The sequence below is a fragment of the Polaribacter cellanae genome (genome assembly GCF_017569185.1).
GTDB lineage: Bacteria > Bacteroidota > Bacteroidia > Flavobacteriales > Flavobacteriaceae > Polaribacter > Polaribacter cellanae.
This window is the reverse complement of sequence record NZ_CP071869.1, coordinates 3,479,188-3,536,858: the sequence shown is the minus strand read 5'-3', so window position 1 is coordinate 3,536,858 and position 57,671 is coordinate 3,479,188. Positions and strand designations below refer to the sequence as shown.

The following is a 57,671-nucleotide window of genomic DNA, read 5'->3' as shown; positions in this document are numbered from 1 at the left end:
TTTCTTATTTAGAAATAAAAAAAATAAAAACTACCTTATTTTACCTGTACTTTGTCTCGTTTTAGGAGCACTTTGTTTCTTAATTCCTAGTTATTGGTATTCTTCTCTTTCCATTCTTGGAATTGCACATATTACTTACGGAGTTGTAGTTCGCAATTAAATTTATTACATTTTTATTGCACACATCAATTTTTATTTTTTACTTTGTAATTCAAAGTTCTTTAAAAATGAGTTCAGAAAATTATTTAAAAGATATATCCGAAATTAAGCATTTAATGAATAAATCATCAAAATTTATCTCATTAAGTGGTTTGTCTGGTATTTTAGCTGGTATTTATGCCTTAATTGGTGCAAGTTTCGCCTATTGGTTGGTTGCACAAAGTGAAAGAGGTTATTTAATTTTAGACGGAAAAGTTTTTCGCCTTATACTTTTAGACCTTATTTTGGTTGGTATTTTTAGCATTGGAACCGCCATTTATTTAACGACTAAAAAAGCAAAAAAGAACAATCAGAAAATTTGGGACTCTTTAACTAGAAGGTTATTAACCAGTTTTATAGTGCCACTTTTGGCTGGTGCAATTTACATTATTATTATTCTGAATCAACAACGTTATGGACAAACAGGTGCTTTAATGTTACTTTTTTATGGATTGGCTTTGTTAAGTGCGTCTAAATATACATTGGGAGATGTTAAGTACTTAGGATATACACAAATAGTAATCGGACTAATTTGTGCCATTTTTCCGGGTTATGGATTTTGGTTTTGGGTGCTTGGTTTTGGAATAATGCATATTGTTTACGGAACTGTTATGTATTTTAAATATGATAAGAAATAGCTGTAATTTAGCAACGAAAAATTTTCTATTTGAAAAACATCATCTTACATATAAATAAGGCTTTCGACCATAGAATTAGACTGGGAATTATGTCTATTTTAATGGTAAACGAATATGCCGATTTTAATACGCTTAAAGAGTTATTAGGTGCTACAGATGGGAATTTGGCAAGCCATACAAAATCGCTCGAAAAAGTAGATTTTATTAAAGTTGAAAAGCAATTTATAGGCAGAAAACCAAATACAAAATATTATGCAACAGAGTTGGGAAAACAGGAATTTAAAAAGCATATAGAAGCACTTGAAAAATTAATTAAAAACAAATAAACTTTTTTTTATCCACTTACTTTGAAAAACAAAGTTCTTTTAAAATAATAAAATGAGAAAGAAATTAATTTACTGGTTGTTTGAGCATTCACAAAGAATGTATATCAGGTTTAAAAACAAAAAGCCTTGGGGAATTACCAGTAAAGAGTTACTAAAATACCCTAATGGAACTTTTGGGAATGAACTTGGCGCTTTTCTTAACAAAAACGGGTTCGAATTATTACCAAAAGTAGAAAGGCATGATGCATACCATTTAATTACGGGTTATGGAACCAAAGTAGAAGATGAAATTGCCTTACAATATTTATGTTTTGGTAATGGCAAAAGAAGTTTTTATCTATTTGGAGTTGTAATTGTTGGTTCTCTAATGCTACCAGAATTTGCAAGCTATTATTTAAAATCTTACAAATTGGGTAAGAAATGTAATCCATTTCATCATTTAGAGTATCAAAAACTTTTTGCTCACTCATTATCAGATTTAAGAGAAATCATATTTAACAAACAACAAATTTTACAAATACAATAACTATGGACACAAACAACAATCAACAAGGAAAATTTGGCAAATGGGCAAAAACCTCTATCACTGCAAGAATGATTATCGTAGGAATTTTAGTACTCGTTTTAATGATTCCATTATCATTTATCGAGAGTTTAATTACAGAACGAAAGTTTAGGCAACAGGAAGTTGTGGGAGAAATTAACCAAAAATGGGGAGAAGAAGTTTTACTTTACGGTCCTATTTTAAAAGTTCCTTATAAGGTTTACCACACAAAATATGTAATGAATACTGAGAGTAAAAAATCAGAAAAAATTACTTCTTCAAGTACAAAATACGCTTATTTTTTTCCAGAAAAACTAAAAATAAATTCAACAATAAACCCAGAAGAAAAAGAGAGAGGAATTTATAAAACTGCCGTTTATAAAAGTAAAATTGATATAAATGGTAGTTTTTCTACACCAAATTTTTCTGAAAAAGACATAAAAAATGAAGATATTTTATGGGATAAAATACATTTGGTGGTACAGACTTCGAACCTAAAAGGAGCAATTAGTTTGTTCGAAATAAAAATGAATAAAAACCAATATTCTTTAACTTCTAAAAACTTTAAAACCAAAAAGAAATACAGATCAAATGTTATAAACCTAAATGAATTAGAGAGTAACAATATTTTAGAAACGGATGTTCCAAAAGATAAAGAAGTTTTATTTTCTATGAGCGTAGAAATGAAAGGAAGTAAACAAATTCAGTTTATTCCTATTGGAAAAGATACTGATGTAAATATAAAATCCGATTGGAAAGATGCCAATTTTATTGGAGAATTTCTCCCTTATAATTCAGATAAAATTACAGAGGATGGTTTTAATGCAAAATGGAAAATATTAGATATCAACAGACCTTTTTCTCAACAATATTTTAGTGGAATTCCAGATTTAACTGAATTTGCTTCTGGAGTAAATTTCTTAATTCCTGTAGATGAATATCAAAAAAGTGAGCGTTCCGCCAAATACGGGTTTTTAGTAATTGGTTTAACTTTCTTAATTTTCTTTCTAATACAAACGATGAGCAAAATAAACATGCATCCATTTCAATATTTAATGGTTGGAATCGCATTAACAATGTTTTACACATTATTAATCTCAATTTCGGAACATAGTAGCTTTTTTAAAGCCTACATAATTGCAGGAACTGCTGTTGTTTTACTAATTACAGCCTATTCTAAATCAATTTTAAAAACATTAAAATTTCCACTCTTTATAGGAATTTCTTTAACGGCTTTGTACACCTTTATTTTTGTAATTATTCAATTAGAAAATTATGCATTATTAGTTGGTAGTATTGGCTTATTCTTAATATTAGCTGGAGTTATGTACACTTCAAGAAAAATCGATTGGGAGAATAATTAATAGTTAGTTGGTTGATTAGAGCAAAGCCTCTACTTCATATTTTTGAGGTTTTGCTCTTTTTTAAAAAAACATTTATGAAATTCAATAAAAAATACTTTCTAATTTTTAGCTCATTGCTCCTATCTGAAATCGCAATTGCAACATATGCCAATGGATTTATAAGACACACTTTTGGCGATTTTTTAGCAGTGATACTCCTCTATACTTTAGTAAAAAGCTTCATAAATATTTCTGCAAATAAAGCAGCCATAATTGTTTTAATTATTTCTTTTGGAATCGAGTTTTTACAACTCACAACTTTGCAAAATCATTATCCGTTTGAATATGAGAAACTCTGGAAACTCGTTTTAGGAACTTCTTTTAGCATTGGAGATTTGGTTGCTTATTTCTTTGGTTTTCTAACAATAATTGTGATTGAAAATAATATAAAAAACTGGCATGAGGCATCTTAAAAAAATATCTAACATTCACTTTTTAATCTTGTTTTGCTTGCTCTTATTTGTTGTTCGAGTAAAACTAACGAGTTCCTTATTCTTTGGCTTTTTACTTTGGAATCTCTTTTTAGCGATTGTTCCTTATGCAATTTCTTCAAAAGTTAAAAAACTAAATATTAAAGAAATATCGAAACCAAAATTGATTTCTCTATTATTTGTTTGGTTGATATTCTTACCAAACGCACCTTATATTATTACCGATTTTGTTCATTTACATCATATAAAATCGACTTTAATAGGATTAGATCTTTTTATCATATTCACGTATGCATCAACAGGTTTATTGTTTACAATAATCTCATTATTTGATGTTTACAAAATAATTAAACAAAAATGGAATTTAAAATACGCAAATTACTTTTCTTATGCTGTTACTTTTTTATGCGGATTTGGCATTTATTTAGGCAGATTTTTACGCTTGAATTCTTGGGATATTTTTACAAGTCCAATAACCGTTCTAAAAAAAAGTATGTATAGTTTTAATGATGCCAGAACTTGGTTGGTAACCTTTGGTTTTGGCATATTTATTTACCTACTATTTTCTATTTGGAAAACGCAGATAAAGTCGTAATCTTAAAATATACTTTAGAAAAATTTTATTTATTATAGACTTCGTAAGCAGCAGAAGCAACTTCAATTTTTCCTTCTGATGATTTAATTGAAGTAAGAATTTTATCAAACAAAATAGATTTTGTTCCTCTTCGAGATTTATAATCTACGACATATCTTAAAGTAAAAGTAATCCAATTTTCGTCGAAAACCATAGTTACCATCGGTTTTACTCTTGCATTTTCTAAGCTGTAAGTTCCAATCATTTTATTCCATGCTACTTGAGAAGTTTCTGAGAAATCGCCCACTTCTTCTTTTAAAATTTCATAGAATTTCTCTTTTGCATATTGGTAATCGCCATCTGTTTTAATAGGAATTGTAATTTCATCCCACAAAAAAGGAAAATCTCCAGAATAATTATAAACAGGTTCTTTAAAGATAAAACTATTGGCAACTCGCACCATTTTTCCGTTGTATAAATCGCCATTTACCCAATCGCCAATTTCCATTAATGTGGTTCTTAAAATACCTATATCTATTACATCTCCTTTAATTCCTCCTAATTTCACACGATCGCCAACCTTGTAGAAATTGCTTGTGAAAATAGCAATATAACCAGCAATACTTACAATTATTTCTTGCAAAGCGAATGCAATTCCTGCTCCTGCAACTCCTAATGCAGTTCCTAAACCCGAAAGTTTCGCATTAAAAATGAACATTATTCCAATTACAAAAACGATGTACCCTAAAAAATTGATAAACTTTCTAATTTTATATTTAGAAGTATTATCGTTCGCTAATTTTAAAGCGGCCTTTTGTGTAATTTTTATGATGATGTAAACGATAACAAAAAGTATAAATACAGATGCTACGTTTACAAAAAGAGGATTATCGAATAATTGAGTTAAGTCCATTTTGGTTGATAGAATTTAAGGAATTCTATAATTGGTTAAAGTAAAAATACTAATTATTTATTTTAAATTGAAAAACAAAATTATTGAATTTTCCGAATTAAATCTTCTAAGCCATTTAATTGCAACTCATAAACCAAATGCATTTGTTGCCCCAATTTTCCTTTTGGAAAACCTTTGCTATGATACCAAACAATATAATGTTCTGGTAAATCGATTAAAAATGTTCCTTTATATTTTCCAAAAGGCATTTTCATTTTTGCTAAATCTAACAGAAATTGTCGGTTTTGAAGATTGTTTTCTTCCATATATTAAAAAAAATGTTTTTGGTTTTAAGTTTCAAGTTCTGCGTCATTTGTTTTGTCTTATGTCAAACAGTCTTATGTCAATTTTAAAATCTATTCTTTCCCATCTACATAATCTTGTAAATACGAAAAGCGTTCCGTTAATTTTCCGTTTTCTGTCATTTTAGCACGTTCTAAAACGCCCTCTTTATCGTTATTGAAAAAAGCCGGAATTACATTTTCTAAAAACATTTCTCCAAAACCTTCACTGGCATCTTTTGGCAATTCGCAAGGTAAATTGTCTACAGCCATTACCACAATAGTATTTTCGTCTTTAAAATTTACTTCGGTTTCTGTTCTTGGATTGTAGCCATAAATTGGTTCTGCAATTGTAGAAGGTCTTATGGTTGAAGCCACTGGGCCATCGATATCACAAGAAATATCTGCCACAAATTTTATATTGAAATCTGCAGATTTTGCATCTTCTCTTGTAAATAAATAAGGTGCTCCATCTCCGTAAAAATGCCCAGCTATAAAAAAGTCGGTCTCTTTCGCAAAACGCATAAAATTAGATTCGTATTTTTCTGGATGGTTATAGAAATCTCTATTATTATTTAAAATTTTTCCGTCTTTTCTTTTGTTATAATCTAAGACATCTACCAAACAATACACTGGCTCTTGGTAAGTGTTGTTTAAATATTCTTCGGTTGTAACTTGTAGAATATCCATAGCATCTAACATTTCTTTGGCACCATAAGCCACTTTACCATTTCCTGTTAAAAGAATTTTAATATTAGAAAGTTCTATCTTTTGAAGTTGTTCTATAAGTTCTTGTTGGCTGTTTAAAGTTGCTGCCTTTGGTAATTGAAAAGCTCCGCTTTTTAAACCAATGGCTCTAAAACCATTGTATGCTCCAACGATTCCTGCATAACGTCCGAAACCAATTAAACGTGCTCCATTTTCATTTACGATGGTTTCATGGTCGAATAATTGGATGTTTTTATCTAAAATAGCCCTCAATAAATCTCTATTGTAAGGTTGTTTTTTGATGGTATGACTAAAGAAAAAGTATTTTTTATTCGGAATTAAATATTCAATTGGCACTTCTTTTACACCTAACAACACATCGCAATCATCCATATTTTTAGACACTTGTATTTTCTCGTGTTTATAAGATTCATCTGAAAACACACGAATCTCGGAACTTTCTACTTTTATTGTTGCTTTTGGGAATTTTTCTTGAAATTCTTTTAATTTCTGTGGAGAAAACACAACTCTTCTATCTGGTGGATTTTTGCGTTCTTTAATAATACCAAATTTCATATTTACTTGTTTTAATTGGTTCGAAGATATTTGTTTTTTTAGGCTCTTGCAACTATATTTTAGGAATCTGCTCTACTTACTTCACTTTCAACGTCCTCTTTTTGCTTCATGTATAAAGCTTTATTTCTTTCTTCTCCATTTCTAGTTACTTCTGTACCTTTAATTGTTTTGGTAATCTCTTTTGTATATGTTTTTTCTACTTTGCCTTCTGCTGTTCCTCTGCCCCATTTCCAGCTTACTTTTGTTCCTTTTTTAATCATACTTTTTTATTTTTTGAAGTCTAAAGTTAATTATTTAATCTGTTTTTTTGTCTTAATTATTCTTTAAAACTTCTGTTGTTAAACTTATAACTTTTTGTACTTTTGCAGACTGCGTTAAGGATAGAGCGACCTGTTTGAGTTCTTTTGTGAAATGATAATGGAACAAAAAACGAGTAGCGAAAGCCTGACTTTAGTTTTAAATGCTTTTAAAACAAAGGAACGCCCAAATTATTGGTATTATTTTTGTTATTAATAATAGTGTTCTTTGAAAAAATAAAATGGAAGTTTTAATGAGATGCTGAAATAATTTTAGCATTCATTAAATTACGTTTAACAAGTTTTGTTATTTGTGACCCTGAAACAAGTTCAGGATTAATTCAATTACGCAAAACAAGTTTTGCTATTTCATTAAGGGGACGACTGGTTTTGACAGCAAGGTCAGTGAATTTGTAAGCATATCGAGTTATGAAATAACACTCGTTAAACCTAATTTCAACTTTTTAAACGGCGAAGATAACTACGCTTTAGCTGCATAATCTGAATTAATAGTAAGATTAGCCTCGGCACACAAGGTGTGCAAGCTTTATGTCCACGAGAAGCCTTGGTTTATGGCGTTTCATTTTTGGGCATCGTAAAAATAAACATAGAAAATCTGTAGCTTTGGCAGGTTTTTGAAACTAAAGAAGCTAAGTTTAAGGTAGGTTGTTCTTAATCGGCCTTAGATCGAAAACTTAATAAGAACTAAATATGTAGAAAGCTTTTTGGCTGCTTGTTTGGACCCGAGTTCGATTCTCGGCGTCTCCACAATTAACTCTATAAATCATTGAATTACATTGATTTGTGTTTAAAGGTATTGTTTTGGGTGTTGTTCTTTATTTTAAAAATAAATAAATTTCTCAAAACGCTAATACCATTTCTGTTTTGAAATTACTGTAAAAGAAAATAATGTTTTTTTTATTTTGAGGTAAAGAGAAAAAAGCGTGTTTTATTATGGTAATTTTAATGCAGAAATGGTATAATTTTAATGATTCTTCAACTCTTCAAAAAAATAGAACTTGTTAAATGTTCAAATTGTCAGCTAAAGAGTAAGACCTCCTCTATTACAATAACACAATTAAATATTAAATAACTAATAACACTTTCGATATTTATTCAAAATACGAATGTCTGCTTTTGACGATTTTAAATTTCCACTTGGATGATTTAGGTTTTCCAACTATTTATAATTATGAGAATATTTTGTTTTTTTCAACGCAAAATATTGGTAAATATAATAATATTCCAATTATGGAAAAGATTAAGCCACCAATTGATCCTACTGCAAATGAAAACCAAAACGCTTCATTCTGTCCATTCCAAATAAATGGAATGAGTCCAACAATTGTGGAGATGATTGTAAGAAATATTGGAATAATTTTAGAATTAAAAGCCTTAAAATATAAGTCTTGAACATTCCTATTAGGATATTGTTTTTTTAAGTTATTGTAATCATTAATAATAAAAAGAGCAGAGTTTACACTTATACCACATAACAAAATAAAAGAAGCATAACCTCCTTGGTCAAAATTAAATTCAAACAAATAAAAAGTTAAAAACACTCCTATAAAAGAGAGTGGAATCATACTAATTATAGCAAGAGGTTGTCTTAGAGATTCTAATAAAATACTGCAAATAAAGAAGATGATAACAATGATTATAAAGATATAATAGTATTGTTTTGAATCTTTTTTATTCCAGCCATTATAAGACTGTTTTATAACACGATATCCTATTGGTAGTTTATCTTTAATTTCTTCTACATTCCTTTCTCTCACTTTTTGGGCTAAAGGATAAGTCCCTAAAAAATCATAGGCTACCGTTAAGCGGTATTGTTGGTAACTTTTGTGAATTGTATTTCCTGTTTTTCTTTTTTCAATGGATGCAAGCTGATTTAGCTTGTATTGTTTATTATTGATAGGAATGGGTGTGTTTTTTAAATCCCACACGTTAAATTTCTGATAGTTATTAGATACTAATTTTACCTGCTGTAATTCATGGTTATTTACAATAGAAGCAATATTTCCAGAGTGAACTTGGTTTTTTAAATATCCATATAATCGATTTTGTGATACATTCGCTAATGCTAACTGTTCTTGATTAAAGTTTAAAAAATATTCATTGAGACTATTGCTTCCTCTTCTTCCATTTGTAATTTCAACTTCTTTTACTCTTCCAGAGGAATTTTCTTCAAGTTGTTGTTTTAAAAGCTCTGCGTAACGATATAGATTATCATAATTATAGCCCTCCAATTCTATTCGGTTATTTTTAAACCCTGAACCTGAGGCATTTGAAAAACCACGACCTACACCAGTAACTGTCCAATCTAAACCCCCTAAACTATTCGATTTAGATTCCAACATACTTTTTAATGTGTATGGGAATGAACCAAACTCAAAATTATCTTTAAAATAAATACTTATTCTGGAATTTTTAGGACCATTAATTTGTGTCTCATATAAAGAAACTTCATCAAAGCTACCGATAAATCTTTCCATTTTTAAAATCACATGGTTCAATTGTTCAATTGTGCAACCATCTGGCATACTACCTGTTACTTGTAGCGAAGTACGCTCTGGCTCACTGTAGTAAGAGTTTTCAAAAACATCTTCAGTAAATAACCTTAAAGAACCTCCTAAAGTCTTTTCTAAAATAGGACGCATTTTTATATTATACCATTCGGTTCCTAAAGTATTATTATAAATTTTAACGCCTATGTTATCACCTTCCAATTCTTTAGGCAGAAGTTGTATTGGCAAACCAAATCCAAGTACAAAAAATAAAATAAATAACCATTTAAATTTAGGCTTACGCATCCATTCTATGGCAGTTTTGTATTTTTTTGTAAACCTACCAATATTTCGTTTTCGTTTTCTTGAAAAATGAATGTGTTTTTTCTTTAAATTCATTTTTTCTACCAATGCTGGAACGTAAAATAAAGACACCAAAAGTGAAACTCCAATGTTAATAGCAATAACCAAGGCAAAATCCCAAAGATTTAATCGTTGGTTTTCCTCTAATAAAAAAATTACCATTAATGCTCCAATGGTAGTTAAAGTTGCAGCTAAAATAGCTAAAAAAGCTTTTTTATTACCTTTATTTCTTAGGTGGTCAATCATAATAATACTATTATCTATTATAATTCCGAACGATATGGTAATACCTGCAAAGGAGTATAATTGTAATTGCACATTAAAAGCGTAATAAAAAATAACAGCTATAAGTAAATTTGTAATAATACTAAAAAATAATATTGATAAATATTTAAAATTCCGGTAAATTAAAATAATTAACACTAAAAGTATAAGAAAAGAAAATAAGGTACGCTTTTGTATTTTTTGTAATTCTGCGACAACAAACTCCGTGTTATCTTGAGTCATTTTAATAGAATATCCTTTTGGAATATTATTTTTCAAATTATTTACAGTTACTTTAACAGTTTCAGCTAAATTAATTGTATTTATTTCTTTTTCAGCGTAAACAACTAAGTTAACCGTGTTAAGACCGTTAACTCGGTAATATCCATTTACTTTACTTTCTTTGTATTTTACACTGGCAATATTTTTTAAATATATAATACGGTTGTTAATTTTTTTTATAGGAATGTTATTCCAATCCATAGTATCTTTAAATTTATGGATTAAAACCAAAGAAATTTCTTGCTCTGCTTCATTATTTTTAGATTGAATCAAAGCATTCCCTAATTCTCTTTTCTGTAAATAAATAGAAATTGCATTTTGAATATCATATACAGTAATATTTAGTTGTGCTAAAGTTTTAGTATCATATTCAATTACCCATTCAAATGGCGTCGCACCATAAACATCTACTTTATTAATACCTTTTAATTTTGTTAATTTAGGAATGATGTGGTTTTCTGTAAATTTTTTAATATAATATGGGCTTTCATTAGCATTTATACTATAAGATAGAATCGGAGAATTGTTTTCATTTGAGCTACTTTTTGATAAGAATGGATAACTTACACCTTCTGGTAGTTCAGAGTAACTTTGACGAATTAAATTGGCAATTTCAAAACGAATAGCATCCATTTCTACATTTTTTTTAAAATGCATACTTATATAACCGCTACCTTTTCGAGATGATGAACTAATACCTTTGATACCTTTAACAGTGTTAAAAACACCTTCTAATTTAGAGGTTACTTCTTGCTCTATAACTTTGGCTGAAGCATCTTTCCAACTATAACTTACAGCTAAAGAACTGTTTGTTCTGGTTGGAGTTAATTGAATACTTAACAAAGGGATTAAACTTGCGCCAATAATGGTTAGACAAGTGAAAACTGTTAGAATACTGAAAGAGGATATTTTTTTTTTAAAAATTTTAATTACCATGTAAAACTTGAAGTTAATGCGAAGGTTTTAAATTTTTTGAATTTAATTTTTAAAAGTATAAAGAATTAATAGTGGATTGCTATTATTAGACACATTTTTATCTATTTTTTTTATATAATCAGGAATTTTTTCCCAGGATTCTTTTTCACTCTTATAGATACTCGTTTGAAATTTAAAATTAGAAGAAGGTAATATTGATATTATTTTATTGTCTTCTCCATCATGTGCAAAATATTTTTCAAAAATAAAGCCTTCATTTTTTATTCCCCTAAAAATTTTTGTTGTATTATTTTTTTTAGAGTGAATCACTAAATTTGCATGATAAAAATTAAACGTAATATAATTTTTATTTTCTCTAAAATTAGAAATGCCAAATCCATAATTATTTTTAGTAATATATTTATAAAGCCCCGTATAATTTTCATCTAAATTGTCAACTATAGATTCTGGTGTTTTATTATCGAGAAAATCAATATAATATTTAGGTCTTACTTCCTTGCCGGTATAACTGAAGACTGTTTCAGAATATGGGAAGGTAATATTTATATCTTTACTTTTAATGATACTTGGTCTATTAAATCCTAAGTTTAAAAAAAAATTATCTTTTTTATTCATTGATATAAATTCTTCGTCTGTATTTTCTTTTAAATTTTTACTTAAAAATAATTTACCTCCATTTTTGTCTTTTAATAAACATAATAAATTAGAGTCTTTATACCCAATGTTAAAACAAAAATTATTTATATTTTCTTTTTTTAAGAAGGTACCATCCATCTCATAAGTTAAAATCCTAGAAGGGCTGCTTGAATATAAAATTATATTTTTTTTATCTTCATCTACACTAAAATCTCTAAGATTTGTGTATTCTCCCGGACCACTCCCAATATGTTGTATTTTATTTATAAACTTTCCATTTAAATCAAAAATCAAAACGGAATTTAGTTTTGTGTCTAAAATTAAAATTTTATTATTAGAAACAGTAATTCTATCAATATTTGAAATAAAAGATGAATTATTTGTTTCTAAGGCAATTATTTTCGAGGATGAAAAATAATCTCCAAAGTTACCTGCTGGGTATTTTTTTTGAACATTTAATTTAATGTGTTTTAATTCATAAACATTGTTTTTCCCATCTCTTTTACAAGAAAAAATAAATGGGACTACTATTATTAAGAAAATTATTTTTTTCATGGTTTTTTTTTAAAGCGTGATTTTGACTGATTTAAACTTATTAATTATTAAGTCTGTAAACAAAAAATCAAATCATAAATACTTGGTATATATATTTAAAGAAAAACTTAACATTTTACTTAATTTATAATAAAGTATTGATTATTGTTAAGTCAAAACCACGCCTAGTTATTATGTAGATTAAGAAATTATGGTATATCAGTACAATTAGGCTCTCCGTAGGTAAAAACTCTTGTTTTGGAGCTACAAGTTGGGGTAGGCCCACCTGCTATACAATCGGTACCTGATGAGATATTAACAGTCCTAGTACATTCCTGACCATTGACATAAGTTGTTTCAGTGCCAGAAGTTTCAGAGTAATTAATTTTAAAATACCCTCCACCAGTGGTAGACCCACTTGTAGATACTTGTGCGAAAGCACTATTACTTATCTCAGAAAAAGGATCGTCTAAAGTTAATTCTACATTTATTGCTAAAGCAATTAAAAAGAAACTTATAGCAGTTAATTTTGTAAATTTCTTTACTTTTGTATTCATAATTAAAATATTTAATTTATTAAATGTTTGGCACAGCTTAGTCTGTTTTACTAAGTTGTGCTTTTTTGTTTTATCGTAGAAACATTTTATGTTTTATACGCCTTATGCTCCCATATAAAAGTTTATGAAAACAAAAGATTTTTAGTTAAATCTAAATATATTAATGCATATCCTCCCCCTTTCTAATTTTTGTATAAATTAATAATTTCACAAAGAAAATGTTTTAGGGGGACAAATTCTGACCTTCTGAAATTTCTTCAAATAAATATTTATGAGAATTTTTACAATAGATAATTTTATATCCTTGAACTCGTAAATTAAATAGCATTCTTTTTACAGTTCTCTCACTACAACCATAATCTATTGCAACTTTATTTAAAGATTTTAGTCTATGATGTTGTATTAAATACAGCAGGTGTTTTTCTTTTTCTTTTCTTTCTAAATAAGTCATCTGTAATTTTTTTTAGATAGTAAATTATTTCCTTAATAGAACACTCCTTTTTCTTCTGATAAATATCCCCCTATTTATCTATAATTTCATCAAAATCTTGTTCTATCGACTTTTTATTTATAAAATCATAAAGTGTTAATTGTTGTACTTGGTAATACAATTTCCAATAGCTTAACAAGCTTTGTATATAACGCTCCGTTGCTAATTGCCATGCTTTTCTAGAACTTGTTAAATTCAGTAAACTTAAACTTCCAGATAAAAACCGTTTTTCGGTTATTTCGTAGGATTCTCTAGCAATTTCACTTGTTTTTAAACTTCCCGCAACCAATTCTTTTTGAATATTAAAATTAATAACTTTCTGTTTGATATTTTGTTTAAATTGGTCTTCATTCTGTTGGAGTTCGATATCTACTACTTCTTTATTCATTTTAGCAGTTTTTATTTTCCCTTTGCGTTCTCCCCAATCCAGAATAGGAATACTAAAATTTACTGACACTATTTGTTGATCTAATAAGTTACCATAGGCGTCTCTAAAGGTATTTGCTTGCTGATTTAAACCGTAACTTGCACTTAAAGACAAATCAAATCGGTTATCTTTAACAGCTTTATCTAAATCTCTTAAAGCTTCTATTTTTTTTAATTTAAGATTAATAACCTCAGGATTGTTTTTGTTTGCTAAATCAGAGGCTTCAATAACATTTATTTGTATGTTTGAAATAAGTTCAGGCAATTCAGGGATGGCATTATTTGGTAGAGCATCTCTTAAAAATAATTTTAAAGAAGCTTCTGCTTTTTCTAAAGCTTGCTTATTCTGTGTTAAATTTGTTTTTGAATTATAAACATCAAGCTCTAAATTAAGAACATCATTACGCTCTATAGCACCTAATTTGTAACGCCTCTTACCAATTTTAAATAACTTTTCTGCAGATTTTTTATTTTCTTTTGCTATCATTAATTTTTTACTTGCCAATGCCCAATTGAAAAATAAGTCTACCGTTTTTAAATTAATGGTCTGCAATTCATAAATAAATGCTTTTTTTGCCTTTTGGAATTCTAATGGCGCCGTTTTATGCTGCCATTTAAATCGATTAAAAGCCATTAAGGGTTGTATGATTCCAATTCTAACAGGGGTAGCATTATAACTTTCGGAATCTATATCTCCAGAATTCTTTAATCTATTAAAACTAGAATTCAAAAATATACTAGCTCCTGTAGCCCTAATATTTTGTCTTATTGATATATTGGCAAAAGAATTCAAATTCTGTTGTTGTCTAAAAACATCAATATTTTTTTCGGAGTCATAACGTTCTACCAAAGAACGATTGAAAGTAAAAGGGCGTGCTTCAAAATTTATTTTTGGTAATAAGCTCGATTTAAAAGACCTGTTTTGCCAGTAATAAACTCCAAATTTACGTTTTGCTTTAAAAACATCTAAAGAGTTTTTATTAGCTATTCTCAAAATTTCAGTAAGTGACAAGCTATTTTTCGGAGTTAATGTTGCTTCTTTTTTTTGCGACATTAATTTATTGATGTTAAAAAAACAACAGCCAATAAATAGTATGAGTATAAATTTAGTTTTTAACATGATACTTCAATTTTGAAAGATAATAATAACATAGCGGAATAAAATATAGGCTTACTAAAGTTCCTAAGAGCATTCCACCAATTAGAGCAATTGCCAGAGGCGCTTGCAATTCCGTTCCTAAACCACTTGAAAATAATAAAGGTACAAGTGCTAATATTGTAGTTAAACTTGTCATTAAAATAGGTTTTAAACGACGTTGACCAGCAATTAACAAAGCTTTTATTAAAGAATAACCTTGACGTTGCAGCTGTATAATTGTATCCACTTTTAAAATAGAATCGTTTATAATAATACCACTCATAACTACAATACCAATCATTGACATTAGGTTAATACTCATGCCAAATAACTTTAAAAATAAAAACGCTCCTACTAAATCTAAAGGAACTTCTAATAGAATAATTAATGGGGTGGTAAAGGATTCAAATTGGGAAGCTAAAATAAAATATAGCAGTAATAAAGAAATAAATAATACTATTTTTAGCTCGCTAATTAATTCTTGATTAGTAAAGTAACTTCCTGTAAAACTTACATCATACCACTGGTTTTTATGAACAATATTCCTAATAGATTTTATTGTGTTTTCTACTTGGTTATTGTTAAGTTTAAAATCTAATGGATAATATTCGCCTTCTGTCCCTCCACGAATAGTTTTTAAATCTTTTCCAGAAACAACTTTTATAAAATCTTTAATATGAAACACTGCATTATTACGAGCTGTTACTGTGGTTTCGTTTAAAACAGCATTGATTCTTTTGTTTTCTCCTCCTAAAATAACAGGAACAAAATTCTGATTATCTACAATTGATAAAATTTCTCGTTCGTTAAAGGCACTTTTTAAAGTATTATATATTGTATTAGTATTTACTCCATAAGTCATTAATTTTTCTTGATCCACTACTAAGGCCATATAATCTTGCCAAACAATAGGTTTTAATTCTAAATTAACTAAATCTCCTTGTATTTGATGCCATACTTTTTTAAGTTCATTGTTTTGACTACTTCCTAAATTCTCTACATTTCTTATTCTTGCTGTTAGAGTTGGTTCATCTTCAGAAAAGATAAGGTTGAAAATATTATCTACATCTTTATAATTATATAAAGCAATTGGATATTCTTTTTGAATATCTTTTTGTAATCTATTTTTAATTTCTTCTAATTTTTCAGGGTTTTTACATTGTAAATATAATACGGTTTCAGACGCTTTAGCTTCGGTACCTTTATCTAATATAAATTGTTGTTTACCTACTAAAGCTGTTTGATTTACTAATTTTTCTTTTATGGGTTTTAACAATTTTAGAATACGTTTTTTATTTTCCTCAACATGAATTTGTTCATTCCAATCGATTTTTAACAAAACTTCAGTTTTTGTAAAATGAGGCATTTGTGTTTTTGGTAGCATTGTAAATAAAACAAAACCAAAAATTAATAGTAAGAGACAAATACTCCATGAAATTTTTTGCTTTCGCATTACCCAGCGAAAGCCTTTTTCATATAAGTTTGCATAATCTAAGGTATTTGTTTTAATTAAAAATTGAGTTATTCGTCCTGGCTTATGACTGTCTTTAAAATGAAATAATCGATATAATACAGGTAATAAAGTTATTGAGACAAAAAAGGATGCAAATAAACCTATACTAATTGCCATAGCTTGGTCGTAAAATAATGCACCGCTAATACCACTTAAAAATACTAATGGTAAAAATACTGCACAAGTAGTTAGCGCAGAACTTAACAAAGGTTTTATCACTTCATTTGTTCCTTTAACACATGCATGATTTAACTTAAAACCCTTTTCTCTATACTGTGTAATATTATCAATAACAATAATTGAGTTATCAATCATAAGCCCAATACCTAAAACCAGGCCTGATAAAGAAATAATATTGATAGAAATTTCAAATAGTTGAAAAAACAACAAACAAATGATGATAGAAGTTGGAATTGTAACACCAATTAATAATGGAGATTTTACATTTTTTAAAAATAAAAACATAATTCCAAAAGCTAATAACATACCCCAAAGTAAACTTTGAAACAGATTTTTTATGGCGTAGTCTAATAATTTAGTTTGATCTCTTGTAATTTTAAAGTCAATATTTGGGTAATCTTTTTCAAAATAGCCTAAAAGATTATTCAATGCATCTTTTAAATCTCCCATTCGAGCATCACTTTGCTTTATAATTGCCATCGTAACAGCTTCTTTACCGTTAGACAATACCAAGCCAGTTCTTTTCTGTGGATGTTCAATAATTTTAGCAAGATCTTTTAATTGATATACGCGATTATTTTTATGAATATAAATATCTCTTATTTCTTGAATATTCTTTAAAGTATTTCCTAAACGAACATCGTATTGATACTGACTATCTTTAATAAGCAGACTACCTATGTTTATGTCGTATTTTTTTATATTCGACTCTAATTCATCTAAGCTAATACCTATAGAAGTTATTTTATTATAATCAGGAATTATTAGTATTTCTGGTGTTACCAAACCACTTATATCTACCATAGCGACTTCATTTACCTGTTCGATGCGTTTACGGATTACCTGATTCGAAAAACGATTAAAATCGACAAAATCTTGAGATACGGGATATAATTTTTTATTGGAATCTTTAATGTTTCTATCTTTTTTTAAAGTCATATTTAAATAAAAGACAGGAATATCAGTGGCGCTAGCTTTAATTACTTTTGGCCGTTTCATTGTTTTAGGGAAATTCCCCATGGCGCGGTCAATCTTTTCGTTTACTTCTATAAAAGAATAATTTATTTTAGTTCCGTGATTAAAACGCAGGCGTATTATACCGGTTTCGCTACTGGTCTCGCTAGTTAAATCTTTTAAATGACTAAGTTGCATTAGGTTTCTGCGAAGTGGTTTTACTACAGCATCTTCTAGTTGCCTTGCAGACATGTTTTCTGCGGATACTTGTACCGTAATTTCAGGAATATCTATATTAGGCATTAAAGAAACAGGAATAAAACCAAAAGCATATAATCCTAAAATAATTACAGCTAAAGCGGTCATTAAAACGGCTATTGGTTTTTTGATTAGGAATTTTACCATGAATCTTTTTATTTAATAAAAATATTAGTATTTACTAATCATTAGTTTTAAATGATTTGATACTAACTTCTGTATCATGTGCTAAATTTAAATTACCAGAAACTACAATAGTGTCTCCTGGTTTTAGTGATGCGCTGCTTTTATCTGGGTTCGGAATTACGGAATATTGTTTGCTATTCTCATTGGTAGTTTGTACATAGGTCCAATAGGTTTTTCCTGAATTTACAGTAAATAAAACTTCTTGATTCTGACGTAATACAACCGATGATTTAGGAACTACAAATTGATTAGGAATGTCTTTTTGAATAAACACCTTCACATTCATGCCTTCCAATAAACTACCGTCATTTTTTACTTTTGCCTTAATCAATATAGTGCCATCTTTTTCTACTTGTGGATTGATGGTTACTATTTGTCCTTGATAGGTTTTATTTAGTGCAAAAGGCTCAATTTGTATTTGACCGTTAACTGCAACTTCTGAAACTTCTGATTCTATAAGATAAAATTCTACTTCAAAAACAGCGTCGTTTATTATGGTCATTATTTCTGTGCCAGCATTAATTTGCTCATGCTGTTTACTTTTAATCGTCGCTATTTTACCATTAAAAGGTGCTATAAGTTTGGTGGCTTTTAACCTAAACTCCGCATTTTTTAATTCATGTAAAGCATCTTTATAGCCAGAACGTATGGCGAGCATTTCATATTCTTCATTTGGTATACTATCTTTATTAAAAGTTTCGTAACCACGACCTACCAGCTTATCTTGTAACTCTAGCTCTGTTTTTTTTATATTTATTTTTGCTTTTGTATAAGCTTGTTCGTAAGTGAAATTTTTTAATATCGCTAAGGTTTGTCCTTTTTTTACGTAATCTCCATTTTTAACAAATAGCTTTTTTAAATTTTCACTTACGTCAAACTTTAAAATGTTTTTTTGTAAAGCAACTAATTTCCCATTACTTACAATTTCTTTTTTAAAATTTCCATACTTTAAAATCATTACATCTACTTCATTTTTATCTGGGAAATATTGTTTTTTTTCTATGGAATCCTCTTTTATCTTTACCTGCTCTTTTTTACATGAAAATAAAATTACTAAAAGGCACGTAAACAATAGTGACTTTTTTAAAAAATAAGATAATTTTAATAGCTTCATTTTAATGGTGTTAAATTTTATTAGTATTATTTACAATAACTATTCTATTAATTTCGTAGATTCAAGTACCAAGTGCAAGTTTTAGATTTTGGTTAATAAATTGATAAAAAACCTCTTTAGGGGTTCTGTATCCTAACTTTGTTCTTGGTCTATTATTGAGTTTTTGTATCGTTTCAGAAATATCGTTTTGTTTGACATTATCCAAGTGTTTATTTTTTGGAAAATATTGTCTGATAAGTTTGTTCGTATAACTCGTTAAGTTCACGTTCCCAAGAACTATAGGGGTGAGCAAAATAGACATCACAATTTAATTTTTCTGCTATTCTCTTATGTCCTGCAAACTCTTTACCATTATCATTGTTAAAATTGTTCGAACCCATTCTTTATGTGGTGCTAAAGTGTTTATAGTCATTTTTGTAATCATATCTGCTTTTCTTCCTGTCACATTTTCAATCCATAAAAAACTAGAATAGCGATCTACAATGGTTAATAAAGCTCCTTTATGGTCTTTTCCAATAATTAAATCAGATTCTAAATTACCTACTCTTTCTTTGAGTTCTACAATTTTTGGACGTTTTTCTATGGACATTTTATCGGGTATTTGTCCTCTATTGGATTTACTTCCATACCTTTTTTATATTTTTTTGACCTGTTCCTAGTTCTTTATAAAGCAATCCTCCTTGTTTTTTATCTTGCCAAACATATTATTGGTAAATTCGCTCGTGAGAGGCCATCTGTATTATTTTAAGTTTACACCAACCAACTATCTGTTCTGGAGACCATTGAAATTTAATCATTTTTTCTTTGATTATTTTTTTTCATTTCCGTTGAAAAAATAGTCTTATAATGACCTTCTTTTTTACGCTCATCAGCTAATTTTTGTACGTGTTTAGCACTATAAGTCCTAGGTTTTGAGTTCCTTTTCAATTCTCTATAAAAATACTTTCATTAATACAAAGTGATTTAATAATCTCTTTTTTACTAATTTTTGCCTTAAGCAGTAATTCTATTGAGTACCTTTGTTCGAGAGTTAATTGTTTGTAGTTCATATCACAAATCTTTGACTTTTTTTGGACTTTTCCTAACGGGGTAAAACCCGTAGGAAAATCCTATCAAAAACTTGCACTAGCATTTGAATCTAGGGTGTATTACATTAAGTCGATTTTTTTATAATCGTTTATCGTATACTATATTTATTATATACTAAACACCTTATATTTCCATTAATTAGTTAAAGCAAATACAAGTTTTTTTATTAATACTTTATTTAACTAAAACACTACCGCCCTCCTTTCTTGCTTATTAGTGATTCTTTCTTTTGTTTTATTTTCTATTTTAATATTAGTTTGGCTTATTAAATAATGTGGGCGCTGTTTATTTTCTATATAGATTTTACCTATATATTCGCCCATAACCCCTAGTACCATTAATTGTATCCCCGATAGAAATAATATAGTTGCTATTATGGAAGTCCAACCAGAAACCGTTAAACCTAAAAACATAATTACAATAGCATATATTCCATAAGCAAATGCTAAAATTGCGAATACAATTCCAATAGAAAGTGCTATTCGTAAAGGCTTTATACTAGAACTTGTAATTCCATTACTTGCGAGAGATATCATTTTTTTATACGAATACTTAGTGCTACCGTGGATACGTTTTTCTTGATTGTAATCTACAGTGGTTTGTTTAAAACCTATCCATGAAAATAGACCTCGTAGATATAAATGTGTTTCCGGCATGTTCCGAATAAAAGTGGCTATTTTCTTATCAAATAACCTGAAATCTGCAGCATTAACGATAACTTCTTGATCTGATAAAGTTGATAAAAACCAATAAAAACTTTTTGAAAACCATTTTTTTAGAAACGATATTTTTGCATTTTTTTTTCTGGTTGCTGTAATTACTTCAAACCCTTTTTTCCATAAAGAAATCATTTTTAAAATTGTTTCTGGTGGATGCTGTAAGTCGGCATCCATAGTTACCAGACAATCTCCTTTTGCATAATCTATACCCGCCTTAATAGCTGCTTGATGTCCAAAATTTCTTGAAAAATAGATGTACTTTATATTTTTGTTTTTTTGAGAAACTAATGCAATAATTTGTGCCGTATTATCAGTACTACCATCATTTACCAAAACAATTTCATATTTGTATTCGGCTAATGTTTTTTCTATTTTACTAATTAGCAGAAAAATATTTTCTGCCTCGTTATAACAGGGAACAATTATAGATATTAAAAAATTATTCATCATTTTTTTTTATTAAAAGTGAATCTGTTTTTCTTAATGCCTTTCTCTTTTCAATTAATTCATTTACATTTTTTTTCATAGTTACGGTGTCTTTCCATACTTTGGTTCTATTAAATGTATGCACTCCTAAAAACAATATATAGAGTAGTAATGCCATAGCTATTTGTTTTTTATAAGCTTTATATTTAATAAGAAGATTATCTAAGAACCAGACCATAATTAAGGCCATACCAATGATACTTAAATACATAAACCTATCTGCAGTAATATAAGATCGGGGAAAAGGAAGAATATGTAGTACCAATAACAAATTAATAAGAAAGAATAAAAAACCAAAAATTACCAACGTATTTTTTCTTTTGTATTGACTCCACACAAAAGAACCCGTAATAAATACCAATATTAAATATCCCCAATAAAATAAAGGTAATGTTTCCCCTTTCACTATAGGGAAAGAGTGGAAAAAGTATAATTTCACAGGTGCTATACTTCTAAAAATATACTCCATAAAGCTATAGGCTCCCATAGCTATGCGTTGATGTAAAGGAAATGAATTATCTACAATAATATTTCCTAAATTATATAATGAAGAAAAATACCAAAAGCCAAGTGTCATTACAAGAAAAGGTAGTTTCTCTAATAATACTCTTTCTTTTAGTATGCTAATATTTAGTTTCAAATATTTAAAACGCCCATATACATAATCGAATAACAATAGATTGAGTGGTAAAATAATAGCTTGTTCTTTTGATCCAAAACTTAAAGCATATAATAGAGCTATAATCGCTAACCAAATAAATTTTTTGTTACGGATATAGCGAATATAACTATACAATGTAAGAAGCAAGTAGAAACTATACATTATAACTTTTGAAGCACTTACCCATGCTACAGATTCAACTTGCATAGGGTGTATCGCAAAAATTAAAGCAATAAATAGAGCATATAAGTGAATGCGCTTTTTACTAAATTTTGTTTTTACTTTTTTAATAATATCTTTTAAAATATAAAATACTAATAACACATTAAAAATATGAAACAAAAGAAATGTAGTATGGAATGCTATCGCATTAAAACCGAACAGTTCATAAACTGCAATATATACTAAGGTATTTATAGGAGAGTACTGCCCGTGATAAAAATCTGTAAAATGATATTGGATGTTTTCAAAAGAGGCATCTATTACAAAAGGGTTTTCTAAGACCTGCCAAGTATCATCCCATCCTGTTTGGAATTTATTAAAAAAGGTTGGTAGAAATACAATTAATATCAATAAAACTAATATATATGGTGCGAACCAAATAACATAGTTTGTTGTTTTTTTTATATTACTCTTCATTTGCTGGGTTAGTTCTAATGATTTTTTCCTATTATATTTAAATAGGAAAAAGAGTGAGTTTATGTCTAAAAATGTTAGATTTATAAAAATAAAATATAAAAACCTATACTTTATTATATCTTAAAGACATATTTTTTTACAAATATTTAATATCTTATTATTTATAAGGGGGGGATTTTAGTCAAATAAGGGTAATTTATAGTCAATAATTATTATATTAACCCGTTGTGCATTTTAAATTATGCTAATTTTAGGTAGTATCCCAATAAGTGTGTAAGTAAAGTTATGGACTCCCTAATAAATTTGGTACTATTTTTTATGCTACTTTTTGATTGTTTTTAATTTTTAGATTTAATTCAAATTCTGCTGGTGATTTATACCCTAAAGCAGAGTGTATTCTCTCAATATTATACCAATTAATATATTCTTCAATTGTCTGATAGGCATGTAAATAGGATTTAAATTTATACCTGTTAGTACATTCATATTTTAAAGTTTTAAAGAAGCTTTTTGCTACTGCATTATCCCAACAATTACCCTTTCTACTCATGCTTTGTGTAATTTTAGTATTTTTCCTTAATGCGTTTATCATTTTATTTGAAGCATACTGTACACCTATATCAGAATGAAAAATATGATTATTGGTAATATTTCTCTACTTTCTAGCTAATATCCAAGCTTTATAAACAGTATTTTCTGTGGTTATATCATCACTTAAAATCCATGATACTATTTTTCTGTCTGCTAAATCAAGAATAGTTGTTACGTAGTTCCATTGGTCATTTATTTTTATATAGGTAATGTCTAACACCCATTTTCCACCAATCTGTAGGCTTTTAAAGTTTCTATTTAATACATTGCCTGCTATTGGAAAATGGTGGTTAGAATCAGTAGTAATAACTTTAAATTTCTTACTTAAAACACTCTTTAAACCAAGTTCTCTTATTAAAATAGAAACATAGGATATAGAATAAAAAAGGCCTTCTTTTTGAAACGCTTTTTGAATACGCAAACTACCATAAACTTGTTTGTTTTGATTAAAAAGTTCTTTTATTCTCATTTTTAAATGGATTAATGATAGCTTTAGCTTTTTTACCCCCCTTTGTTCTAAGCCAAGTGTAATAAGCGTTTTTACTAACTCGCATACAGCTACACATCTTTTCAACAGGAAATTCATTTCTATATATCTATATATTTTTATAAAATGATACCTTACCTGTCGCTCTTAGAAAAGATGCTTACTACCTTTTTTAATATATCTCTTTCTAGTGTTGTCTCTTTTAAAGCTTTTTCTAATGCTTTTATCTTTAATGTTGATTCTAAATCCCTTTTAGGTGAACTCCCGTTTTTTTCTTTTGAAAACGCTTTTCGCCACCTATTAATTGACGCTAAACTAACAGAATATTCTGTAGATAGTTCTGAAACAGATTTACCTAATTCTAATAATGAAACAATGGTCTTTTTAAGTTCCTGGTCATAAATTATTTTTCCCATAATACAAATGTAATTTAATCACATAAATTCGTACCAACAAAACTAGACATTCCATTTTTTGCGTTGCCTTATTTTAGTTACTAATAACTTTTAACCTATCTATTCTACCTAAGATGTAATTATCTGTTTCTTTTTCAAATTTCCAATATTTTTTCGACTTCTTTCTCACAAAAAACTCTAAACCAAACACATCACAATTTTTAAATTCTTTTGACAAAACAAATCTTTCTAAAAACACTTTGTTTTTAAATTGCTTATATTTAATTTCTATTTTCTCTTTAAAGGAATAATCCCTAACCTCAACTATCCATTTTTTACAATCAGGATAACCCTCTAATAACTTTAAATTATGTTTTCTTGAATAACCATAGGCAACATCTCTGAAATTTCCATTTTTTGACACTATAAATAATTTATGTACTTCTGAAGGAATTGACTCTTTGGTTTCACTATCAATGTAGGCAATACCACCAGTATTGCTAATACTTAAATCGAAAAAACTTTTTAGTTTAGTGAACTTGCCTTTATCGTGTAATAAAAAAGTTATTACTTCCATAGTTCTATTGGTTTTCTATTTTTAAATAGTCGTTTTGTCCTTACCCCAATCTTGCCCTTTTAAACATTTACACAAAATTGCGTTTTCTTTCCACGTATTAAACTTTTTCTATTTTGTTTACATATTTCTGCAAACGTGTTAAGGTTTTTCAATTTTGATAACACCCTACTTTTTTTTATTTCCTTTTAATAGTTTTATTTGCTTATCAAAGTCCGATACTATTTTTTGCGTTTTATTAAACTGGTCGTATTCCTTACTTGCTTTATTTACTGCTTTGGCGTGTGATACTTTCCTTAAATGTGGTAATACTTTGTACTCATTAAAGGTTAAAAACTTATTTACACTTTCTGCCAGTTGCTCCATAGTAAAGGTGTTTCTACGCTCGATAAGGTTTTCGATATAATCAAAATACCCTGTTACGGTACGCTCCAGCTGTTTAATTTCTTTTTCTTGCAGATAGTTCTTTGCTATTTTAGTATCGGATTTTAGTATTCTACCGTCAGGTGCATTTTTCCAGGTGGTTAAACCCATATTTTCTTTTTTACTGCCTGCTTTTAAATACACTATTTCGGCTGCGGTTTTTCCTGTAATAGCAAAATGAAATTTGTTTTGTACCATAGCATAAAAGTTCTTTGTAATTTCCGAATTTGGATTATAATCTATGGTACATTCTCTAAAAATATCGGTTACTTGTTGGTAAATTCTACGTTCACTTGCACGTATAGACCTAACACGCTCTAAAAGTTCTTTAAAGTAATCTTTGCCAAAAACCGCATCGCCTTGTTTCAATCTATCGTCATCCATTACGAACCCTTTTATAATATACTCTTTTAGGGTTTGGGTAGCCCATATTCTAAACTGGGTTGCTTGTATGGAATTTACACGATAGCCAACCGAGATAATGGCATCTAAATTGTAAAATCTAACTTGTCTTTGTACATTTCTGTTTCCCTCTTTTTGAACTTGTAAAATTTCTTTACAAGTTGAAACCTCATCAAGTTCCTTACTTTCAAAAATGTTCTTTAAGTGGGTGGTTATATTTTGTGGTGTAACATCAAACAATTCTGCAAGACTTTTCTGCGATAGCCAAATAGTATCATTTAGTAATAATACTTTTAAATTAACTTTAACATTTGGTGTAGTGTAAAGAATAAAATCGGATTGATTATTTGGAATTAGTTCACTCATTTTATTGGGTTGCTACGTTTTTAATTACTTCTAATTGTGGTTTTTCTTTGTGTTGTTCTTTCAATGCTTCGTTTGCCCAAATTTGAGCCAACTGCAAACCATAATCTAACGGCTTTTTACCAATATACTCTAAAAACATTTTTTCGGTACTATGTGCCGTTATATTCATTAGTAGAGGTATTGAGTATTTAGGGTCTCCATAAAAATTAGTAGCGAAACTTCTACGACAGATATGCGAACTAACAAACTTGTATTTTTCATATTCGCCCTCAATGGTTCTTTTACGTTTGGAGTCGTAAGCATTACCCTGTACTACCTCGTCTATTTCTGCTATTTTACATACTTGTTTTAAGTATCTATTAAACAATGTCTTGTTACTGTCTATATTCTTTGCAAATACTGGCGGAAACTCGCCATTGCGTTTATCTAATATCTTTTTTACTTCTTGGTGTATAGGTATTTGTACCAGTTTTTCGGTTTTGATTTGCTCTAATACAATAAACTCAAATGATTCTAACCTTTGAATAAAACTACTATTCATACGCAATAAGTCTGATACTCTTTGCCCAGTATAACAACCAATAATCAACCAGTCCTTTGTTATTTCGTGGTTTGGGTTATTGTAAGTAGTCTTTTTTATTTGTTCTAACTCGTCAAATGATAATGTGATTTTAGGTACTTTAACCGTAAATCCTTTGAAGTGGTTTAATTGTGGATTGGTTTCAATTCCGTTTTTTTGAGCATCTAAACAAATACTTTTTACAAACTTTAGATAACGCCCTATTGTATTATCACTCAAACGACCACTATCAGAAAAGAACTTAATTAATTCGGTTCTGAAATGTAAATCAACATCTTTAAGTAATATTCTTTTTTTACGGTGCTTTTCAAACTCAATGAGTTTATTTACAATAGTTCGGTATTTCTTCTGTGTAGATTTTGAAACTCCTTTTTTACCTTTTTGAGTTATCTTATAATCTAAATTTGATATAAAGTTTTCGCCATAAGGAACTAAATAATGTAACTCTTGATTGTCTTTTTTAATTCTATTGAAAAAAGTATCAATACAATTTTGCAACCAGTCACCGTTTATAATCTCTAAATCATTAACCCTATTTAATTTTTTAGTAATAAAAGTATCTAAATCTTTTAATTTTTCTGAAAGGTTTTTATTGTCTGCAAAGTTTTGCTTTGGTAATCGAGTTTTAGTACTCCAGTCTTTTGGGTTTATTAACAATCCTGTTTTACGAAATATATCTTTATTTCTACCTAAAGTTAATCGCAGATAAATGGGGGCGTTTTCTTTTTTACTTTGTAATATAAATTTAATCGTTGCCATTTTCTAACTTTTGAACACTCAAAAATACCACTTTTAAAAAATCTACACAACATCTACACAACATTTACTCAACATTATTAAATTGTATTCAATTTAGTTAAATCTCAAAAAGTAATTAAAAACCCTTATAAATATTGATTTTATCAATAATACTCAATATTTATAAAGGTTTTGCAAAAGTGTAAAATTGCATCGTTTACCTCTCGGCGTCTCCACAAAATAAAACCTCTTAATTATTTGATAATTAAGAGGTTTTTTAGTTTTTTTTTAAATAAATATCATTCTAATGATACAGGAAGAGGAATCTTACAAATTGTAGTTATAAATTATGAAATTTCTCTTATCGTTGACAATGACATAAAAAATAAATATCTACAGATCAATTTATTAAAACAAAATTCTATATTGTTTCTTAAATCGGGCTCACGTTTATTATACTAATTTTCAAGAATTAAGGCTCCAAAAGAAGAAGGTGTATGAAAATTTGGTGTTTCTGTTTTTGGATCTATCCAAGGAATCCAAGTTGGTTTAAACGAGTTATCTTCTTGTTCGTTGTACTTTGCTCTGTAAATACCTGTTTCTATTTTTCCATCTTTTAAAAGGTTTAAATCTTTTAAAGATTGAAAGGTAATTGCAATTTCTACAATAAAATAATTAGTTTCAATCGTTGATTTTACTTCAATCTCTTCTAAGGGCCAGTTCCAATTAAAATCGAAATCTTTGTTTGGTTTTGCTTTAAAATCCATAATTCTACTTAATGGATCTATTTCTAAACAATAGTAAGGATTTAGTGATGCATCGCTTCTAAAAAACAACTCTACTCTGTCGGAATTATTAATGCTATCGTTTTTATCTTTTGAAGGATGAATATAAACACAATCATCATCAACTTTAAACTGAAAAAAGATTTTTTCTGAATTATGAACGGCTTTAAATTCTATTTTTTTTATTAGTTCTTCTTGCCAAGGAGAAGAAAAATCGGTTAAGCTATTTGCTTTTTCCCAAATAGAATGATTTCCTTTTCCTGAAAGAATTACTTCTTTATTTTCGACTTTATGTACTTTGTATATTTTCAATACCTGTGATTTTTGTATACTAATCTTAAAAGTTAGGCTACTAATTTAAATTTTTATACTTGTTTTTTTATACTTAATAATTTTTCTCTTATTATTTTTGCTTTTTTGTGGATATTTAGATGCTAAATTATTTTACTCTTTAATATCGTATTTTAAATGATATAATTGAGGTTCTGTTTGAAAACCCGCCTTAAATTAATAAATGTAACTTTTCGACTTGAGATTTCCAATCAATTTTCAACAATAAATTTTCCGTCTGCTAATTTGGGGCTTTAACTTATAAATTCCTTTTGACTCTTGAAGATATTTTGAGAAACCAATGTTGTTTCTGCTAAAAACAAAGAAGTATTTTGTATAAAATTTCTACGCTTCATATTTTATAACTTTTTAAATTGAAAAGTATATTATTTTAATATAATTTTTAAAGTTTTCCCGTTTACTAATTTATCGTGAGAAATAAAGTAACTTCTATATTTTTTCCCATTCATATAAATACTTTGTATATGCTTCTTATTATTTTTATTTTCTGAGGCATTTGAAGTAATTACTAACGTATCGTTTTTATAATAACGATTATCTAAATGAATGGTAACTTTGTCGAAAACAGGGCTCGTAATTGCATATAATGGTTCTGCTGGCGAACTTGGGTAAATACCCATCATGCTATAAATTAACCATGCAGACATGGTTCCTGTATCGTCGTTTCCTGGTAAACCTGCTGGTTTATTGGTAAAGTATTCTTTAATTAATGATGAAACTCGGTCTTGTGTTTTCCATTCGTATCCTTTGGCATAATTATACAAATACGGATAAATAATATCTGGTTCGTTCGCCATATCGAATTGTTTGTTGTCGAAAACCTTGTCCAATTGTTTTACGAACGATTTTTTACCTCCCATAAGTCTCATCAACTCTTTAACATCGTGTGAAACCATAAAAGTATATTGCCAAGAATTTCCTTCAATAAATCCTAAATTCTTTTCAAAATTTGCTCCAGTATTTGGGTTGAATGGTGTAAACCAAGAACCATCATAGTTTTTTGGTCTTAATAAATTAAACTCCTTATCAAACAAATTTCGATAAGATGTGGAGCGTTTTGAGAACACTTTATAATCGTCTGTTTTTCCTAATTCTTTAGCTAATTGCGCAATTGCAAAGTCAGTAATATTATATTCTTGGGTTGTGGAAACCGAACCACTTTTGGTGGTAGTTGTCGTTAAATATCCTTTTTGTAAATAATCTTTAATTCCTGGACGAAGTGGATTATTTTCTAATTGAGTCGCACTTTTTCGCATGGCTTCGTACGCTTTTTTAACATCGAAATCTTTAATTCCTCGTAAATAGGTATCTGCTAAAATAATTCCTGCAGGATCGCCAACCATAGTTGTGGTTTCTGTAGCATTTAATTCCCATTTTGGTAACCAACCACTTTCATCATATATATTTAACATGCTTTTTACCATATCCGATTGTTGTTTCGGATAAATTAAAGACATTAAAGAATGTAAACTTCTATAGGTATCCCAAAGAGAAAATACTGTAAATCGTTTACCTTTAGTGGTTTTTGTTTCCCTTTTTGTCATACTTGGGTACTCTCCATTGTAATCGTTTAAGGTATTCGGATGAATTAAAGTATGATACAAAGCCGTGTAAAAAATAGTTTTATCGTCTTTTGTTCCTCCTTCTACTTCAATTTTTGATAACAAATTATTCCATTGAGCGTTTGTGCTTTTATTAATTTCATCAAAAGAAAAATTCTGAGTTTCCTTTTTTAAATTTTCTCTGGCATTTGCTATACTAATATAAGACACACCAATTTTAACTTCTACTGTTGTCGGTTTTTTAAAGTGATAGGTAAAATAACTTCCAATACTGTCTCCAAGAACTTCTTTTTTGTAGTTTTTATACAAACGTGTTTTTCCATTATAGCCCATCCATTGTCCTTCTAAACCATTTTGTTTTTTAGGTTTTTTCCAAACTCCAGTTTCATCTGCAGGTTTGCTAAATTTGGCTACAAAATAAACTGGATACGATTCTTCTGGTTTATAGTAACAAAAAGAACCTACATTTCGAATGCCTTCAACTTCAGTATCCGAAACAATTTTTAGCATCCCTCCTTCTTCATTTGTTAAACCAACACCCAAATTGATTAATATATTCGACTGACCTTGTGGAAAATGATATTTAGAAATTCCTGTTCTTATAGAAGCTGTAGATTCAACTTTTATATTGTATTTATCAATTGTGTTACTGTAATAGCCAGCTTTTGCAACTTCATTTGAATATGTAGATCCGTATTTTAAATAATCTGTTTCCAATTTTCCTGTGGTTGGCATTGTTAAAATAACGCCTAAATCTGGGCAACCAACACCACTTAAATTCACATGAGAAAAACCTGTTAAAAAAGTATTCTCATAAACATAAGGGTTCGAAAGCCATCTACTATCTTTTTCGTGTGGTAAATTAGGAGCACCAGCAACATTAAAAGGCGACACACTAACCATGCCTCTTGGTGCAATGGCTCCAGGATTTGTTGCCCCATAATTGGAAGTTCCAATAAACGGATTTACATAATCTACTGGTTGTTGAGCGTAACTATTATTCACCATAAAAACTACTGCTATTAAGATAAAACAGCAGTAGTTTACTTGATTTTTAAGATGATTTTCTTTTGGAAAACAGAATTTTTTCATTTTAAATTTTATCGATTTATTTCTTCAATTTTAAATGTCCAAGCATATTTTGACGTTGGTTTTTTTCTTAAAGATCTTGGAATCATAATTTTGAATCCTTCTTTTTGTTGTACCCACTTCAATTTTTTATTAGAACCTAACATACTAATTTTTGTTCCTTTTTTAGGATTGATAGATTTAACTACGATTTCGGATGGCATTCTATCTTCTCCTTCTTCTGCTAAATAAAACAAAAACACATTTCCATCTTTGTTTTGAGTCATACAAATATTGTTCTCTTTAAAGGGCTCAATTGGTTTTGTTCCATAAATTGCAGTATTATTTACATGCATCCAATCGCCAAATTCTTGTAATAAATCGTATGCTCCTTGTTGCCATTCTCCTTCTGGGCTTGGTGCCACATTTAACAATAAGTTTCCGCCTTTTGCAACAACATCTACAAGTGTGTGAATTCCTTTTCTACCACTCATATATTTTGCGTCTGGTGTGTAAGACCATCCTCCTCCAGAAATAATACAAGATTCCCAAGGATAAGGCAATGTTTTTTCTGGAATTCTATTTTCTGGCGTTAAATAGTTTTGATTTTTCCCATGAACGGCTCTATCAACCACAATTAAACCTGGCTGTTTTTTTCTAGCTTTTGCCACTAGTTCGTCCATTTTAATGTCTTGACTAATCATTGTACTCTTGATAAACCCTGTCGAACTTTCTCTTTGCTTATCTTTATAAAAATGATCTAATTCTTTTTGAGAGTTTTTGCTTACCCAACCACCATCTAACCATAAAATATCTACGCTACCATAATCGGTTAATAATTCTAAAATTTGGTTGTGTGTAAAATCTACAAATTTTTGCCATTTTTCTGGATATACAGCAGGGTCGTAATTTACATTTCTTCCTAATGGTGGAAAATAGGGATCCCAATAATTTTCGTTGTTCCAATCTGGTTTAGAGAAATAAGCCCCAATCCACATATCTTCGTTTCTAAAAGCATTAAAAATTTCTTTTGCAATGTTTGCTTTTGGGTTCGTACTAAACGCACATTCTGAATCTGTTACTTTATAATCTGTATATTTAGAGTCGAACATCGAAAACCCATCATGATGTTTTGTTGTAAAAACCATGTATTTCATTCCTGCATATTTCGCTGCTTTTGCCCATTTCTCTGGATCGAATTTTACAGGGTTGAAGGTTTTTTTTAAACCTTCGTATTCTTTTTTATATTCGAAATAATTTTTAGGATTCTCTCCTTTTTTTCTCTCACACCACCCATAATCTTCGGGGCAAAGAGACCAAGACTCCACAATTCCCCATTGGCTATAAGTTCCCCAATGCATTAACAAACCAAACTTTTTATCTTGCCATTGATCTAATTTTTCTAAAACTAAGGGATCTGTTTCTGGAACATATCTCTCATCTTCATAAATAGCCTGAGCCATTAAACCATTTTGCATTAAAACGAACGCTATAATTAATTTTAATGCTCTTTGTCTACTTTTTTTCATCTGTTCTTAATTTATTTTTTTGGAGAAATTCTTTCTTATTAAAGTGTTACCGAATTTTATGAAGGAAATTTAATTGCTTTCTATTACTTGCCCTTTTTCTCTATATAAATCTACTTTTCCGTCTAATAAAACTGCAATTACTGTTACATCTTTATCTTGTACATGCTCAGGCAAATCGATATACAACAATCCTGGAACCTGACTCCAATATTGCTTTCCAACAACTTTTGTTTTTAATTTTGTGCCATTTCCAACGACCCAAGCTCTGTTTACTTTATTTTTTAAACCTTTAATTAATAAAGGTCCATTTGGTTTATTATCAACATATAAATACAAGATTGTACTGTCTTTAGATAAAGCTGTATAACCATTAAAATGCCCAAAAGGAATTCCTGCTCGTGTTCCATAAATGGCAGATTCGTGTTTTTTAGTCCATCTTCCTAAATCTTTTAAAATAGCTACTTGTTCTTTAGGAATGGTTCCATTTGGTTTTGGACCAATATCTAACAACAAATTACCCCCCATACTTATACAGTCGACCAAAATACGAATCAATTGATTTGATGTTTTATAATTTTTATCATTGGGTTGAAAGCCCCAAGAATTATTCATCGTTAAACATAATTCCCAGTAAGGATTGTCGGGTTTTGTAATTGGCACACCTTGCTCTGGCGTTGCATAATCTCCATAACCTTGTAATCGAGAATTAATAATTGTTGTAGGTGTTTTGTCTAATAATAGTTCACGAATTTCTTTGGCTTTCCATTTTTCTGCAGATTGTTCCCAATCGCCATCGAACCAATATAAATCTGGATTATATTTTGTTAACTCTTTTATTTGTCCGAAATTAAATTTGGTAAAAGCTTTCCATTTTTTTGCATCTTCTAAATAACGTTTTTCTTTTCTTGTAAAGTTCGGATAATCTGGATTAGACCAATCTAACAAAGAATAATAGATTCCTAATTTTAAATTTTCTTTACGAACAGCATTTACAAACGGCGTAAGCACATCTCTTTTTGCTGGAGTTTTGTCTACGACATTTAAGTCGCTAAATTTTGTATCCCATAATGCAACTCCATCATGATGTTTTGCTGTAATTACTGTATATTTTGCACCACTTTCTTTAATTAATTTTGCCCAACGTTCTGGATTGTATTTTTTTGCAGTAAAGCCATTTAATTGTTTCATGTAGTTTGAATACGAAAGGTAGTTATTGTAAAACGACCAAGATTCGTCAATTCCATTAACGCTGTATATTCCCCAATGAATAAAAATACCCAACTTCGCATCTTTAAACCATTCTAAACGTTTTTCTTTACTTAATTCCTTTTTTTGAGCAATACTTAAACTGCTTACAAAACAACATACAAATAGTATTATTATCTTTTTTTTCATGCCAATATATTTAATGTATTAAAATTTCATCTACAAAAAGCCAGGCGTTTTTACCAGCACCTTCATGCCATTTTGGAAGTGTTTCGTAATTTTCTACAACGACTCTTATAAATTGTGTTTTCGTGTTTGGTATGTTAACATCGTACATTTTTACAATTGTACCCTCTCCATGTTTTCCTTTTCTGTTAATTTTTAATTCTCCTATTTTTTTAAATCCTATATTTTTATTTACTGAAGAATATACAGTTACTTTTTTGGGGAAAAATATCCAATTAACCGTATTTTCTAAGCAATTTACAGAAATTTTATCTATCTCTTTTATGGTTCCTATATCAATGGTAACATCTATATTATCTCCTATAAAACCTGCCCAGCCTCCATCTTTAAAAGATTTGTCTTCTTGTTTTAAATCGAATAGTTTTGAGCTTCCTGGATACCTGGCGTCTGGCGGACTTACCAATTGATAATTTTCAACTTTATGTTTTATCTTAAAAAATTCTTTTTCAACGATATCGCTCGGCAACCAGCCTTTTTTAAATCCTCTTAATTTTAAATGTGCAGCGTTTTTTAAAACTATTTTATCGGTATATTTTAAAGAAGTGGAATCTGGTTCGGAACCATCAAGCGTATAATATGTTTTTACATTTTTAATTTTAGAAGCTAATTTAACAGTAAGCGTGTTTACAAAAAGGTTTTTATCAGTAAGAAATGTTGGAGATTCTAGTTTGGTAATTTCCACAAATCCGTCTGCGACACCTGCATGTAAGTCTGTTTTATATTCGAATTCTAATTTAGCGATAAAGTCTTTTTCTACATCAGTTTCCCAAATGTAAATATCTTCTGGAACTACGTGTTTTAAAAAAACATCTAAGCCTTTATTTGTTATTTTTGTGTTGTATAAATTTAATACTTTAAGTCTTTTTGAATTGTGAAAATTCGCCAACGATTTATTTGTAATTTTTGTATTATTTAAAGATAATTTCTGAAGATTCTTAAACTCCTTTAAATCTGAAACCATAGCATCTGTCAAAAAAGTATTACTTAAATCTAACTCAATAATTTGTTCTCTAAGGTTATTTAATGTTTTTAAAGCATCTATTGTAATTTTCTCTTTTTGAAACTTAACACTAAGTTCTGGCTGATTTGGCACTAATTTTAACACTGAAAAACCGACTTCTTTAGCTTCATTAATAGTGCTTACAGAAGCTTCTTTAATTTTAACTTTCTCAAAAACAAGATACTTTGTAAGCATTTTATTTAAAGTATCATTTTTAGGTAAGTTCGCTATTTTTTCATTAAAATACGCTTGATTATTTATCCAGTATTCTACAAGCCTCACTTCCTCTTTTGTCAATTGGGGTTTTCCTTCTGGTGGCATATGTTTTTTATCTGAAATTGGTAAAAACAAGCTCGTGTAAATTAAACTATTGCTCGCATTTCCTTTTTCGATAACAGAGCCGTTTTTGCCTCCTTTTAAAATATTTTCTGATGAATTTAAAGCCAATTCACCTTTTCTTTTTGTGGGGTTATGGCATTGAATACATTTTTCGTCCAATATTTTAAAAACAACATCTTCATAAATATCTAAGCTATCAATCTCTTTTATAACCTTTGCTTTTGGAGGAGCCTTTGCATATTGCGTTAAAAAATCGCTTCCGTGTGTTAATACACTTCCATAATGTCCCGCAAAACTTATCACTATAAATGTGATAATAAAAGCTGGAAAAAAAAGTCTTGAAGATTTTTTATTTTCAACTTTACTGAATAGAAAAAGACCAATAATTAAAATTGCTGAAACAACTCCTAACCATAAATGTGTATCTAAAGTATCTTTGTCATAACCGCCTTCAAAAGATAAAAAATAGCCTAAATAACATGCTAAAACTGCAAAAAAGGCCGAAAACCCAAGTGCATATTGTACTGTTTGTTTTGGATAATTATTGTTTATTCTTCCAACAATATCAATAAATAGCGTTAAAATTAATGCGCCAATTGGCAAGTGTAAAATTAATGGATGAAATCTTCCTAAAAACAAAACAAATCTTGAAGATTCAATAATACTAACAATTACAACCGTTAGTATTAATGTAAAAACCAAAATATTTTTTGTACTTAAAAATCTCATCTAATAAGCGCTTATTTTAAAATCCATTCATCCATAAAAAGCCAACCTTTTGTACCTTTTCCTTCATGCCAATCTGGAATTGAAGCTGTATTTCTCACTTCTACTCGTAAAAACTTAATGTCTTCATTTATTTCAATATCTGCATATTCTATAGAAATTGACGATACTTTTTCTAAAGGTTGAATTTCAATCGTTTTATTTTTAAAATGAATACCATCTTTCGAGGTTTCAACTTTAATCCTTTCAGGAGGAAAAATCCAAGATCCTGGGTCTTTTAAATACCCGATATTTAGTGATTTTACAAATGTTACATTTTTTAAAGTCAAGCTTGCTTTTGCAATCGTATCAAACCCTAACCATTGTTCGTCTTTAAAATCTATACCTGCTTTTTGGTTGTTATTTAAGGTTGATAAACCAACTCCTTTGTATTTTTTACTTGGTTTTGTATCCCAAACGATTTTTTCAATTGGAAATCCTCTTTTGTAAAATACTTTTTCTACAATTTTACTTGGTTTCCAATCTGTGTGATAGGCTTTAAATTTATAAACACCTGGTTTAAAAACTTTTATTGGCTTGGTATATGCTGTAGATTTTTCAGTTGGGTTCTCTCCATTATCTGTATAATATATTTTGGCTCCTTCTAATTTTAAATTGGCAGTAAGTATTGCTACAGAATCTATGAATTGATTGGTTGCAACTAATCTCGGTTGCGTAATACGAACCTGATTTTCTTGTAAAAAGGAAGTTTCTTTATTCTTTTTACAATTTAAAAGCAATAACGCTAAAATAAATACAAATACAAATACTCTTAGCCTCATACTCTTGTTAGCTTTATGGGATAGGTTTGCCCAGAATTCCATTGCGCTACATAGATATTTTCATCATTATCTATACACACATCATGTGGATATTGAAACAATCGTATCGTTTGATATAATTCTTCTAAATTGCTATTGTTATAAGTTGGTGCAGTTGCTCCAGGACAAGAAACAACTTGGTTATTTTCGTCCATAATCAATAAAAAACCAGAATCGCTATTGGGTGCTTTTTTCGATTTTAAAACTGCAAAATAAATATCACTTTTATGAATTACTGGTCTGCAAATTAATGCGCCTGGAACTTCGATTGATGATATATATTTTCCATCTAAACTAAACCTCTTTAACACATTCATTTCTCTTGCAGAAATTAAAAGTGAAGGGTTGTTTTTATCTCTATTATCATAACAAATTCCATGTGCATTTAAAAATTGAGAATCGCCTGTTCCTTTTCCTCCAAAGATATTTTGTAATTCTCCTTTGTGGTTGTAATGTGTTATATATTGATTTCCATAACCATCTGCCACATAAAAATCGCCATTTTCTAAAACCGTAGTTTCTGTAGGTTTAAATTCTTCTTTGCTTTTATATTTTCTTGTTTCTGCTGGATAATCGACCTCAAAAACGACTTTACCATTAATGGTAGTTTTTATAATTTGGTGTCTTTCATAATCTGTAATCAACAAAAAATCTTCGCCATTTTCTTTACATAAAGTCAAACCATGTCCTCCTGGATATTGTGTTCCCCAAGTTTCGAGCAATTTTCCAGATTTATCATAAATAATAATATTGTTTTTGGTATGATTTGTTAATAAAACAATACGCCCTTTAGAATCTTGCACAATTTCATGACAATCTTTTACAGGTGTTTTTAGAGGATCTAAATTTCCCCAATTCATATTCACTTTATATTGATGAGAATTGTGCCCAATAACAACATCTTTTTCATTATTAGAATGCAAAGCATTGCTATACATTGGCGCAAATAAAATGCCTAATGAAGCACAGGAAGATTGTTTTAAAAATGCTCTTCGACTCATAAATTAGGTTAAAATATCGTTAATAACGTGCCCAGAAACATCTGTTAATCTGAAGCGTCTTCCTTGGTGTTTGTATGTAAACTTGGTGTGATCTATTCCCATTTGATTCATAATTGTTGCTTGTAAATCGTGTACATGCATTGGGTCTTTTACAATATTGTAACCAAACTCATCTGTTTCTCCATAAGTAAAACCTGGCTTTACACCTCCACCAGCCATAAACATGGTAAAGCATTTTGGATGATGATCTCTACCATAATTAGTGTCTGTTAGCGTACCTTGGCTGTAATTTGTTCGTCCGAATTCGCCACCCCAAACCACAAGTGTATCTTCTAATAATCCTCTTTGTTTTAAATCTAAAATTAAAGCTGCTGTTGCCTGATCGATATCTTTGGCTTGCTTTTCTATTTGTGAAGGTAAATCGAAATGTTGGTCCCATCCCATATGATACAATTGTACAAAACGAACGTCTTTTTCCGCCAAACGTCTTGCCAACAAACAATTCGCTGCATACGTTCCTGGTGTTTTAGAATCGGCTCCATACATTTTAATGATATGCTCTGGCTCATCATCTACATTCATAGTTGATGGCACAGAAGTTTGCATGCGATATGCCATTTCATATTGCGCAATTCTACTATTTATTTCTGGATCGCCAAACTCTTGTTCTTGTTTATAATTCAATTCACTAATGTAATCCAACATTTTTCTACGCTCACCACGTGTCATTCCTTCTGGATCTTTTAGATATAAAACAGGATCTTTTCCAGATCTAAATTGAACTCCTTGATGTAACGAACTTAAAAAACCATTTCCCCATAAACGCGAATACAAAGGTTGAGAAAAAGGACGACCTGTTCCTCTGGATAATAAAACCGTAAATGCTGGTAAATTTTCATTTAAACTTCCCAATCCGTAACTCATCCACGACCCCATACTTGGTCTTCCTGCTTGTTGCGAACCTGTTTGAAAAAATGTTATTGCTGGATCGTGATTGATTGCTTCTGTATGCATCGATTTAACGAAACAAAGTTCGTCTACAATTTTTGCTGTATAAGGCATTAAATTGCTAACCCAAGCCCGAGATTCTCCATGTTGTTTGAATTTAAAGTTACTTCCAACTAATGGAAAACTATCTTGCCCAGAAGTCATGCCTGTTAAACGTTGTCCATTTCTAACGGATTCTGGCAAATCTTTACCTCTCATTTTATTCAATAAAGGTTTATAATCGAAAAGTTCTAATTGCGATGGACCTCCACTTTGAAAAAGATAGATAATACGTTTTGCTTTTGGGGCAAAATGAGGCAAGTTCAAGCCTAAAGAATCTAATTGTTCTTTTCCTGAAAAAGCTCCAAAAGGGTTTAATAAGGAAGCTGTTGCTAAACCACCAATTCCAAAACCAAGCTTTTTTAAAAAATGTCTTCTGTTATTATTGATAAAATGTTTGTTTAGTTCTTCCATAATATTATCCTTTAACTATTGCTTCATCAAGATTAAATAATAAACTTGTTAATATTGTAAACGCATAATGTTCTTTATTTGATGAATCTACCTCTGCATTTTTAGCCTTGTTTGAGGTTTTAAAAGCTTCTTTCGAAGATTCTAAATACTCCAATAAACTATCTACTTCATCTTCTTTAGGAGTTCGTGATGTAATGGCTTTAAATATGTTTTTTATTCTATCTAAATCTGTCCACTCTTTATGACTTAATGTTTTTTCCGCTAAATGTTTCGACGCTTCCATCAATTGAGGATCGTTTAACATCACCAAAGCTTGTAATGGAGTACTTGTTTTTTGGCGTTTTACAGAGCATAAGTCTCGTGAAGCAGCATCGAAAGTTATCATAAATGGTGGTGGAACTGTTCGTTTCCAAAACGTATATAAACTTCTTCTGTATTTGCCTTCTCCAGAGTCTATAATATATTTTGTAAGTCCTTGTCCTGAAGTTGTTTCTGCCCACAATCCTTTTGGTTGATAAGGTTTTACACTTGGTCCGCCAATTTTCTCAACTAACAAACCACTTACAGCCAGAGCGTTATCTCTAATCATTTCTGCTGTTAATTTACTTCGAGAACTTCGCGCTAACAATAAATTATTTGGGTCTAATTCCAATAATTCTGATGTTACTTTAGAACTTTGTTGGTATGTGCTGGACATGACCATCATTTTAATCATTTTTTTGGTATCCCAACCTTCTTCTCTAAAAGTAACTGCTAACCAATCTAATAATTCTGGGTGTGTTGGCAATGCTCCTTGGTTTCCAAAATCGTCTACTGTAGAAACAATTCCTGTTCCGAATATTTGTTGCCATATTCTATTGATAGCAACTCTTGCTGTTAAAGGATTTTTATTATTAAAAAGCCACTCTGTTAACCCTAATCTGTCTTTTTGAAATTCATCTGTAAATGGTAAAACTGCTTCTGGAGTTCCTGCATTTACTTCTTCTGTAGGTGCATCGTATTCACCTCTTTTTAAAATAAATGTTTTACGTTTTGGAGCATCGTCTTTCATTACCATAAGATTCAGTTCTGGAATAGAATCTGGTTTGTTTATAAATGCTAACGTTTCTTGAATTTCTTTGTTGGTGATTTTAATGTTTGGTTCTGGAATTTCATCATAATCTATTCTTCCTTTTTCTTTTACTTTATTGAAAAAACTATAAAATCCATAAAATTCTTTTTGGGAAATGGGATCGTATTTATGATCGTGACATCTTGCACATTCCATCGTTAAACCTAACAATGCTGTAGAAGTTGTATTGGTTCTGTCCATTACATATTCTACTCTATATTCTTCATCAATTACCCCACCTTCTTGCGTAATTTTGTGATTTCTATTAAAACCAGTCGCTACAATTTGCTCCATTGTTGCGTTTGGTAACAAATCGCCTGCAACTTGCCATTTTATAAATTTATCATAAGGTAAATTTTTGTTATAAGCATTAATAACCCAATCTCTCCAAGGCCACATTACTCGTTCTAAATCGTCTTGATATCCATGTGTGTCTGCATATCTGGCAACATCTAGCCAATTGGAAGTCATGCGCTCTCCATAGGCTTTCGAAGCTAATAATTTGTCAACTATTTTTTCGTATGCATTCTCTGCATTGTCATTTATAAAATTGTCGATATCTTTAATACTTGGTGGTAATCCTGTAATATCGAAGTACACTTTTCTGATGAGTTTTTCTTTGGTCGCTTTTTCTGAAGGTTGCAATCCTTTTTCTTCCAATTTTTTAAGAATGAAAAAATCTATCTTGTTATTTACCCAATCTGAATTCGTTACTTTTGGAATTTCCGTTTTTACAGGTGGTGTAAATGCCCAATGACCTTTCCAAACGGCACCTTGTTCAATCCATTTAGAAAGTACTGCTTTTTCGTAATCTGTTAAGGTAAGATTAGAGCGAATTGGAGGCATTATTTGTTGCGGATCTTTGGTATTAATTTTGAATACCAATCTACTTGCTTCTGTATTTCCAGGAACAATTGCATGCCTATCTAAATTTGCTCCAATGGCAGCATAAGCTCCTTCTTTTGTATCTAATCTTAAACCTGCTTCACGAGTTCCTTCATCTGGCCCATGACACAAATAACAACGATCTGAAAGGATTGGTTTTACATGAAAAATATAATCGATTGTCTCAGGAAGTTTAAGGTCTCTACTCCCTGATTTTGAGGTATAAATTGTATTATTAGCTTGACTATTTACTGGTAAATAATCGCCATTGTTTTTGCTTATTTTATACTTAATTAACAATACCAAAATAAATGGTATTATAAAGTACAGTGCTAATTTAAATGATTTTACGCCTTTTAACTGGGCCATTACAACAAATTATTAATTAACAGGTAAACTCAGCAGATCTAATTTCAGGTTTAACCTCACAATTTGTAAAATTGCAAGGAAACCTTCTCCCCATAGACAGATTCATGTTTTTTTTTGAATTCTTTACGAGTTCGACTTCAACATATACAAACCTTATGAAATAGCCGAAAAAATTCGACAAATAACAAGCCTATATAGTTAGATAACTAAATTATTCTACGACAATCTCATCTACAAACAACCATGCTCCACCTCCATTTGGTGTTTTTTTAACGCTCTTTGCAATCACTTTTACATACCTCGCTCTCTCACTCTTAAAGTTAATAATAAAATCTTTAATTTCGATATTCGGGCTCACTTTTAACGCTCTATCTATTAAACCCGCTCTTTTAAAATTCTTTCCATCGTTAGATAATAATACTTCTACTTTCGTTGGATAATAGATTCCAGGACCTTGATGATCCATAGCTCCTACACTTACTTTACTAATTTCTGTTGGTGTTTCTAAATCGATAACAACTTCCATATCGTTCCCAATCCAAGCTTGCCATTGGCCATCATGGAAATTTTTAGAACCTCTAATAATATTGGTCATATTTTTTGCTCCTGTACCTTTATAACTATCGCTATATTTTGTTAGATAAGTTACTTTTTTACCAACTGCTTTATGATATTTAAACGTTTTTTTAAATATTTTTCCTACTGGTTTGTCATCCTTAAATACTGATGCTTTTATGGTTGTTGTTTCTTTTAATTCTATTGGTTTTTTGTAAGGAATTGCTTCGTTATCTAATGATACATTATTTAAAACGTAACGAATATCTGAATTAGGAAATTCGTTTTTAAGCGCTATTGAAATTACATTTGTTGTATCATTCACTTGAGTTTCAGTAGAAATGGTATAGGCACTTTTAGCATAATTAATTCCTTGAAAATCGTAACGTGTAAACATCGATTTTAAACGTGGAGTAAACTCCTGCCAACTTCTATTCTTTTTCGAACTCCAAAGCACTTCAGATAATGCTGTTAATCTTGGAAAAATCATATATTCCGATTGCGATGTTGTTGAAATATATTCTGCCCATAAATTGGCTTGCCCTCCCAAAACATGTTTTGCCTGTTCTTTTGTCATAGATTTTACAACAGGGTCAAATTTATACACTTTACTCACTGGAGTATAACCTCCCCAAGCTTTAGGTTCTGTATCCATAGGCCCTTGATAATGGTCGAAATAACAATGTGTTCCTGGGCTCATCACCACATCATGCCCTTGTTTAGATGCTTCTAAACCACCTTTTACACCTCGCCAACTCATAACTGTTGCTCCTGGAGCTAAACCACCTTCTAAAATTTCGTCCCAACCAATTAAAATTCGCCCTTTAGAACTGATAAAACGTTCCATACGTTTTATAAAATAACTTTGTAATTCTTCTACATCATGCAAACCTTCCGTTCTCATTCTTTTTTGACAATCTTTACAGGTTTTCCAATTGGTTTTCGTTGCTTCGTCTCCACCAACATGAATATATTTCGATGGAAATAAATCCATGACTTCCGTTAAAACATCTTGTAAAAATTCGAAAGTTGTATCTTTTCCTGCACAATAAATATCTGTAATTGGCCACAATCCGCCAGAAGGAACAGTTACCGGTTTTTCTAAACAAGAGAATTCTGGATAAGATGCAATTGCACTTGTAACGTGTGCTGGCATTTCTATTTCTGGCACTACATTTACTCCTCTACGTTTTGCATACGCAACAATTTCTTTAATATCTTCTTGTGTGTAGAAACCTCCATAAGTAGCTTTTTCGCCTAATTTTGCAGTGTATCTACCATTCCATGGTTTGTTTTCTTGGTCTACTCTCCAAGCACCTACTTCTGTTAGTTTTGGGTATTTTTTAATTTCTATACGCCATCCTTGATCGTCTACCAAATGTAAATGAAGTGTGTTCATTTTTAAATATGCCAAACGATCTATTGTTTTTAAAACATATTCTTTTTCGAAAAAATGTCTGGAAACATCTAACATTAAACCACGCCATTTAAAACGAGGAGCATCTGTAATCGTAATATTTGGAATTTCCCAAGTTATATTTTTAACAGGTTTATCGCTTTCGATTTCTGCTGGTAATAATTGACGAATTGTTTCAACCCCATATAAAAAACCTGAAAAATTACTCGCTTCAATTTTAATTACATTGTTGTTCACATTTAGTGTATAGGCTTCTTTTTCTAAATCGTTATTTACTATAAATTGAATGTAATTAGAAGAAGGTGCTTCTTTTACAGCTTCTAAATTCCAATTTGTAACGGTTTTAAACTTACTTGCTAAAATTTCTGAAGCTTGCATTTGTTCATCATTATTAATAAAAAATTTTGTGTTTTTATTAAATTCAAAACTTCCTTTTTCTAATTTAAATTCTGCTGGTTTAGGAATTAGCTGAATATCTTCCGAAGTAAAATTTCTGTCTTTTTTGCAAGACACTATTGTAATTACTAAAATTAAAACAATGTATTTATAGGTAAACTTCATTTATATTGTTTTTAAATTATTTTGTTGAAGGTGTTATTTTAAATTTATAGGTATACGATTTTTCTGAAAGCCTGTATTTTTTCATTGGCCATGCCCCCCAACTATCGATACTTCCTAAGCCCATTTGCTTATAATCTAACTGTAAATTTGTTACATCTCTTTCTTTAATATCTGCAGCATTTCTTTGGTCTTTTTTAAGTCCGTCATCTAAATCGGCAGTTAAATAATGAAGCGCAGTTGCTCCAAAAAGTGTATTTGATTGTATTTTAATCGTTGTTGATTTCCCATCCGATAAACTCCACCAACGAACATCTGTTTTATGCCCAGTTTCTTGCGGACGAATGTATGGATAGTATTGCTCTGAAACGGTTTGATTATACACCCCAACTTTAGCACTGTAATTTCTATCGATATAATTTTCGAAAGGACCTCTACCATAATAAGAAATTGAATTAAACTTTTTCGGCAACACCATTTCCATTCCAAATCTTGGTAAAATAGATACTTTTTTTGAGGCATCAATATCTATAGATTGCTCGATATTAATTTCGCCATTGCTATTTATCTCGTATGTTAAAGCTAATTTAGAATGTACTGTTGGCAAGGTATAATTTGCTTTTACAACTACTTTATTATCTGCTGTTGTAGCATAATCCCAATTGGTAAGTTTTGCCTCTTTCATGGGGTTTTTCCATGCTAAAAACTTTTTCTGAAAGCCTGCTCCCATATCATTATCATTGGGTGCTCTCCAAAAATTTGGGTGAATTTGCGTGTTTTCTTTTAATATATTTTGATTGTTAAATGTATATCCAGCAATTAAGCCTGTATTTTTATCGAAAGTAATACTTGTTTTATCGCTTTTAAAAGTAATTTTTGAAGTACCATTTTCAACATTCATTCTGTTAGCACCTTTTACAGAGATATCGTTTTTCCAGCTTCCTTCTAAACTCAATTGTTCTGATGCTATTTTATAACCTTTTGGTAAAAAAGGTTCATCGTTTTTTATATGATAAGTTATATTTACCAAAGCTTCGCTAAATTGTTTTCCTGATAAATTTACAGGTAATTTATACGTTTTAGATGCTTGCGGATTTACCTCTAAATTTTCTATTTTTCCTTTTTGAGAAACCTTACCATCTAATAATAATTCCCATTTTAAAGAAACACTACTTAAATCTTTAAAGAAAAATTCGTTAAAAACTTTTACGGAAACCTTATTTTTATCTGCCCAAGAAGTTAAAATGTTTTGATATACATTCTTTACCTCAAATGCATGCGGGTTTGGTTCTCTTTCTGGATTAAAAACACCATTATTTAAAAAGTTATTATCACTTGGTACATCTTTTGGACCGAAATCGCCACCATAAGCAAAAATTACAGTTCCGTCTTTTCGTTTTTTATAGACAGATTGGTCTATCATATCCCAAATAAAACCACCTTGAAATACTTTGTATTTTCTAATAATATCCCAATAGTCTTTTAAATTACCCATAGAATTTCCCATTGCATGCGCATATTCGCATTGTATAAATGGTTTTTTATAATTGGGGTTTGCTTTTGCATATTCGATCATAGAACTTGGTGGATTATACATAGGTACCACAAGGTCGGAATCCCAATCGAACACTAAATTTTTACCTGCCCAACCACCAACAGAGGCTCTTTCGTATTGCACTGGTCTTGAACTATCTAATTCTTTAATTCTTAAATACGATCTATAAAAATTATAACCATGACCTGCTTCATTTCCCATACTCCAAATTATAATCGAAGGATGGTTTTTATCGCGAATAACCATTCTTTCTACTCGTTGTAAATGTGCCAATTCCCAGTTGGGTTTGTTTGCCAATGTTTGTGTTATATTATACCCCATTCCATGAGATTCTATATTGGCTTCGTCTACAACATAAATTCCGTATTTATCACATAAATCGTAAAAATAAGGGTCATTTGGGTAGTGTGAAGTTCGAACTGCGTTGATATTGAATTCTTTCAACACCTTTATATCTTGCTCCATTCTTTCCTTAGAAATGGTTTGCCCAGTTGTTGGGTCTGTTTCGTGGCGATTTACACCTTTTATATAAATAGGTTGCCCATTTACTAATAATTGTCCGTTTTTAATTTCTGAAGTTCTAAAACCTATTTTCTTCGAAATAAATTCTACGACTTGTCCTCTTTTATCTTTTAGAACAAAATTTACTGTGTAAAGATTCGGAATTTCTGCACTCCAATTTTTGGTGTTTTTTACTGAAAAATTAAAAGTTGATTTTTGCTGTAATTGCTTTTTATTTAATTCTTTTTTATCTATAATTTTATCGCCATCTTTTAGTTGAACTTCTAAAGCATATTTATTTTTCTTTTCTAGGTTTGAAATCGATGTTGTAATTTTTAAAGCGCCGTTTTTGTAAGAAGCATCTAAACTTGGTAAGATTTGAAAATCTATTAAATGCGTTTTATTACGAGCATATAAAAACGTTTCTCTGGTAATTCCGCTCATTCTCCAAAAATCTTGACATTCCAAATACGAACCATCATTCCAACGCATTACTTTAAAAACAAAGGTGTTTTTACCAGGTTTTAAAAAATTCGTTACGTTAAATTCTTGCGGTAATTTTCCATCTTCTCCATACCCAACATATTCGCCATTTACCCAAACTGTTAAATTCGATTTTGCTGCACCTACGTGAAGGAAAATCTCTTTTCCTTTCCAATTTTTATCGACATTAATTTCTCTTCTATAAATACCAACGTGATTTTCTTTCGCTGGAACAATTGGTGGATTTTTCTTTAATATTTTATCAAATTCGTAAGAAGTGTTTAGATATACTGGATATCCATAACCATTCACTTCCCAAGTTGCAGGAATTTTAAAATCGTGCCAACTGCGATCATTAAAGGTTATTTTTTGAAAATCTTTTGGTAAATCTGTCGCATTTTCGATCCATTTGAATTTCCAAATTCCGTTTAAATCTAAATAGTTTTTCGATGCTTTCCAATCACCTTTTTTAGCCAATGCTTCATTTTCGAAAACATAATAAGAAGCATGCATCGGCTCTCTATTATCTTCATTTTTATTTTCGTTTAACCAAAAAGGGTTGTCTTGACTAAATCCTTTTATTGAAAAACAGATAACAACTAATAGTAATGTAACTCTTTTGTTCATTTTAAATATTTTTGATTAATAAATTTTTGATGATATTCCTAGGTGATATGTATTATTTTTAGCGGGTTTATTTCCCATTTTAAAAATGAGTTTTCCTCCGTTTGCAATCTCTTTATGGCAAATGTAATTTCGATTTATTCTTTTATTATTCAAGGAAATAGATTGGATATATTTATTTTCTGTTGAATTGTTAATCGCTTCGATTGTAAATTGATTTCCATTTTCTAAATTAATAGTTGCTTTATCGAAAATTGGCGAACCAAAACTATACATTCCTTGTGCTGGGTTTACTGGATAAAAGCCTAAAGAACTTAAAATATACCAAGAAGACATTTGCCCACAATCTTCATTTCCACAATGTCCATTTGGTTCGTTTTTATATTGTGTTTCTAAAATTTCTCTAATGATACTTTGTGTTTTCCAAGGTTTATTTATGTAATTATACAAATACCCCACATGATGACTCGGTTCATTTCCATGCGCATATTGCCCAATCATTCCTGTGCTAAAAATAGGTAATTTATCTTCTGGCAAAGGGTTTAAGGTAAACATAGAATCTAATTTTTGCTCAAATCGTTCTTCTCCACCAATCGATTTTATTAACCCTTCTATATTTTGTGGAACATTCCAAACATATTGCCAAGCATTACTTTCGCAGAAGTAAGGTGTATATTCTTTAGGAATGAATTTTTCGATAAAATTCCCTTTTTTATATTTCGGACGCATAAATGAACTTTGTGCATCATATACATTTCGCCAATTTTCGGAACGCTTTAAAAAATATTGATAATCGTCTTCTTTTCCTAATTTTTTAGCAAATTTCGCAATACACCAATCGTCGTAAGCATATTCTAAGGTTTTAGAAACCGACCAATTTTCATGTTTTACATCAATGGGAACAAAACCTAATTCTTTATAAACATCTATTTGTCGAGCATTATCCATCGCACTTGCTTTGCAGGCTTGGTAAGCTAATTGTGCATCAAAATTAATCCCTTTAAAATAAGCGTCAACGACTACTGGAACTGCGTGATAACCAATCATCATATTGGTTTCGTTTCCTTGCATAGACCAAACTGGTAATAGACCTGTTTCTTTGTAATGTGCCAACATCGATTGTATCATATCCGACACTTTATTTGGGTGTAAAATCGTGTATAATGGATGTGCTGCTCTGTAAGTATCCCATAGAGAAAACGTGTCATACCTATCAAAACCATCTGCATTCATAATGGTATCGTTTGCGCCTTTATAATTTCCGTTTAAATCGCTTAACAAAGTTGGTGCTAACATACTTTGGTATAGCATTGTATAAAAAATATGTTTTTTGGTACTATCTTTTGTTTCTATTTTAATTTTTTGAAGCTGTTTTTCCCAAACATTTTCTGCTGCTTTTCTATATGTTTCGAAATTAAAATGAGGAGCTTCTTTTTCTAATGATAATTTTGCGCCTGCTATATTTCCTGTTGATAATCCTGTTTTTAAGATAATTTCTTCCGCTTTTTCTGTAGTATAATTTAAAATAATTTTGGTGTTTTTTCCTTTTGCTACATCAACAACTAAACTATCATTTTGATATAATTCATACGATTTAAAAGGCTTGGAAACTTCAATTTGAAAATAAACGCGTTGGTCTTTTGCCCAACCTGTAGATTTTCTGTAACCTCTAATAGTCGTATTGTTTACCACTTTTATTTTCGTATCTGTAGGACGATCCCAATTTAAGGCATACCCCAAATCGATATGAATTTGCGACAACGAATCTTTTGGAAACGTATATTTATGAATTCCTGTTCGGTTTGTTGCAGTAATTGCTACTTTGATATTGTAATCTAATAAATCTACAGCATAATATCCTGGAGAAGCTGTTTCTTTGTCGTGAGAAAAACTCGAAAAAGGTTTAAAATTATTTTCTTTTATTCTTTTAGAGAACTTACTATTGGTTGGCATTACCAAAATATCGTACAAATCTCCAGCACCTGTTCCTGTTAAATGCATATGCGAAAAACCAGAAATTATGGAATCTTGGTAGTAATACCCTGCAATTCTATCCCATCCTGGAATACCTATATCTGGGCTCAATTGTACCATTCCAAAAGGCATTGTTGCTCCTGGATATGTGTTTCCAGGACCATCTGTACCAATAAACGGATTTACAAAACTCGTTAGTTTTACAGCATTTTTTTCTTCTTTGGTACAATTAAAAAAAAGTACTAATAGGATGGTAAGAAAAAAGCTTTGTTTTTGCATAACTATTTAGAAAATAACGCTTTTGTTTCTCTAATTGTTTTTAAGTATTCGTCCGTTAATTGTGGTCCATCAAAAAATGTTACTCCTTTTGCACCATTTTCTTTCGCCAACAAAATGGCTTCTTTTAACTCTTCGTTAGAGGTAAAAGGAGGTAAATAAACACCTGTATTTACACCTACATCTTTCCCTTTTAAATCGGTAACTCCTTGTTTGGTTGCATATCCAATCCAGTCGATTTCTTCGTTATAAAACCCGTGATAAATCATTGGATATACCTCGTCTATATTCCATTTATCCCATCTTTGACGCACCATGTGATCTGCCATTTCTGGGTAAGGAAATACAGCTGCTGTTAATTTTTTATTGTTACTATGTACAATTTTATAAGCATCGTCTACCAAAGCTTTTATGGCATTTAAGCGAAAATTTTTCCATTCCATATCAATCGCAGTATTTTTGCTTTCTCTTGGGTTTTTATGATGTATTTTCTCAAAAGCATTTACACATGCATCACAATAGCAAAAATCGTACTCTGCCATTTCTGTATCTTGCACTAAATTGTATTTTGGTAACAATCCAATAGGTAAAAAAATGTCTGGAAAACGAATATAATCTAAATGAACACTTTCAATTCCTTCTACCTTCGATAATCCTTCTACCAAACCTAAAATATGATTTCTTGATGCTTCTCTTGTTGGACACAACCATTGGTAATAATCCACATAAGGCCTAGTATCGAAACAAGATTTTCCTTCGCGACTTACTTGATACCATTCTGGGTGTTTTAATGCAACTGTATCTCCAGGACGGTTTACAGCCATAATCCACGCATGAACTTTTAAACCTTCTTTGGTTGCAATTGGCACTAAACGTTCCAATTCTTTTGGATCTGTATTTGTATTTATTAAAATCTCGTCAATACCACCATCTTTGTATTTTTTAAATTCTGCTGCATACTCTGCATTTTTCTTTTCTTTTTTGGAAGTAATCCAAACACCGAAATCAAATGCTAATTTTTTCTCGTTTACACGCTCTTTATTGTGGTAGTTTTTTTCTTGTTTTTGACTACATGCAATCGCACAAGAAAGCAATGCAAAGCCTAAAATTATATGTATTATTTTCATTTTAATTAGTTTTTTGTTAGCAGTTAAATTTTCATCTACTCTAATTTATTATTTTTATAGGTCGGTTGTAATTCGTTAATAATAATATCTATTGGTATTTAGGTTCTCATAATTGTTTATTTCATATTTTTAGAAAGTGCATTTAATAATTCTTGATCTTTATCCAAACTATATTCCCAAAACATAGCGCCTCCTAAGCCTTTTTCTTTAATGAATTCTGTTTTTAATTTTATTTCTTTAGGTGTTTCCCACGATATAAAAACACTATCGATAGCATTCCATAAATAGGAAGCTTTCGCAGAATTATCGTAACCTTTCTTAAAATTACCAGATTTTATTTTTTTGATGATATCCCAATATGGCACAATAACTCCAGTAGTCATCGCGGTTTGGTACAACCCATCTTTGTTCAAGCTTACTTTACTCCATTGCCTGCCATAAAACGGAATTCCCATAACCAATTTATTAGCAGGTACTCCAGCTTTTATATGTCTATTTATTGCTTCCTGCCCACTATTACCTTTAAATTTTTCTTTTTCTGAAGGATACAAATTAGCATGATGCCCTGTTTGATAAAACCAGCCATTGTAAAAGTCATAACACATTACATTTATAAAGTCTAGGTATTCCTGAGCTTTTGCCAAATCAGTATTATCAATATACGCTTGGTCTGCGCCTGAAGCTATTGTTAGTAAATAATGGGTTTTATCTGCTATTGCTGCTTTTTCTAAATGTTTTCTAATTTCTGCTAAAAGTAAAGTAAAATTTTCTTTATCTGAAGGTCTAAATGCATTATCCTCTGCACGTTGTCCAGGGAATTCCCAATCTAAATCCACACCATCAAACCCGTATTTTTTCATAAGTTGCACACTACTTTTAGCAAATTTTTCTCTTGCTTCTGGATAAGCTGCTATATGCGAAAATTTATCAGACCAAGTCCATCCGCCAATAGAATACAAAACTTTCAAATTAGGATTTACTTTTTTTAACGCTATTAATTTGGAAATCTTTATAGCATCTATGTCTAGCTCAAATTTTGGCTTCCCTTCAACGATATTGGCAAATGCATAATTTATATGTGTTAGTTTTGTTGCATCAACTTTTGCTATATCATAATTTTCATAACCCGCCACATATCCAATTATTTTTAAATCTTCAGTATGCTTATTATCGGTTTTAACTTGTTTTGTACAGTTAACAAAAAGCAATATTAAACCTATAAAAACAATTAATTTTATTGACAAAAAGGTTGCTCTCATTTGATTAAATATTAATTTGTGAAAAATTTTCCGTCTTCTTTTAAAAATAGTGTTTTTTTTGTAAATGGACTTTTTACGATTAAATTCCAACCTGTATCATGAAACTTTAATTCTGGTGTAATCGTTTTTCCATCCACTATGATTGCTGTTGACAATAATTCATAAGCCGATAACCAAGAATTATTCTTTTTAAAATGTTTTTTTTGTTTTCGGTACAATTTGTACAATTCCCATTTAATTTTATCGTCTTTTGAAATTGTAAAAGATTCGTTACTTTCTACATTTTTTGATGAAAAATAAACATATCCCCAATTTTCAGGCAAATGCATATTTATAACTCCTGTTGGCGACCAAACCCAATTATATTCATGTAAATATTTACCATCTTTTCCTTTTTTTCGAGAATATTTACCTTCTTTAATATCATAATCCCAGTTTACTCTCGAAAAATTAACACGCCAAAATTTATCTCTTGGTACATTTTTTTGTTTATAAGCTGTTCTTAAATCTTTAAAAGGAATGGCTATTTCTAGGGTCCAACTTTTATCGATATCGTTCGAATTATTTAATGTTCCATTAATGCTAATTGCAGATTTTAAATTGGTATAATTCCAATCATTTAAAACAACTCCATCTAACTCTCTATAGGGTTTCGAAATAAATAAATCCCAAGCAGTATTTAGTGCATTAATTTCTAGTTCGTAATAATTATGCGTGTCTCCATCTGGCTCTATAAAAACCTCAAAATCATTATTATAAAAAATAACCTCGTCTCGTTTTGTTATGTCTGCCCAAATATGAGGTTCTTTTATTTCAGCTAAGATATAATAGTAATTTTCGTTCCAAAGCATTTTTACATTGGTTTGATATTTTGGTATTTTTACTCCTTCAATATCTATAAAATTGTTTGTCCATTTTGCTTTTTTCCAATCAGCCTCATTCGCTTTCCCATCAATAACAATGGTTTCTGAAGTTTTATGAGCGACATACGTTTCTGGAATAATTTCCTTTTTGGATTGTGCACAACTCATTATGGAAACACCACAAAAAACAATACTTACATATTTTAATTTTGATAACATCTTCATCTTATAAACTATTATCTTTCGTAAATTGTACGACTTCACTCAAATTACCAAAAGCCATCGCTACAACTGTATCTGCTGCACCGTAATAAATTGCTAATTTATCTTCTTTTGTATCATGCAAAGCTGCACATGGAAAAACTACATTTGGTACATCTCCCACCATTTCATATTGTGCAGCTGGTCCTAACAAATAAGGTTGTGTTCTATATTTTACTTTGTCTGGTGCGTTTTCTTCGAGAATTGCAGCACCCATTGCATATCTAAATCCGTTACACGTATTTATAACTCCATGATATAACATTAACCAACCTTCGTCTGTAAGAATTGGAATTGGCCCAGCACCAATTTTTGTACATTGCCAAGCACTATCCTCAAAAGGAGTTGCTTTCATAACACATCTATGTTCTCCCCAATATTTCATATCTAGACTGTAACTGATATAAATATCGCCAAATGGTGTGTGTCCATTATCACTCGGACGACTTAACATCGCGTATTTTCCGTTTATTTTCTGTGGAAATAAAACGCCATTTCTATTGAAAGGTAAAAAAGCATTTTCACATTGAAAAAACTCTTTAAAATCAAAGGTATAACCAATACCAATTGTGGGGCCATTGTAACCATTACACCAAGTAATCCAATACCTGTCTTCAATAAAAACAACTCGCGGATCGTATTTGTAATCCGATTCAATCATTTTTGTGTTTCCTGCCTTCATTTTAATGGGTTCGTTATTAATTTCCCAATCGATTCCGTTTTTACTAAAACCAGCAAAAATATTCATTTGTACTGCTTTATTATCACACCTAAAAACACCTGCAAAACCATCTTTAAAAGGAACTACAGCGCTATTAAAAATACTGTTAGAAGATGGAATATCGTATCTATTAATTATAGGATTTTTTGAATAACGCCAAACAACATCATTCGAATTTTCTGGTTTATCTTGCCAAGGAATTGAACTCATTTCTTTTTAATTTTTATATTTCTTCACTCTATCTAACCAAGTAAATTTTAAAACAATGGATGTAACCACAAAAACTAATAGTGCAATTAATGTCTTAGGATAATCTCTAATCATAAAATATATTGGTAGCAAAATCATGCTAGATTGCCAAACAACACCAATTACACAATTTAACATATCACTTACAAAATCTTCGTTTTTTGTAAATGTTTCGTCTTCACCTTTTAATTCTTTATAAACTGGACTCCACCAACCCCAAGGACGAACGTTCGAATAAAACTTTTTTAAAGTTTCCATTGATGTTGCTGGTGTTAAAAGTGTTCCTAAAAAAGACCCCAATAAAGAGACTATAAATATAATAGGAAAAATGTAAATCGCAGGTATTTGCGCCAAATCGTGTAACCAAGTACCCATTTCGAAATTCGCCTTATTTTGGTCTAACAAGAATTGAAGTGTTGCAATAAATAAACCAGCAGTCATTCCCCAGAAATAACCCCAACCATTAAAACGCCACCAAATCCATTTTAAGAAATTTGCTGCTACATAACCTCCATAAAGCGCACTGGTTATCCATAAGGTTAGTGAGTTTATAGAATCTGCAAAGAATCCCATAATTACGCCAATAATAACAATTGCGAAAGAGGCAATATGACTTGCTTTTACATAATGTTTATCTGGAGCAGTTGGTTTAAAATATTTCTTATAAATATCGTTTACAATATAAGCTGGCCCAGAATTTACAAATGCCGAAAAAGTTGACATAAATGCTGCTAAAAGTCCTGCCAATAACAATCCTTTGATACCAACTGGCACGTGGTTATTAATTACTTTTGGAAGAATAATTTCTAAATCACTTAAACTTAATGTGTTTGAAACCGCCATTTCTGGAGCGATATATACCAATGCAAGAATAACGATTCCTCCAATTAATAAATAACGAGGAATAAAAAGCACAAGGTTCGTAAAACCAGACATGTATGCTGCTTCTTTTACAGATCTTGTAGATAAAATTCGTTGCATATCGTAACTAGGTGTTGGCCCAGCAATACTTGCAAAAATTCCTTTAAAAAGCGACATTCCAATAAATGCACCAAACATTTTATAGCCTTGTGTATCTATTAAATTATTAAAAGCTTCGTATTTACCTGTCCAAGAACCTTCAATTTCCCAGCCAAACATTATATTGCTCCATTCTGTGGAAAGCACGTTGCTTATTTCGATATCTGTTACTGTAATAAAAGCATAGCCTGCAATTAAAAGTCCTGCTAAAACCATAATTCCATATTGTAAAACTTCGGTTGCAACTACAGAAAACATTCCTCCTTTAATGGTATAAATGGTTGTTAAAAATATAATGATTAGGGCATAACTTTGGTCGGATGTTAAAAGTTCGCTTTGCCCAATCATAAAAGTTAAATCCCAAGGAAGTATAATGGACATAAACTTCCCTACTCCTTCAAAAAAGTAAGCAATAAAACCAATGGAAGCAATAATTGCAAAAATTGCCACAATTAAATGCGATGCTCTACCTGCTTTATCATCTCCAAAACGTGTTAAAATCCACTCGGAACCTGTCATAATATTCGAACGTCGAATCCAGGCTGCTAAGAAAATCATTATAAAAATCTGGTTCCAAATTGGCCACATCCACATGAACATGAAACTTTTAACGCCATACAAAAATAAAATACCTACCATCCAAGCTGTTCCAGAAACATCGAACATTCCTGAACCATTGCTTAAACCTAAGTAATACCACTTTATACTTTTTCCTCCAAGAAAATAAGAATCTAATCCTTTTGATGCTCTTTTAGAAATCCAAATTCCTACGCCTAAAGTTAAGAAGATATAGAGCACTATTATTGAAACATCGATGATATCCATATTGGTTGGTTTGGGTTATTGGTTCGTTTTTATGGGCTACGAATTGTTTATTTTAAACTCCCCAATTTTTATTTGGTTGATTTCCCATTACAAAATGTAATGTTCCTCCTTCTAAAATCTCTTTATGAGAGATGTTTGTTCTATTGAACTCTTTACCATTAAGTGTTGCAGATTGTATATATATATTTTTATCTGAAACGTTTTCTGCTTCGATTACAAATGTTTTTCCGTCAGCAACTTTAATGGTAACTTTTTCAAAAATAGGGCTTCCTATTTCATAATTTCCAGAGGCAGGATTCATTGCATACAAACCAATAGAACTCAGTGCATACCAAGCACTCATTTGTCCACAATCTTCGTTTCCACTTAAACCATTTGGTGTTGTATTGTATTGTGTATCCATAATATGACGAGCCCAATATTGCGTTCGCCAAGGTTGCTTTGCATGATTAAAAAGATAAGCTATATGATGGCTTGGTTCATTTCCATGCGCATATTGCCCAATAAGTCCAGAAATATCTGCGGAAATATTATCTCCAGTAATTTCTGAGCTTTCCGTAAATAATTGCTCTAATCTACTTGTAAAAATTTCGTTACTTCCATGAAGTTTAATAAAATTTTCTGGATCTTGGGGCACAAACCAACTATGTTGCCATGCATTTCCTTCTGTATAATCTGTTTGCTCTCTGTGGTTAGAATGTTTTGCATCAAAAGGTTCGTTCCAAGATTTACCATCTACAGCTTTCCCTCGCATAAAACCAGTTTTATTATCAAATAGATGTTGATATGCTTTAGAACGATTTAAGAAAAATTTGTAATCAGCATCTTTTCCTAGTGCCTTTGCCATTTGAGCTACACACCAATCGTCATAGGCATATTCTAAAGTAATTGTTACAGATTCGTCCAATAAAGTATATGGGATGTAACCATATTTTTTATAATGATTCAATCCTCTTTCGTCTTGCATCATTGTGGTTTTCATTGCTTCAAATGCTTTTCCGGTATCAAAACCACGAATTCCTTTCATATATGCTTCCACAATTACAGGTATCGAGTGATAACCCGTCATTGTATTGGTTTCGTTTGCATACAAGGTCCAAACTGGTAATATTTTTTTGGTTTCGTAATACGCCAACATTGTGTTTATAATATCCGAAACTCTATCTGGCGCTGTTAAGGTTAGTAAAGGATGTTCGGCCCTAAAAGTATCCCAAAGCGATAAGGTTGAATATGCTGTATAATCGTTCGCAGTTACAATTTCATCATTTTCTTTTCTAAATTGTCCGTTTTTATCACTGTAAGTAACTGGTGCCAATTGTGCGTGATACATTGCTGTGTAAAAAATTGTTTTTAAAGAGTCGATAGGCGTTTCTACTTCAATCTTTGTTAAAGCGTTTTTCCATTTATTATTTGCTTCCTCTTTTATAGCGTTAAAATTGAAATTTCCTTCTCTTAAATTGTTTTTTGCATTTTCTACACTTACAGA

General features: G+C 30.2%; 41 protein-coding genes, 1 other RNA gene and 2 pseudogenes (2 of these 44 only partly in view). 8 read left to right on the top strand and 36 right to left on the bottom strand.

Translation table 11 applies throughout. The annotated features are described in order from the left end of the window. The 7 genes from J3359_RS15755 to J3359_RS15725 form a co-directional block, all read left to right on the top strand. Positions 1-160, top strand: the 3' portion of a protein-coding gene (locus J3359_RS15755; protein ID WP_208077967.1) for a hypothetical protein. The gene continues 398 nt to the left of window position 1, outside the view; 160 of the gene's 558 nt are visible here — the last part of the coding sequence; the start codon falls outside the window, past its left edge; the stop codon is at positions 158-160. Between the two features lie 67 nt (positions 161-227). Beyond that, complete coding sequence (locus tag J3359_RS15750) at positions 228-836, top strand: hypothetical protein (RefSeq protein WP_208077965.1); 609 nt, start codon at positions 228-230, stop codon at positions 834-836. Positions 837-865: 29 nt separating this feature from the next. Continuing rightward, positions 866-1,162: a winged helix-turn-helix domain-containing protein gene (locus J3359_RS15745; RefSeq protein WP_138536230.1), complete on the top strand. Its 297-nt coding sequence runs from the start codon at positions 866-868 to the stop codon at positions 1,160-1,162. Positions 1,163-1,214: 52 nt separating this feature from the next. Further along, positions 1,215-1,688, top strand: a complete 474-nt coding sequence (locus tag J3359_RS15740; RefSeq protein ID WP_208077964.1) for a Coq4 family protein — start codon at positions 1,215-1,217, stop codon at positions 1,686-1,688. Positions 1,689-1,690: 2 nt separating this feature from the next. Beyond that, complete coding sequence (gene creD, locus J3359_RS15735; RefSeq protein WP_208077962.1) at positions 1,691-3,070, top strand: cell envelope integrity protein CreD; 1,380 nt, start codon at positions 1,691-1,693, stop codon at positions 3,068-3,070. A gap of 74 nt (positions 3,071-3,144) precedes the next feature. Further along, positions 3,145-3,522, top strand: coding sequence for a ribosomal maturation YjgA family protein (locus tag J3359_RS15730; RefSeq protein ID WP_208077960.1), 378 nt, complete (start codon positions 3,145-3,147; stop codon positions 3,520-3,522). Beyond that, entirely contained in the window at positions 3,509-4,135 is a 627-nt protein-coding gene (locus J3359_RS15725; protein WP_208077958.1) for a DUF1361 domain-containing protein, read from the top strand. The genes J3359_RS15730 and J3359_RS15725 overlap by 14 nt, the downstream gene beginning before the upstream one ends. Before the next feature lie 25 nt (positions 4,136-4,160). Here J3359_RS15725 and J3359_RS15720 read toward each other — a convergent pair whose 3' ends face one another. The 4 genes from J3359_RS15720 to J3359_RS15705 form a co-directional block, all read right to left on the bottom strand. Next, positions 4,161-5,027 (bottom strand): mechanosensitive ion channel family protein, encoded by an 867-nt coding sequence (locus tag J3359_RS15720; RefSeq protein ID WP_208077956.1) that lies wholly within the window; start codon positions 5,025-5,027, stop codon positions 4,161-4,163. Positions 5,028-5,107: 80 nt separating this feature from the next. Beyond that, the gene (locus J3359_RS15715) at positions 5,108-5,332 is read right to left on the bottom strand and encodes a DUF3820 family protein (protein ID WP_208077954.1); all 225 of its coding nucleotides are present in this window, start codon (positions 5,330-5,332) and stop codon (positions 5,108-5,110) included. A 90-nt stretch (positions 5,333-5,422) separates the two neighbouring features. Continuing rightward, the gene (locus tag J3359_RS15710; protein ID WP_208077952.1) at positions 5,423-6,631 is read right to left on the bottom strand and encodes an NAD(P)-dependent oxidoreductase; all 1,209 of its coding nucleotides are present in this window, start codon (positions 6,629-6,631) and stop codon (positions 5,423-5,425) included. A gap of 59 nt (positions 6,632-6,690) precedes the next feature. Then, the gene (locus tag J3359_RS15705; RefSeq protein WP_208077951.1) at positions 6,691-6,891 is read right to left on the bottom strand and encodes a hypervirulence associated TUDOR domain-containing protein; all 201 of its coding nucleotides are present in this window, start codon (positions 6,889-6,891) and stop codon (positions 6,691-6,693) included. 412 nt (positions 6,892-7,303) lie between these two features. On the opposite strand from J3359_RS15705, the gene ssrA reads away from it, so the two are divergent. Next, positions 7,304-7,698, top strand: a transfer-messenger RNA (tmRNA) gene (gene ssrA / locus J3359_RS15700). 419 nt (positions 7,699-8,117) lie between these two features. Here the strand turns inward: ssrA and J3359_RS15695 are convergent. From J3359_RS15695 to J3359_RS15540, 32 genes and pseudogenes are all read right to left on the bottom strand, one after another. Then, the gene (locus J3359_RS15695) at positions 8,118-11,282 is read right to left on the bottom strand and encodes an efflux RND transporter permease subunit (protein WP_208077950.1); all 3,165 of its coding nucleotides are present in this window, start codon (positions 11,280-11,282) and stop codon (positions 8,118-8,120) included. Positions 11,283-11,324: 42 nt separating this feature from the next. Continuing rightward, a complete protein-coding gene (locus tag J3359_RS15690; protein ID WP_208077949.1) occupies positions 11,325-12,473 on the bottom strand; it encodes a DUF4934 domain-containing protein in 1,149 nt (382 codons plus the stop codon). 188 nt (positions 12,474-12,661) lie between these two features. Next, complete coding sequence (locus J3359_RS15685; protein ID WP_208077948.1) at positions 12,662-13,009, bottom strand: hypothetical protein; 348 nt, start codon at positions 13,007-13,009, stop codon at positions 12,662-12,664. A 223-nt stretch (positions 13,010-13,232) separates the two neighbouring features. Beyond that, on the bottom strand, positions 13,233-13,460 hold the full coding sequence (locus J3359_RS15680) for a hypothetical protein (protein WP_208077947.1): 228 nt from the start codon (positions 13,458-13,460) through the stop codon (positions 13,233-13,235). A gap of 70 nt (positions 13,461-13,530) precedes the next feature. Further along, positions 13,531-14,979 (bottom strand): TolC family protein, encoded by a 1,449-nt coding sequence (locus J3359_RS15675; RefSeq protein WP_208077946.1) that lies wholly within the window; start codon positions 14,977-14,979, stop codon positions 13,531-13,533. Positions 14,980-15,031: 52 nt separating this feature from the next. Continuing rightward, on the bottom strand, positions 15,032-18,115 hold the full coding sequence (locus J3359_RS15670) for an efflux RND transporter permease subunit (RefSeq protein ID WP_208077945.1): 3,084 nt from the start codon (positions 18,113-18,115) through the stop codon (positions 15,032-15,034). Positions 18,116-18,149: 34 nt separating this feature from the next. Then, positions 18,150-19,268, bottom strand: a complete 1,119-nt coding sequence (locus J3359_RS15665; RefSeq protein ID WP_208077944.1) for an efflux RND transporter periplasmic adaptor subunit — start codon at positions 19,266-19,268, stop codon at positions 18,150-18,152. A 61-nt stretch (positions 19,269-19,329) separates the two neighbouring features. Continuing rightward, positions 19,330-20,317: pseudogene (locus J3359_RS18590) on the bottom strand (IS30 family transposase). Between the two features lie 222 nt (positions 20,318-20,539). Next, a complete protein-coding gene (locus J3359_RS15655; RefSeq protein WP_208077940.1) occupies positions 20,540-21,526 on the bottom strand; it encodes a glycosyltransferase family 2 protein in 987 nt (328 codons plus the stop codon). Then, positions 21,516-22,862: a hypothetical protein gene (locus tag J3359_RS15650; RefSeq protein WP_208077938.1), complete on the bottom strand. Its 1,347-nt coding sequence runs from the start codon at positions 22,860-22,862 to the stop codon at positions 21,516-21,518. The genes J3359_RS15655 and J3359_RS15650 overlap by 11 nt, the downstream gene beginning before the upstream one ends. Positions 22,863-23,178: 316 nt before the next feature. Beyond that, positions 23,179-24,356: pseudogene (locus J3359_RS15645) on the bottom strand (IS3 family transposase). Positions 24,357-24,429: 73 nt separating this feature from the next. Continuing rightward, entirely contained in the window at positions 24,430-24,912 is a 483-nt protein-coding gene (locus J3359_RS15640; protein ID WP_208077936.1) for a hypothetical protein, read from the bottom strand. Positions 24,913-25,077: 165 nt separating this feature from the next. Then, positions 25,078-26,100, bottom strand: a complete 1,023-nt coding sequence (locus J3359_RS15635) for a virulence RhuM family protein (protein WP_208077934.1) — start codon at positions 26,098-26,100, stop codon at positions 25,078-25,080. Between the two features lies 1 nt (position 26,101). Further along, positions 26,102-27,439: a phage integrase SAM-like domain-containing protein gene (locus J3359_RS15630; protein ID WP_208077932.1), complete on the bottom strand. Its 1,338-nt coding sequence runs from the start codon at positions 27,437-27,439 to the stop codon at positions 26,102-26,104. Between the two features lie 437 nt (positions 27,440-27,876). After that, entirely contained in the window at positions 27,877-28,515 is a 639-nt protein-coding gene (locus J3359_RS15625) for a carbohydrate-binding family 9-like protein (RefSeq protein ID WP_208077931.1), read from the bottom strand. 404 nt (positions 28,516-28,919) lie between these two features. Then, complete coding sequence (locus tag J3359_RS15620; RefSeq protein ID WP_243766027.1) at positions 28,920-31,124, bottom strand: GH92 family glycosyl hydrolase; 2,205 nt, start codon at positions 31,122-31,124, stop codon at positions 28,920-28,922. Between the two features lie 92 nt (positions 31,125-31,216). Then, positions 31,217-32,713: an alpha-L-fucosidase gene (locus tag J3359_RS15615; protein ID WP_243765943.1), complete on the bottom strand. Its 1,497-nt coding sequence runs from the start codon at positions 32,711-32,713 to the stop codon at positions 31,217-31,219. A gap of 69 nt (positions 32,714-32,782) precedes the next feature. Next, positions 32,783-34,108: an alpha-L-fucosidase gene (locus tag J3359_RS15610; RefSeq protein ID WP_208077929.1), complete on the bottom strand. Its 1,326-nt coding sequence runs from the start codon at positions 34,106-34,108 to the stop codon at positions 32,783-32,785. A gap of 10 nt (positions 34,109-34,118) precedes the next feature. Further along, a complete protein-coding gene (locus tag J3359_RS15605) occupies positions 34,119-36,233 on the bottom strand; it encodes an FN3 associated domain-containing protein (protein ID WP_208077928.1) in 2,115 nt (704 codons plus the stop codon). An 11-nt stretch (positions 36,234-36,244) separates the two neighbouring features. After that, the gene (locus J3359_RS15600) at positions 36,245-37,051 is read right to left on the bottom strand and encodes a chitobiase/beta-hexosaminidase C-terminal domain-containing protein (protein WP_208077927.1); all 807 of its coding nucleotides are present in this window, start codon (positions 37,049-37,051) and stop codon (positions 36,245-36,247) included. Further along, entirely contained in the window at positions 37,048-38,091 is a 1,044-nt protein-coding gene (locus tag J3359_RS15595; RefSeq protein WP_208077926.1) for an NHL repeat-containing protein, read from the bottom strand. Before J3359_RS15595 ends, J3359_RS15600 begins: the two co-directional genes overlap by 4 nt. Positions 38,092-38,094: 3 nt before the next feature. Then, a complete protein-coding gene (locus tag J3359_RS15590; protein WP_208077925.1) occupies positions 38,095-39,552 on the bottom strand; it encodes a DUF1501 domain-containing protein in 1,458 nt (485 codons plus the stop codon). Positions 39,553-39,556: 4 nt separating this feature from the next. Then, positions 39,557-41,917, bottom strand: a complete 2,361-nt coding sequence (locus J3359_RS15585; RefSeq protein WP_208077923.1) for a PSD1 and planctomycete cytochrome C domain-containing protein — start codon at positions 41,915-41,917, stop codon at positions 39,557-39,559. 211 nt (positions 41,918-42,128) lie between these two features. Then, positions 42,129-44,450 (bottom strand): glycoside hydrolase family 20 protein, encoded by a 2,322-nt coding sequence (locus J3359_RS15580; RefSeq protein ID WP_208077921.1) that lies wholly within the window; start codon positions 44,448-44,450, stop codon positions 42,129-42,131. A 16-nt stretch (positions 44,451-44,466) separates the two neighbouring features. Then, positions 44,467-47,613: a beta-galactosidase, LacZ type gene (gene lacZ / locus J3359_RS15575; protein ID WP_208077919.1), complete on the bottom strand. Its 3,147-nt coding sequence runs from the start codon at positions 47,611-47,613 to the stop codon at positions 44,467-44,469. A gap of 15 nt (positions 47,614-47,628) precedes the next feature. Beyond that, positions 47,629-49,863 (bottom strand): GH92 family glycosyl hydrolase, encoded by a 2,235-nt coding sequence (locus J3359_RS15570; RefSeq protein WP_208077916.1) that lies wholly within the window; start codon positions 49,861-49,863, stop codon positions 47,629-47,631. Positions 49,864-49,865: 2 nt separating this feature from the next. Then, complete coding sequence (locus J3359_RS15565; RefSeq protein ID WP_208077914.1) at positions 49,866-50,987, bottom strand: putative glycoside hydrolase; 1,122 nt, start codon at positions 50,985-50,987, stop codon at positions 49,866-49,868. Between the two features lie 116 nt (positions 50,988-51,103). After that, on the bottom strand, positions 51,104-52,246 hold the full coding sequence (locus J3359_RS15560; RefSeq protein ID WP_208077912.1) for a glycoside hydrolase family 18 protein: 1,143 nt from the start codon (positions 52,244-52,246) through the stop codon (positions 51,104-51,106). Between the two features lie 11 nt (positions 52,247-52,257). Further along, positions 52,258-53,334 (bottom strand): carbohydrate-binding family 9-like protein, encoded by a 1,077-nt coding sequence (locus J3359_RS15555; RefSeq protein ID WP_367890380.1) that lies wholly within the window; start codon positions 53,332-53,334, stop codon positions 52,258-52,260. A gap of 1 nt (position 53,335) precedes the next feature. Further along, a complete protein-coding gene (locus J3359_RS15550; protein ID WP_208077910.1) occupies positions 53,336-54,301 on the bottom strand; it encodes a glycoside hydrolase family 130 protein in 966 nt (321 codons plus the stop codon). Positions 54,302-54,307: 6 nt separating this feature from the next. Continuing rightward, entirely contained in the window at positions 54,308-56,185 is a 1,878-nt protein-coding gene (locus J3359_RS15545; RefSeq protein ID WP_208077909.1) for a sodium:solute symporter family protein, read from the bottom strand. Between the two features lie 52 nt (positions 56,186-56,237). After that, positions 56,238-57,671, bottom strand: the 3' portion of a protein-coding gene (locus tag J3359_RS15540; RefSeq protein ID WP_208077907.1) for a GH92 family glycosyl hydrolase. It continues 819 nt past the right edge of the window; the window shows 1,434 of its 2,253 coding nt (coding positions 820-2,253); its start codon lies off the right edge, out of view — the gene reads right to left on this strand; the stop codon is at positions 56,238-56,240.

What these genes read in the sequence shown, in the direction of transcription:
- J3359_RS15750 (WP_208077965.1), top strand. Translation starts at nt 228, where the DNA reads ATGAGTTCAGAAAATTATTTAAAAGATATATCCGAAATTAAGCATTTA.
- J3359_RS15740 (WP_208077964.1), top strand. Translation starts at nt 1,215, where the DNA reads ATGAGAAAGAAATTAATTTACTGGTTGTTTGAGCATTCACAAAGAATG.
- creD (WP_208077962.1), top strand. Translation starts at nt 1,691, where the DNA reads ATGGACACAAACAACAATCAACAAGGAAAATTTGGCAAATGGGCAAAA.
- J3359_RS15730 (WP_208077960.1), top strand. Translation starts at nt 3,145, where the DNA reads ATGAAATTCAATAAAAAATACTTTCTAATTTTTAGCTCATTGCTCCTA.
- J3359_RS15725 (WP_208077958.1), top strand. Translation starts at nt 3,509, where the DNA reads ATGAGGCATCTTAAAAAAATATCTAACATTCACTTTTTAATCTTGTTT.
- J3359_RS15720 (WP_208077956.1), bottom strand. Translation starts at nt 5,027, where the DNA reads ATGGACTTAACTCAATTATTCGATAATCCTCTTTTTGTAAACGTAGCA.
- J3359_RS15715 (WP_208077954.1), bottom strand. Translation starts at nt 5,332, where the DNA reads ATGGAAGAAAACAATCTTCAAAACCGACAATTTCTGTTAGATTTAGCA.
- J3359_RS15710 (WP_208077952.1), bottom strand. Translation starts at nt 6,631, where the DNA reads ATGAAATTTGGTATTATTAAAGAACGCAAAAATCCACCAGATAGAAGA.
- J3359_RS15705 (WP_208077951.1), bottom strand. Translation starts at nt 6,891, where the DNA reads ATGATTAAAAAAGGAACAAAAGTAAGCTGGAAATGGGGCAGAGGAACA.
- J3359_RS15695 (WP_208077950.1), bottom strand. Translation starts at nt 11,282, where the DNA reads ATGGTAATTAAAATTTTTAAAAAAAAAATATCCTCTTTCAGTATTCTA.
- J3359_RS15690 (WP_208077949.1), bottom strand. Translation starts at nt 12,473, where the DNA reads ATGAAAAAAATAATTTTCTTAATAATAGTAGTCCCATTTATTTTTTCT.
- J3359_RS15685 (WP_208077948.1), bottom strand. Translation starts at nt 13,009, where the DNA reads ATGAATACAAAAGTAAAGAAATTTACAAAATTAACTGCTATAAGTTTC.
- J3359_RS15680 (WP_208077947.1), bottom strand. Translation starts at nt 13,460, where the DNA reads ATGACTTATTTAGAAAGAAAAGAAAAAGAAAAACACCTGCTGTATTTA.
- J3359_RS15675 (WP_208077946.1), bottom strand. Translation starts at nt 14,979, where the DNA reads ATGTCGCAAAAAAAAGAAGCAACATTAACTCCGAAAAATAGCTTGTCA.
- J3359_RS15670 (WP_208077945.1), bottom strand. Translation starts at nt 18,115, where the DNA reads ATGGTAAAATTCCTAATCAAAAAACCAATAGCCGTTTTAATGACCGCT.
- J3359_RS15665 (WP_208077944.1), bottom strand. Translation starts at nt 19,268, where the DNA reads ATGAAGCTATTAAAATTATCTTATTTTTTAAAAAAGTCACTATTGTTT.
- J3359_RS15655 (WP_208077940.1), bottom strand. Translation starts at nt 21,526, where the DNA reads ATGATGAATAATTTTTTAATATCTATAATTGTTCCCTGTTATAACGAG.
- J3359_RS15650 (WP_208077938.1), bottom strand. Translation starts at nt 22,862, where the DNA reads ATGAAGAGTAATATAAAAAAAACAACAAACTATGTTATTTGGTTCGCA.
- J3359_RS15640 (WP_208077936.1), bottom strand. Translation starts at nt 24,912, where the DNA reads ATGGAAGTAATAACTTTTTTATTACACGATAAAGGCAAGTTCACTAAA.
- J3359_RS15635 (WP_208077934.1), bottom strand. Translation starts at nt 26,100, where the DNA reads ATGAGTGAACTAATTCCAAATAATCAATCCGATTTTATTCTTTACACT.
- J3359_RS15630 (WP_208077932.1), bottom strand. Translation starts at nt 27,439, where the DNA reads ATGGCAACGATTAAATTTATATTACAAAGTAAAAAAGAAAACGCCCCC.
- J3359_RS15620 (WP_243766027.1), bottom strand. Translation starts at nt 31,124, where the DNA reads ATGGTGAATAATAGTTACGCTCAACAACCAGTAGATTATGTAAATCCG.
- J3359_RS15615 (WP_243765943.1), bottom strand. Translation starts at nt 32,713, where the DNA reads ATGAAAAAAAGTAGACAAAGAGCATTAAAATTAATTATAGCGTTCGTT.
- J3359_RS15610 (WP_208077929.1), bottom strand. Translation starts at nt 34,108, where the DNA reads ATGAAAAAAAAGATAATAATACTATTTGTATGTTGTTTTGTAAGCAGT.
- J3359_RS15605 (WP_208077928.1), bottom strand. Translation starts at nt 36,233, where the DNA reads ATGAGATTTTTAAGTACAAAAAATATTTTGGTTTTTACATTAATACTA.
- J3359_RS15600 (WP_208077927.1), bottom strand. Translation starts at nt 37,051, where the DNA reads ATGAGGCTAAGAGTATTTGTATTTGTATTTATTTTAGCGTTATTGCTT.
- J3359_RS15595 (WP_208077926.1), bottom strand. Translation starts at nt 38,091, where the DNA reads ATGAGTCGAAGAGCATTTTTAAAACAATCTTCCTGTGCTTCATTAGGC.
- J3359_RS15590 (WP_208077925.1), bottom strand. Translation starts at nt 39,552, where the DNA reads ATGGAAGAACTAAACAAACATTTTATCAATAATAACAGAAGACATTTT.
- J3359_RS15585 (WP_208077923.1), bottom strand. Translation starts at nt 41,917, where the DNA reads ATGGCCCAGTTAAAAGGCGTAAAATCATTTAAATTAGCACTGTACTTT.
- J3359_RS15580 (WP_208077921.1), bottom strand. Translation starts at nt 44,450, where the DNA reads ATGAAGTTTACCTATAAATACATTGTTTTAATTTTAGTAATTACAATA.
- lacZ (WP_208077919.1), bottom strand. Translation starts at nt 47,613, where the DNA reads ATGAACAAAAGAGTTACATTACTATTAGTTGTTATCTGTTTTTCAATA.
- J3359_RS15570 (WP_208077916.1), bottom strand. Translation starts at nt 49,863, where the DNA reads ATGCAAAAACAAAGCTTTTTTCTTACCATCCTATTAGTACTTTTTTTT.
- J3359_RS15565 (WP_208077914.1), bottom strand. Translation starts at nt 50,987, where the DNA reads ATGAAAATAATACATATAATTTTAGGCTTTGCATTGCTTTCTTGTGCG.
- J3359_RS15560 (WP_208077912.1), bottom strand. Translation starts at nt 52,246, where the DNA reads ATGAGAGCAACCTTTTTGTCAATAAAATTAATTGTTTTTATAGGTTTA.
- J3359_RS15555 (WP_367890380.1), bottom strand. Translation starts at nt 53,334, where the DNA reads ATGAAGATGTTATCAAAATTAAAATATGTAAGTATTGTTTTTTGTGGT.
- J3359_RS15550 (WP_208077910.1), bottom strand. Translation starts at nt 54,301, where the DNA reads ATGAGTTCAATTCCTTGGCAAGATAAACCAGAAAATTCGAATGATGTT.
- J3359_RS15545 (WP_208077909.1), bottom strand. Translation starts at nt 56,185, where the DNA reads ATGGATATCATCGATGTTTCAATAATAGTGCTCTATATCTTCTTAACT.